A 57671-nucleotide genomic window follows, 5' to 3' on the forward strand; every position below is an offset into this window, starting at 1 on the left:
GGCACCACCGGATCGGCCGTGCCATGGGCCATGAACACGGGTTGGCCGGAGGCGGCCGGCTGCAGCTGGCTGGCGGCCGCCGCCGGGTCGGGCAGATAGGTGGACAGGGCGATCAACCCGGCCAGCGGCACGCTGCGCTGCAGCCCGACCGCCAGGGTCACTGCGCCGCCTTGCGAGAACCCGGCCAGCAGCATGCGCGCAGGGGCGATGCCGCGGGATTGCTCATGGGCGATCAGCGCCTCGACCTGGACCACCGATTCGGCGATGCCGGCCTTGTCGGCGCGCGTGGCGAAATCCATGCCCACGATGTCGTACCAGCCGCGCATGCGCACGCCGTTGTTGATGGTGATCGGGCGGATCGGCGCATGCGGAAACACGAAGCGCAGCGCCGGCCAGTCCGGGCGCACCAGTTCCGGCACCATCGGGGCGAAATCGCTGCCATCGGCGCCCAGGCCGTGCAGCCACAGCACGGTCCATTGCGGATTCGGTCCGGTCTCGCGTTCGATCACTTCCAGCATCATCCAGCTCCGCTTGCGGGCTGGGCATTATGCCTTGCGCCATCGGCCGGGCCGATCACGCATTGGCCGAGTCACACGCGCCGTCCGCTCTCTGCGCCCGTCGCGGGCAGCGGGATTGGCGCGACAGACGCGAAGTTGGCGATGCGCATCGATTCCGCCATGCGCCGCCTGCGCGCTCAGATCAGCGACGGCTCCAGCGCGGCGGCGCGGCGCAGCTCGGCCGCACGCACCAGCACCTTGGGCGGATCGAGCTCTTCGGGGATGCAGAAGATGCCGGCGCGGCGCAGGCCCAGGCCGGTGCGGCGCAACGAGGTCAGTGCAACCACCGGGATCGACACCGCCATGCCCACGATCACCGGCGCCATCCAGGCCGCCAGCGATGGCGACACCGTATAGGCCACCGCGCCCATGAACAGGCCGAACACGGTCAGCCCGCCGTAACTGCGCAATAGCGCCGGCCACGACAGCTTGCCGTCGTCGCGCACCTGCGCATCCCAGCCCGAATCCTTGCCGGCCAGCACTTCGAACACGCCGCGCGACTGCAGGTACATCACCACCGGCGCCATCAGGGCGGCCAGCACCGTTTCCAGCAGGATGCTCAGCAGCGCGCGGATGGCGCCGCCGCAGGCGCGCAACTCGCGCGGGTTGAGCAGCAGCGCGATGTAGCCGAGCAACTTGGGCGCCAGCAGTACGAACATGGTGCAGACGAAGATCCAGATTGCGTTGCCCTGGCTGCTGCCATGCCAGTAACGGGCGGGCGAGAACGGCAGGTCGCCGGCCAGATCGATTCCGCCGCCGGCCAGCGGAATGCCGATGCCGATCAGCATCAACAGGCCCCACATCGGCGCAGTGAAGTAATGCCCGATGCCGATCAGCATGTGCATGCGGCTGATCCAGTGCAGGCCCTTGGCGCCGACCACCTTGGCGTGTTGCAGGTTGCCCTGGCACCAGCGGCGGTCGCGGATCAGCAGGTCGGTGAGCGTGGGCGGACCTTCTTCGTAGCTGCCCTGCAGGTAGGGCACCATGTGCATCGCCCAGCCGCCGCGCCGCATCAGCGCCGCCTCGACGAAATCGTGGCTGAGCACATGGCCCCCGAACGGCTTGCGCCCGCGCAGCGACGGCAGGCCGGCGTGATCGGCAAAGGCCTGGGTACGGATGATGGCGTTGTGGCCCCAGTAATTGCTCTCGGCGCCATGCCACCAGGCCACGCCGAAGGCGATGATCGGCCCGTACACGCGCCCACCGAACTGCTGCATGCGGGCAAACAGGGTCTGCCCGTTGACCACCGCCGGCAGGGTCTGGATCAGGCCCACGTCTTGATTATTTTCCATGCCGGCGACCAGCCGTACGATGGTATCGCCGGTCATCACGCTGTCGGCGTCCAGGATCAGCATCTGCGGGTAGTTGCCGCCGAAACGGCGCACCCAGTCGGCCACATTGCCGGCCTTGCGCGCGGCGTTGTCGGCGCGACGGCGGTAGAAGATGCGCCCGTGTCCGTCGACGCGATCGCACAGTTCGTTATAGACCAGTTCCTCGGCAGCGCCGATGTGTTCGCGGGTGGTGTCGCTGAGCACGAAAAAGTCGAAATGTTCCAGCTGGCCGGTGTCGGCCACCGATTCGTAGATCGCTTGCAGGCCGGCCAGCAGCCGGCGCGGGTCTTCGTTGTAGGTGGGCATCAGCAACGCGGTGCGCGTATGCAGGGTGGGCAGCGGAGCCTCCGGGTCGATGCCGAGCTTGCGTCCGGCACGCGCCACCACGGTGACGAAACCGGCCACCGCGCTGGCAAAGGACATCGCGATCCAGGCAAACAGCAACACGAACAGGCCGAGCAGGCAGCCTTCCAGCACGCTGACGCCATCGGGCCACAGCACGCTGAGCATCACCCACACCGCCACGGCGGTGGTGGCGAAGGTGCCGCCGATCAGATAGAAACGCCGCACGCCGATGCCGACCGGCGCGGTGCGCTGATGTGGCACCTGCAGACGGCCTTCGCGCAGGGACTGCTCGGGCATGGCCAGCGGCGCCTCCGGTGGCAGTGTGGGCTGACCGGCGTCGAGGGCGGAAACGGGGGGCAGATCGGTTGGTGCAGGGGAAAAAGTCACAGTGCCGTCCATCAAGGCTGCCCGCCGCACGATTGCGGCAGCGTGGGCTGAAGCGGGAGATCCCTCCCCGCTACGCGTGGCGACGTCGCCGCATGCACCGCGGTCCGGGCGAGCCCGGCAGTGTGCGACCACGTTGCAGAATCAGCAGCTCTAAGACCACTCCGATGCACAAGCTCTCCTGGCTGCGACGATGACGTCGCGGCTCATCTTAAGGAATCGACCGTTAAAGGAAACGAAGGCCGCGCTGCAGCCATCGCCCCCACCCGACGAGGACCGCGCGGCAGACTACGCCGCGGCGACCGAACGCTACCCCAACAGATTGCAGTCTGGCACGCGTGCTGTCACGGGCGGCAGACCGCACTGTCAGGTCAGACAATTGCAAGTGATGTGCCAGGAATTGCAAACGGTTGCAGCGACAGCCTGCTGGCGCGCGCGATCACCGCGATGGGGTGAGCGGATCCAAGGCATTCTGTCGCGCGTCATGGCGTATCGGAATACGCGATGTGGGTCTGGCCCACGTCGGCGCAGTGTACGAAGGCTGCGTATGCGCCCGGAATCGCTGGCAAGACAACCGGGATTGGGGGGACGCTGCCTCGTTTGGGTGCGATCAGGCAATGCATTGCTTGCACCATGCCTGCCGACCATCTCCGGTGGTCCTTGCCCGCCTAACGTCGCGGGGCCTTGCGCGGCATGGATGCCGCGTAAGAGCGCCTACACGGATGTACTGGCGGCGTGTCCGGCGATGGTGGGCGGGCAAGGCCTTGCAGCCAGGCCCCAGATCAGCCGCTCTGGCGCCCTCCCTGTCCGGAGGCGGCACATGCACACATCGCACATGCCGCATCGAACAACAGCAGCGCCGCCTGATGGAAGCGCTGCCGCCGTGTCAGCCGGTCCTACTTGCGCGCGGCCTCGCTGGCGTCGCGGGTGGCGCGGAACTCCGAATCGTTGCTCCAGTTCGGCCACTGGCGCGAATCGGCCAGCTGCTGGCCCAGCGCGTACAGCACACCCAGATCGCGCGCTGCACCGGCGAAGGTCCAGTCCGGCTTCCACTCATCGCTCTGCTGGTGATAGCGCTTGGCAGTGTAGTCGTCGGAGGCGGCCTTGCCCGCGGCCACGCCGCCCACTTCCCAATCCTGCCCGGCCGCATACGACAGCGCCGGCACGCCGCGCTTGGCGAAGGAGAAATGATCCGAGCGGAAAAAATATCCCGCCTGCGGCTTGGGATCGGGCGTGTAGCGCAGCTTCCGCTGGCCGGCGACGGTCTTGAGCTGATCGAGCAATTCGAGTTTTGCGGTGCCGTAGATGCCGAAATCGCGCGACGGCACGAACGGATTCATGCCGTCCATGTTGATCACCGCCACGGTGGTGTCCAGCGGGTACAGCGGCTTGGAGGCGTAGAACTCCGAGCCCAGCAGGCCCTTTTCTTCGGCGGTGACGGCCAAAAACACCACCGAGCGCTGCGGCTTGGGGCCGGCGGCAAAGCCGCGCGCCAGTTCCAGCAATGCGGCCGTGCCGCTGGCGTTGTCCAGCGCGCCGTTGAAGATGGTATCGCCGCGTGCGTCGGGCTTGCCGACGCCGATGTGGTCCCAATGCGCGCTGTAGATCAGCGTTTCATCCGGGTGGCTGCTGCCTTGCAGCCGCGCAACCACGTTGTGCGAGGTGATCACATCGGATTTGACTTGGTAGCTGGCGCTCAGCCCCTGCCCCTTGAGTTCAACCGGCTTGAAGCCGCGCGTCTGCGCCTGCTTCTTCAAGGCGTCGAAATCCAGCCCGGCCTGCTTGAACAGGTCGGCGGCCAGATCGCGCTGGATCCAGCCTTCCAGGGTGGGATGCGCGGCACGCGGATTGTCGCGCACCACATCGAACATGGTGTTGGTGTTGGAACTGGCCACGGTGTCCCAGCCGTAGGAGGCGGGCGCGGTTTCGTGCACCACCAGCACGCCGAGCGCGCCCTGGCGGGCGCCTTCCTCGTACTTGTAGGTCCAGCGGCCGTAGTAGGTCATGCCGGCGCCGTCGAAGGCGCCCTTGCCGGTTTCGAAATCCGGGTCGTTGATCAGCACCACCGCGATCTTGCCCTTCAGATCCACGCCCTTGAAGTCGTCCCAGTCGCGCTCCGGCGCCTTGACGCCGTAGCCGACGAACACCAGCGGCGCATTGGCAATGTCGACCTTGGACGAGCCGTCCAGCGCGGCGCGGATGGCGATCTGCTTGCCCTGGGCCAGCGTCTGCGGCTTGCTGCCGTTCTGCAGGGTGATGCTCGGCGTGCCGAGAATATCGGCACGGCGCAGCGGCACCGCCTGGGTCCAGGCACGCTTGCCGTCGGTCAGATCGCCGCCCGGTTGCAGGCCGGCAGCGGCGAACTGCTTGCTCAGGTAGGCAATGGTCTTTTCTTCGCCGGCGGTGGCCGGGCCACGCCCTTCGTAGGCATCGGAGGCCAGCTCCTTGACGTCGCGCGAGATGCGCGCGCCATCAAAGGTCGGCGTCGCCGCCATCAGTGCGGTCGAGACCGCCATCGCCAGCATTCCCGTTACAACGCGCTTGGTAACAACTCGCTTCACTGCAGCACCCAGGTAGTGTCCGAACAGCCCTGGAGTGTAGCCACTGCGGGGGCTGATCGGGTGTGCACGGCAGCGACCGATGCATGCCGTCGCACTGACACCACGTGCCTCGGCAGCGATGCAGCGTCGATCGATATGGCCCTGTGGCAGTGGGCACTGCCACAGGGCATGCCATCCACCTTGCGCCTCATGGCGCTGGATGCCGTCCAACTGCTACATGCTGCTGCGAGCTAAACCGCAGCACCGCCGACGAACGCCAGTGCCGCTCAGAACAGGTCGACGCTGCCGACCTGCTGGGTAGCCTGCTGCATCTGCCCACTGGTCACCAGTTCGGCATACACCTCGGCGCGATTGCGGCCGTGCTGCTTTGCCCAGTACAGCGCCTTGTCGGCCTCGTCGAGCAGTTGGCTGATCAACTGGCCGTCGGTCAGCTCGACGATGCCGGCGCTGAGGGTGACCTTGCCGACCTGCGGGAACACATGCTCGGCCACCGCCAGACGGAAGCGCTCGAACAGACTCACCGCGGTGTCGCGATCCACGCCGCGCAACACGATCACGAACTCTTCGCCGCCGAAGCGGAACAGCAGATCGTCCTGGCGGAAACAGCGCTGCATCAATTGCGCGACCAGCAGCAGCACCTCGTCGCCGTACAGGTGACCGAAGGTGTCGTTGACGCGCTTGAAGTGATCGACGTCCACGATCCCCAGCCACACCCCTTCGCTCGCCGCTGCATCGGTACCACCGGCGAACAGGCGCAAGATCATGTCGTCGAAGGTCTTGCGATTGCGCAGGCCGGTCAACGCATCGCGCTGGGCATCGTCGAGCAGGCTGCGGTAGTTCTGGAAGAAACGCGCAAAGCCCTGCAGCATCACCTGCTCGGCGGCGCCGGGTGCGCGTGTGCCGCCCACACGCAGGCAGGTGCGGATCCCGCGTGCTTCCATCATCGGATACACCAGCAGCGCGCGGCCGTCCTGCTGCAACTGCACCACATCGCCCGGCCCGTGCAGATCGGCCAGTTGCGCACGCATGTGCGTATCGTGGATGTCGGCCACGGTCAGCGACAGCCGGCCATCCTCGCGCAGCCGCGTCTCGGCCATGGTGCGGCCATCCGGAGCGATGCGCAGCAACGACAGTTCTTCGGACGCGCAGACCTCGCGCATGGTCCGCAGCAGGCTGAGGTCGAGCAGAGCGGCGTCGCGGATGGCGGTCAGGTCCACCATCCGTTCCAGCAACGGTTCGGTGGTCATTGCCGCACCATCCCGCAGGCGGGCGCAGGCCCGCAGCGCAGGTCGCGGCACGCGGGCACACCTCTCGGGCTGGAACGCACTGGCATCACGACGGGTTACCGGCAATCTCGATGTCGGTTCATCGGCGCTGCACGCGCGAACTTGAGTCTGCCGGCCCGCCGGCGCAACGCACGGCCAGCCGGCGTACACGGACGTGCAGGCGTACGACCGGCCTGCGCACCTGCGGCGCTTACGGCAGTGCGGACTCCAGCGCATCGTCGCCCAGCGCGTGCGCCTGCATCAGGCGCCGGCTGCCGGCATTCAGCCCTTTGACCTGGACGTCCAGCGCGTGATGGCGCAGCCGCTGCACCACCTTGTCCAGCGCCGCCGCCGCGGTGATGTCCCAGAAATGCGCGCGACCGACATCGATCACCACCGCGCGGCCGGGCACCTGGCGCGCATCGAAGGCGTCGATGAACACGTCGGCCGAAGCGAAGAACACCTGCCCGCGTACGTGATAGGTGCGCACGCCGTCGTCGCCATCGCTGTGCACGATCTGCAGCAGCCCGGCCACCTTGAAGGTGAAGAACACCCCGCTCAACAGCACGCCCACCGCCACGCCGGCGGCCAGGTTGCGGGTGACCAGAGTCACCGCCACGGTGGCCAGCATCACCACGCTGGAGGTGCGCGGATGGGTGACCACGGTGCGTAGCGAGCGCCAGTCGAAGGTCTCGGCCGAGACCATCACCATGATCGCCACCAATGCGACCACCGGCACCTGCGAGACCCACGGCTTGAGCAGCACCATCAGGATCAGCAGGAACGCCCCGGCGAACAGGGTCGACAGACGGCCACGTCCGCCGTACTTCACGTTGCCCACGGTCTGCCCGATCATGCCGCAGCCGGCAATGCCACCGAACAGACTGGCAGCGGTGTTGGCCAGCCCCAGCCCGGTGCACTCGCGGTTCTTGTTGCTCGGGGTGTCGGTGAGTTCGTCGACCACGCGTGCGGTCATCAGCGACTCGAGCAGCCCCACCATCGCAATGGCCAGCGCCGGCAAGGCGATGATGCGCAAGGTCTCCAGCGTCAGCGGCACCGCGGGCCATTGCAGGACCGGCAGCGCGCTGGGCAGCTTGCCTAGGTCGGCCACCGTCTCCAGCGGCAGATGCAACGCCGAGCCCAGCACCGTCAGCACCAGGATGCACAGCAGCGGCGAAGGAATCGCCGACACGCCCGGCAGCGGCAGACGCGGCAGGCCGTAGATGATGAGCAAACCCAACGCCAACATGCTCCAGGTGGCCAGGCTGGCGTGCTGCAGATGCGGCAGCTGCGCGGCGAAGATCAGCACCGCCAACGCGTTGACGAAGCCGGTGCGCACAGAGCTGCTGACAAAGCGCATCAGCACGCCCAGCCGCAACAGACCGAACAGGATCTGCACCGCACCGGCCAGCAGCCCGGCCGCCAACAGATAGGGCAGCCCGTGTGCGGCCACCAGCGGTGCGGCCACCAGGGCCACCGACCCGGCCGCAGCGGAAATCATCGCCGGACGTCCGCCAAAAAACGCGATGACGATCCCGATCACGAACGACGCGAACAGCCCCACTTGCGGATCGACGCCGGCCACGAACGCAAAGGCGATCACTTCGGGAATCAGCGCAAACGTGGCGACTGCGCCGGCCATCAGTTCGCGCGCAGGCGAGGCGCGCCATTGCGCCAGTTCGGCACGCAGGAAGGACATTGGAAGACACTCCGGGGACAGAAAGGACAGCCTGCGGACAGGCGACAGCGGCGATAGTGTGCGCGAAAGCGACCCGGCCCGCAGCCGGCGTGTGACCGGTGCGGCAATGCGCCTTTCTGTGGTCCGGATCACGCCAGACGATGCAGCCGCGGACCAAGATGCCCCCCTCACCGGGTTCGGGTGTCGAGCCGGGTTCGCTAGGGAGACCACCATGTCTATCTTCAGGACTGCAAGTACGCTCGCGCTGGCCACGGCACTGGCGCTCGCCGCCGCACCGGCCTTCAGCTATTCCATCAGCAACAACAAGGTTGTCGACGACAGCGGCAAGGTGGTCCAGCTCAAGGGCGTCAATGTGTTCGGCTTCGAGACCGGCAACCATGTCATGCACGGCCTGTGGGCACGCAACTGGAAGGACATGATCAACCAGATGCAGGGCCTGGGCTTCAACGCCGTGCGTCTGCCATTCTGTCCGGCCACCCTGCGCAGCAGCACGATGCCGACCAGCATCGATTACAGCCTCAATGCCGACCTGCAGGGCCTGAGTTCGCTGCAGATCCTGGACAAGGTGATCAACGAATTCAACGCGCGCGGCATGTATGTGCTGCTGGATCACCACACCCCCGATTGCGCTGCCATTTCCGAGCTCTGGTACACCGGCTCGTACTCCGAAGCGCAGTGGCTGGAGGATCTGCGCTTTGTCGCCAACCGCTACAAGAACGTGCCCAGCGTGATCGGCCTGGATTTGAAGAACGAGCCGCACGGTGCAGCCACCTGGGGCACCGGCAACGCGGCCACCGATTGGAACAAGGCCGCCGAGCGCGGCTCGGCCGCAGTGCTGGCGGTGGCGCCGAAATGGATCATCGCGGTGGAAGGCATCACCGACAATCCGGTCTGCTCAACCAATGGCGGCATCTTCTGGGGCGGCAATCTGCAGCCGCTGGCCTGCACGCCGCTGAACATTCCGGCCAACCGCCTGCTGCTGGCACCGCATGTGTACGGACCGGACGTGTACGCGCAGTCGTACTTCAACGACAGCAACTTCCCCAACAACATGCCTGCTATCTGGGACCGTCACTTCGGTCAGTTCGCCGGCACGCATGCGCTGCTGCTGGGCGAATTCGGCGGCAAGTATGGCGAAGGCGATGCCCGCGACAAGGTCTGGCAGGACGCGCTGGTGAAGTATCTGCGCAGCAAGGGCATCAACGAGGGCTTCTACTGGTCGTGGAACCCCAACAGCGGCGACACCGGCGGCATCCTGCGCGACGACTGGACCAGCGTGCGCGAAGACAAGATGGCGCTGTTGCGGACGCTGTGGGGCACGGTGAGCAGCACCGCGCCAACGCCTACTCCCACGCCGACGCCGACCCCGACGCCCGGCGGCAGCTTCAGCACCAAGGTGAGCGTGGACAGCCAGTGGAACGGCGGCTACTGCAATCGCGTGCAGGTCACCAACACCGGCACCGCCAGTGGCACCTGGGCGATCTCGCTGCCGGTCACCGGCACCGTCAACAATGCCTGGAACGCCACCTGGTCGCAGAGCGGCAGTACGCTCAAGGCCAGCGGCGTGGACTTCAACCGCACCCTGGCCGCCGGTGCGACGGCCGAGTTCGGCTTCTGCGCGGCAGGCTGATGCGGGCACGCTGCCGACAGTCTGAGATCACCGATGTAGCGTCACGCATCGATTACTAGATCGACACCCGGCACCCCGTAGGAGCGCCCCGGGGCGCGATGAAGCGTTATCGATAACGCCCCATCGCGCCCGGGGGCGCTCCTACATTGCCTCTGTCGCAAGCGGGCGCTGCCGCAATTAGCATTCAACCCGCATGTGAATCAGCCGTTATTCATGACGTAGCGCCCTGCGCGCGTTCCGGATGCCGTTGCCATGCCCGTTGTCTCCCTGTTGCGTCGTCATGTCGCCAACCTTCCGCTCACCCGCAAGTTCATCCTGCTGTGCAGCTTGTTGACGGTAGGCGTGATCCTGCTGGCAGTGGCCGCGGCACGCTTGCAGTATCTGGACCTGATCGAGGCGCGCAAGCTCAGCGTCAAGACCGAGGTGGAGATGGGCCTGACCGTGATGCAGCACTATGCAGACAAGGCCAAGGCCGGCGAACTGACGGTCGAACAGGCCAGGGAAGCTGCACGCGCCACGCTAGCCGACATGCGGACCAACGACGGGGTGGATTACTTCTTCATCGTCGACCCGCAGATGCGCATCCTGATGCATCCCAAGCGCGCCGTCGGCACCGACATGAGCGACTACAAGAGCGACGCCGGGCAGTACGTCTACCGCGACATCAAGACTGCGATCGAGCGCGGCGACGGCTTCAGTTACTACGATGCGCCCAAGCCGGGCAAGAAGGAACAGTTGCCCAAGATCAGCTATGCCAAGACCTTTCCGGCCTGGAACTGGGTATTGGTGATGGGCGTGTACGCCGAAGACATCCAGGTGCAGGCCTGGGGCTTCACCCGCACATTGACGTTGATCGGCGGCGCGTTGGTGGCCATGGTGATCGGCCTGTGCTGGTTGATCGCCTCGGCGATGGCAGCACCGCTGCGGGCAGCATCGCGCACCGCAGAGGCGATTGCCTCAGGCCGCTTCGACAACGATATCCGGGTCGAATCACGCGACGAGACCGGTCAGCTGATGCACAGCATGCAGCAGATGCAGACCCAGTTGCAGCGCTTCAACGGCGAGATGCAGACCATGATCCGGCTGCAGCAGGGCGAGAACATCGCGCACCGCATTCCGGAGGATTTCCCAGGCGATTACGGCACCCTGGCGCACGGCGTGAACACGGTGGTGTTCGAGCATCTGGATGCCATCAACGAAGCGATGGACCTGATGGGCGAGTACGGCCGTGGCGACCTGCGCCGCGACATGCGTCGCCTGCCCGGCCAGCGCGCGGCGCTGCATGAAGCGCTGGACACGGTGAAGGGCAATCTGTCGGCGATCAACAGCGACATCGCGCGCCTGGCCGACGCGGCCGCACGCGGCGATTTCTCCGCACGTGGCGAACAATCGCGCTACCAGTTCGCGTTTGCCGAAATGGTGCAGGCATTGAACCGTCTGATGCAGCAGGCCGATGCAGGCCTGGACGATGTCGGCCGCATCATGGCCGCAATTGCCGATGGCGATCTGTCGCAACGGGTGGAATCGCACTACGAGGGCGCATTCGGCCGCCTGGCCAATGCGGCCAACCGCACGGCGATCCAGCTGACCACCATCGTGCAGGGCATCCAGCATTCGGCCGAGATGATCAACACGGCCGCCGGCGAGATCGCAAGCGGCAATGCCGACCTGTCCACCCGCACCGAGCATCAGGCGGCCAACCTGGAAGAAACCGCCGCCTCGATGGAAGAACTCACCTCCACCGTGCGCCAGAACGCCGACAATGCGCGCCAGGCCAATCAGCTGGTCAAGGGCGCCGGCGACGTGGCCGAAAGCGGCGGCCGCGTGGTGCAGGAAGTGGTCAGCACCATGCAGGCGATCACGCAATCGTCGGCACGTATTTCCGACATCATCGGGGTGATCGACGGCATCGCATTCCAGACCAACATCCTGGCCTTGAACGCGGCGGTGGAAGCCGCGCGCGCCGGCGAGCAGGGCCGCGGATTTGCGGTGGTGGCCACCGAAGTGCGCGCGCTGGCGCAGCGTTCGGCCGGCGCGGCCAAGGAAATCAAACAGCTGATCTCCGATTCGGTGGAAAAGGTGGCACAGGGCTCGGACCTGGTGCAACAGGCCGGCAGCACGATGACCGAGGTGGTCAGTTCGGTGAAACGGGTGACCGACATCATGGCCGAGATCACCGCCGCCAGCACCGAGCAGAGCGCCGGTATCGAGCAGGTCAGCACCACGGTGATGCAGCTGGACGAAATGACCCAGCAGAACGCAGCGCTGGTGGAAGAAGCCACCGCTGCGGCACGCAGCATGGAAGATCAGGCGGCGGATCTGACGCGCGCAGTGGCAGTGTTCCGGTTGGTGCCGCAACAGGCTGCGCTGCCGCAGCGGCGCTCGGTCGTGCAGGCGGCTTGATCGGGGGATGTAGAGCGCCTCTCCCTCTCCCTGCGGGGCGCAAAGGCACGGCATGCGCGCCGGTGGCGCGCGTGACGCAAACGCGGGCTCGGGGTGCGGAGCGGAAGTTCGGGTAACGCGCGCCCCGAAGGCCGCATCTGCATCAGAACCAGCGCGTCATCGAATCAAAAGAAGCTGGTCAGACCGCAACACATCAGACAGCCGCGCGAGGCAGAAGACTCGCAACCATGCACAACGACCATCCCGACGGGTCCTTGCCCGCCCACCGTCGCGGGACCTTACGCGGCATGGATGCCGCGTAAGAGCCTACAGGGACGTACTTGCGGCGTGTCCTGCGATGGTGGGCGGGCAAGGGCCCTGCAGCCATGCTTCAGATCATCGCTCTGCAATCGATGCGTCCATACCCGTGCATCACCTCTCCAGACAACCAAGATGATGGGTCTCAACATCGTGGGTAGTGTGCATTTATCGATGCGATTGACGCGGTTTTACGGGTAGGCCGTACCCTCATCCGCCCTGCGGGCACCTTCTCCCGGGGGAGAAGGAAGTGTTGCTGCATGCACGGCGTCAGCGCGCCGCGTCGCGTCCGGTGGTGGCGGTGTGGTTGCCGCAGCGGGCGCGTTTGACGGCGTACATCGCTTCGTCTGCCGCATGCATCAGACTGGCAGCGTCGGCGTGTTGGCCGTGTTGCCAGGCGACGCCGATGCTGCACTGGATCGGGAGATGTTGTTCACCGAACACGGCGCCCACTGTGGCAGCGGCGCGGATCCGGTCTGCCACTGCGGCGCATTCGGTCTGCGGATCCTGCAGGTTGTCCAGCAACACCACGAACTCGTCGCCCGCCAGGCGTGCCACCAGATAACGATCGCCTGCCGCCCGCTGCAGGCAGCGGCCGAAGGCGACCAGCACCGCATCGCCGGCCCGGTGGCCGTGTAGGTCGTTGATGCGTTTGAAGCCGTCCAGATCCAGAAACATCACCGCGACCGCGCACTGCTGCTGTTGCGCCTGGGTCACCGCGACCTGCAGCGCCTCGGACCAGGCGTGGCGATTCGGCAGGCCGGTCAAGGCATCGCGGGTCGCGCGCTCGTGCATCAGCCGATGCAGGGTCTTGTGCGCGGTGACATCCTGCGCCATCAGGAAGAATCCCTGCGCCTGCGTCGCTGCACCCTGCGTTTCCGGCACCAGGGTGATTTCCGCATCGCGCGGCGTCGCCCCGCCACGCAGCACATGTTCGAAGTTGGCCCGTTGCCCGGCGCTCACCTGCGCCAGCGCAGCGCGCGCGTCCGCACCGAGGTCCTCGCCCAGCACCTGGGTGATCGCGCAGCCGACCAGACTGGCCGGCTCCACGCCGAGCCAGTCGCGGTGCGCCTGGTTGGCGAACAGGCAGCGCTGCGCAGCGTCGTAATGCCCCACCAGGGTGGGTGTGGCATCGCTGATCGCACGCAGCCGCGCTTCACTTTCGGCCAGGCGTTCAGCGGCGACATGGCGTTCGGTGACGTCCTGGATCTGCGAGACGAAATGCACCGGCGCGCCACTGCTGTCGCGCACCAGCGACACCGACAATTGCGCCCAGATCACCGCGCCCTGCTGGCTGATGTAGCGTTTGGCCAGGCTGTAATTGTCGCGTTTGCCGTCGATCAACTCCTGCACCAGGCGCAGGTCCATATCCAGGTCGTCCGGATGGGTGATGGTCTGGAAGGTGGTGCGCAACAACTGCTCGCGCGGATATCCCAGAATGCTGCACAGCGATGGGTTGACGTCGCGCCAGTCGCCATCCAGCGAGACGATCGCCATGCCCTGCGGGGCGGTTTCGAACGCGCCCCGGAAGTGTTCCGCCGCCAGCTGCGCGGCGGCCTGCGCCTGCAGCTCGGCGGTGACGTCGATGGCCATTGCCAGGTAGCCGGACAGTCCCTGCTGCGCGTCGTGGATGATGTTGAAGCACAGGCGCACGCGCCGCAGTCCACCGTCTTTGCGCACCAGGGTCCAGATTTCTTCTTCGAGCACATCGCCTGCGGCTGCGGCGGCCAGCTTGGTATACGACGGCGGCGACAAGGCCAGCGTGGCCATGTGCCGCTCCAGCTCGGCCGGCAGATGGAACCGTGCCGGGCAGCTCCCCAACACCTCCTCCGCCGCGTAGCCCAGCAGGCGCTCGGCGCCGGGATTGAACAATTCCACGCGCCCGTTCGGATCGAAGGCGATGATCGCCACATCCTGCGAGGCATCCACCAACGACTGCAGGCGTGCGCGTTCGCCCGCCAGCGCAGCCGAGGCATCGCGCAGTTCGGTGATGTCGTGCATCACGCACACCGCACCCAGGGCAGCGCCCTGGTCGCTGACCACCGGGTCCGCGTTGCACAGCACGCTGCGTGCTGGCTGGCCGGTGGCGCGGATCACCATCTCGGCATTGCGCACATGCTCGCCGGCCCAGGCGCGCACCAGCGGAATGGCCTCGGTGGGCAGCAGCGCGCTGCCGTCGGCGTTGTAGAGATCGAAGTGCTGCGCCCATTGCGTCGGCGGCAACAGGCGCGGATCGGTACCGTGCCATTGCCGTGCGGCGTGGTTGAATTCACGCAGCAACCCATCGCTGTCGCAGGACACCACGCCGTCGGGCATGGCTTCCAGCAAACGGCTCAGGGTCTGCCGCTGCGCTTGCGCGGCCAGCCGGTCGCGGCGCGCCTCCAGTTGACTGACGGCCTGACGCGCCAGACGGATCAGCCCTTGTTTCTGGTTCTCGTCGAGCACGCGCGATCGGGTACTGAGTGTGCACAAGGTGCCGTAGGCATAGCCTTCGCTGCCGACCAGCGGCACACCCACATACGAGCGAATGCCCGGCGCGGCAGTGACCAGCGGGTTGAGCGCGAAGCGTGGGTCGGCCTCGGCGTCTGGCACTTCCAGCAGCTCGGTCCCCATCACCGCATAGGAGCAGAACGACACGCTGCGCGGGGTGCCTTCCAGATCGGTGCCGCAGCGCGCCTTGAACCACTGGCGGTCGGCGTCCAGCAGCGACACGATCGCCATCGGGGCGCCGGTGATGTGTGCGGCCAGCCACGCGATATCGTCGAATTCGGCCTCCGGCTCGGTATCCAGCACCCCCAACCGACGCACCGCTTCCACGCGCAAGGCGTCGTCGGCGGGAATGGGCACGGGCGGCAACAGGACGGTCATGGCGTGATCGGTGGGCAACGTCTGGGCAAGGTAGGTCGCCCCAGGTAACGGCGAGGCGATGATCAACTTGAGCGCTTGCGGCCGGGCCTGCTTGCTGACTGGCTGACTGGCCGGCGGTTGTGCCCGGCCGGCACCGCAGTCAGCACCCCGTCGCACCGCCCTGCCGGCAGCCGCGCATGGCGCCCCCCTGCCGGACAGCATTTGCGAGGCCGCCAGGTAGCCACTACCCTCGGCCGATTGTCCTGCTCTGGAGTGTCACATGCTGCGTCCGCTGTCCCTGTTGATCGCCGGTATGCTCGGCGTCGCCGCCGGTGCCGTTGTTCCCGCCGTCGCAGCCGCCCCGGCCAGCCTGTCCAAGCCCGCGGCCAGCAGTGCCATTCCCGAGATCGGCTACACCCGCTTCACCCTGCCCAATGGCCTGACCGTGGTCGTGCACGAGGATCACAAGGCGCCGGTGGTGGCGGTGAGCATCTGGTACCACATCGGTTCCGGCGACGAGCCGGCCGGCAAGACCGGCTTTGCGCATCTGTTCGAGCATCTGATGTTCTCCGGCTCGGAGAACAATAAGGGCAGCTTCTTCGCGCCGCTGGAAAAGGTCGGCACCACCGACATGAACGGCACCACCTGGTTCGATCGCACCAACTATTTCGAGACCGTGCCGACCACTGCGCTGGACACCGCGTTGTGGCTGGAATCGGACCGCATGGGCCACCTGCTCGGCGCGATCGGCCAGGAAGAACTCGATACCCAGCGCGGCGTGGTGCAGAACGAGAAGCGCCAGGGCGAAAACCGTCCCTATGGCCGCGTGGACCAGAACATCCTGTCCAACCTGTTCCCGGCCAACCACCCGTACCAGCACGACACCATCGGCTCGATGGAAGATCTGGACGCGGCCTCGCTGGCCGACGTCAAACAGTGGTTCAACGACAACTACGGCGCCGCCAACACCACCCTGGTGCTGGCCGGCGACATCACCGTGGCGCAGGCGCGCGCCAAGGCGCTGCAGTATTTCGGCGACATCCCGTCCGGCAAGCCGGTGGCGCGCCAGCAGCCGTGGGTGACCCCGCTGGCCGCGCAGAAGCGTGGCGTGCAGCACGACCACGTCTCGCAGCCGCGCATCTACCGCACCTGGGCTGCGCCGCAACTGGGCAGCGATGCGGCGATCCAGCTGGATCTGGCCACCACCGTGCTCGGCGGCGGCAAGACCTCGCGGCTGTATCAGCGCCTGGTCTACCAGGACAATCTGGTCGATGACGTGTCGGCGGCGATCCAGCCGTTCGCGCTGTCCAGCCAGGTGCAGATCCAGGCCGACGTGAAGGACGGCGTGGACCCGGCCAAGGTCGAGGCGATCATCGACGAGGAGCTCAAGAAGTTCATCGCCCAGGGCCCGACCGCCGACGAACTGCAACGCGCGCAGGTGGCCTACCGCGCCGGCTTCGTGCGCGGGCTGGAAAAGGTCGGCGGCTTCGGCGGCAAGGCGGTGATCCTGGCCGAGGGTCAGGTCTACCGTGGCGACCCGGGCGCCTACAAGCAGGATCTGCAGCGCGGCCAGGCCGCCACCGTGGACAGCGTCAAGCAGACCGCCGCCACCTGGTTCGGCAAGGGCGACTATCTGCTTACGGTGCTGCCGGCCGGCAAGGATTTCGACCCCGCCGCCGAAGACAAGGCAGTGGTCGCGCGTGGCGACGAACCCGGCAAGCCGGCACCCAGGCTGCCGGCCGCCGGCAAGTACACCGTCACCGCCTCCACGCTGGACCGCAGCAAGGGCGTGCCGCAGACCAGCCAGTTCCCCGACCTGAGCTTCCCGCAGCTGCAGCGCGGCAAGTTGAAGAACGGCATCGAGGTGATCCTGGCCGAGCGCCACACCATCCCGGTCACCCAGGTGGAGCTGCTGTTCGATGCCGGTTATGCGGCCGACCAGGGCAACAAGCTCGGTACCGCCAGCTTCAGCGCCGCGCTGATGAACGAGAGCACCGCCGCGCTGGATTCGGTGGAAGTGGCGCAGCGTCGCCAGCGCCTGGGCGCCATCACTGCGGTCGGCTGCGATCTGGACAGCTGCAGCGCCTCGCTGGATGCGCTCAACGACCAGCTGCAGCCGTCGCTGCAGCTGTTCTCCGACATCGTGCGCAACCCGGCCTTCAAGGCGGCCGACATCGAGCGCATCCGCGGCCAGTGGTTGGCCGGCATCGCGCAGGAAAAGACCCAGCCCAACAGCCTGGCACTGCGCGCGTTGCCGCCGTTGCTGTTCGGCCAGAGCCACCACTACGGCATCCCGCTCACCGGCAGCGGCACCGAGGCGGCGATCAAGAGCCTCAACGCCCAGGACCTGCAGGCCTTCCACCGCCAGTGGCTGCGTCCGGACAACCTGCGCATCCTGGTCGCCGGCGACACCACGCTGGCGCAGATCATCCCGCAGCTCGATGCCGCCTTCGGCGACTGGAAGGCTCCTGCCATGTCCTTGCCGAAGAAGAACCTGGTCCAGGTCGCCGCGCAGCCCAAGCCGCGCGTGTACCTGATCAACCGCCCGGATGCGCCGCAGTCGGTGATTTTGGCCGGCCTGCTCGCACCGTCCACCAAGGCGCCGGACAACCTGGCGATCGGCGTGGCCAACGGCGCCTTCGGCGGCACCTTCACCTCGCGCCTGAACATGAACCTGCGCGAGAACAAGCGCTGGGCCTACGGTGCCGGCACCCGCATGCTGGATGCGCAGGGCCAGCGGCCGTACATGTTCTCCGCGCCGGTACAGACCGACAAGACCGCCGAGTCGGCCAACGAGATCCTCAAGGAAGCCACCGCGATCATCGGCGACAAGCCGCTGACCACCGACGAGATCGAGAAGATCAAGAACCAGCGCATCCGCGCCCTGCCCGGCAGCTTCGAAACCACTGGCGCGGTGCTGGGTGCGATCGAAGGCATCGTGCAGTTCGACCGCCCCGACGATTACGTGCAGACGCTCAAGCCGCGCCTGGAAGCGATCGACCAGCCGGCCGCGCAGAAGGCCATCAAGCAAATCATCGCGCCCAACGCGATGACCTGGGTGATCGTGGGCGACCTGAAGAAGATCGAAGCCCCGGTGCGTGCACTCAAGCTGGGCGAGGTGCAGGTGCTGGACGTGGACGGCAAGCCGGTCAAGCGCTGAGGCTGGTCAGCCGCACACCGACGGCGCGGCCCTCGAGCCGCGCCGTTGCCAGATGCGCGGTACGCAATCGCGCATGTGCGTGTGAGTAGTTGGTTCCTGCGCGCACTGCGCAGGCATCGCACGCGGGTCGGCAAGCGCGCGCCAGCGCTCCAGCCCGCCGGTTGCAGGCTTGCTCGCCTGCGCAGTGTGATGCGGACTGGATCTGGAGCCGTCGTTCAGGCCATGCCGGGGCGCGTGGCCGATATCCACGCTGCGTTATCGGCAGTGTCGATATCGTGGCATCCCCCTCGCTCGCGCTTGTCCGACTTACTCGATGAAGCAAATGCCCCCGGCTGACGAAGCCTCCCGCCAACAGGTCCTGGACGGCTACCGCATTGTCGACAGCCTGCCCGAGGACACCTACCAGGACGTCGTGCAGGTGGCGGCCTGTCTGTGCAACACGCCGATCGCCTTGATGTCGCTGGTCGATCGCGACCGCCAATGGTTCAAGGCCCACCTGGGCCTGGGCATGCAGCAGACCGACCGCAGCCAGGCGGTGTGCGATCACGCCATCCGCAGCCCCGAGCAATTGATGGAAGTGCACGATCTGACCCAGGACAGCCGCTTTGCCGATGCCTCGGTCGTCACCGGCGAGACCGGCGCGCGCTTCTATGCCGGCATGCCGCTGGTCACCTCCGATGGCGTGGCATTGGGCACCGTCTGCGTACTCGACACCGAGCCGCGCACGCTCACCGACATTCAACGCACCGGGCTGCAGGCATTGGCGCGCGTCACCATGCGCCTGCTGGACGAGCGCAAACGCCAGTTGCAGCTCGAGCGCGAGGCGATCCTGCAGCCGGTGGCACCGGCGGCCGTCCCGGTGGTCGCCGACATCGGTTATTGCCTGGTGATCCTGGAAGTGCAGGAGCTGGCCGCGCTGGCCGAAAAACAGAGCGAGCGGCTCCTGGGCCGCGCCTTGCAACAGCTCGACCAGGCCCTGGCCGCGCAGGCGCAAGCCAACGGCGACAGCGTGGACCGCGTGACCGACAGCGCCGAATTCATCGCCGTGCTGCGCGGCCCCGATGCCGAACAGAAGCTGCAGCACCTGCGCGACATCGCCCAGCAGCAGCATGCGCACGGGCTGACGGTGCTGATCGGCCAGGCGCAGGCGACCCGTGGCGACGAGCCGATCGGGCAGGTGTTCCTGCGCGCGGAAGTCGCGCTGAGTGTCGAGAAAGACCGCTATCGGCAGAGTCTGGCGCAGGACGGACTCAGCGCCTGATGTAGCGCGGGGCGACCGTCCGGCTGCCGGCTGATCCGCCGTTTCATGGACGTGCCCTCACAACTCCTGCTGCGCGCCTCCAACCGCGCTTGCGTCGCGGGCGCTCCAAGGCACACGCGCCCTCGCCGCGAAAGCCGTGCCTTCTCGCCCCGGCGGGAGGGGGGTTCTGTTCGCGATATCTGACGAAGACTGCCTTACTTCTTCGATTCCTGTCGGGACGCTTCCCTTCTCCCACCGGGAGAAGGTGGCGCGCAGCGCCGGATGAGGGTGCGGTTGCCACGCGCTCGTGCGGCGCGCTTGGCATGCAAGCTTCCATCGCTCCTGGCTGTCTCCGACCACAACACCTCCCTCACTCGTCCACTTCCACGTCGCGCGGCGACCAGGTGATTGAGCGGTGTGGGTGAGTCGGGTGCAGAGCTGCGGATCTGCGGTTTGGCTGCAGGGCCCTTGCCCGCCCACCCTCGCAGGACACGCCGCAAGTACGTCCGTGTAGGCTCTTACGCGGCATCCATGCCGCGTAAGGTTCCCGCGACGGTGGGCGGGCAAGGACCAGCCGAGATGGTCGGCGTGCATGGTTTTAAACGAGGCAACCAATCAACTCTCTGGCGCGGTGCCCTCGACGATTGCGGGACCCTTGTCGTGGATGCCGTCAGGGAGACGCCATGGACGGATTCACGGCGTGTGCCGCAAGCGGTGAGGGTACCGCGCACTCGCCGTCACGCGTCAACGGTGCGAGTGTGGCCGATACGTTGCCGCCATCGATAAAGCGTCAGAGAGGTTTTGCTCGCCACTGCTGGCCAGCTGCCCCCAAACGCATTCACCGCCCCACTCACCCGATCGCACACTGTTTCAACTGGCGGTCGGCGTACCACAGAGCGCGGCGGGCCAGATCGTAGGCGCTGTCGGCCTGGCGCGGCAGCATCTGTGCGGCCATCACCGGGTCGGCGCCGTTGTTCAAGGCGTGCTCGGCACGTTCCAGATCGCCCAGGTGCGTGCGTACCGGCGACAACAGGGATTTGCGTTTGGACGCATCGCACCGCGCGCTGCGTTGCTCCAGCGCTGCCAGCGCCTCGCGGATACGACGGCTGGCTTCGCCCTTGAGATCGGGCGGCGTCTCGTGCGCGATCGGCGCAGCCTTGTAGGCGTCGCCGGTCGCCTCGCTGCCCATCTCGGCCTGATTGCCCGCCAGCGCGGGGTTGAAGCGCACATCCGGCGGTGGTCGCGCCTTGGCCACCTGCGTCTGCGGCCCGTTGAGCATGTCGTTGAACTTCTTCATGCCGCGATTCATTTCCTGCATCGCCACATCGCCCAGCGTGCCATCGCTCTTCCAGTCCTTGGCAAAGCGCGTGTCCTGGTACTGCACCGGGTTGACCCGCTCCATCACATTGCGCGCCTTGGCCTGCGCGCGTTCGTCGGCCATGCCCGGCGGCACTGCAGCGTCTGCCTGCGCCATCGGGTCGACCTGCGCATCGCGCGGCATGCGCACGCGGCCTTCGCGGGTGTAGAGCTGGGCCGCCATCGATTCGCCAGCCGGCGCGTTGGCGGCCGCCACCTGCCGCTGCGGCGGTGGGGTGCGTGTCGGCGGTGGCGCACTGCGCGCGGCAGAGGCCGCGGCCGGCGCAGCGCGCTGTGTGGAATCGCGTTGCTGCGGCGGTGTTACCGGCGCCGGCAGGGTCAACTGCGGGCGCGGCACGAAATACACCTGCAAGCTGTCGTCGTGTCGCACGGTGTTGCGCGGCGGTGGCATATACAGCAACAGGCAGGCAAGAAAGAACAGGATGGCGCCCGTGCATGCGACAGCGGCGACATGCGGGACAAGCGTTTCCTTCCTGCGGGTAATCACAATGCGGGAGACCGATAGATGAGAGATGCGCACGCCGCACCGTGAACCCGATGCAGGACGCGCAAATCTAGCGGGCGTGGCGTCTGCGCGCGTTTGAAATTCGTTGTCTGGGCCGCAGGCGCCAGCCGCCATTCACATTAGCGAACACGGCGACCGACGTCCGGCGCTTGCCGACAGACGCTGCGGTTGCCCCGTCGGCATGGCTCCTGTGTGCCGTGGCGGCGGGCGTCCGGCCAACATCCGGTCGATGACGGCCTGCGCAGGTGCGGGCCGCACGTAGCTCAGCCATCCTCCGGGCGGTACAGCCGCTGGCAGACCTCGCAGAAGAACGCCCGCCGCCCAGCCTTGCCCAGATGCTTTCGATACTGCAGCGGCGCGCCATCGCGCGGGCAGCTGGTCTTGGTATGCACCTGATAATGCTTCTTCAGCACGAAGGCTTTTTTCCAGGTGTAGAAGTCGAAACTGTAATCGCGCGCCTGGGTGACCAGCTCGCCGAGCTTGCGCGCCGGCAATGCGCCTATTGTGCTTTCCGGATGCACACGGATGCGATGCAGCACTTCGTTCTTGATGATGTTGCCGACGCCGGCAAAGATGGTCTGGTCCAGCAACGCATCGGCGGCAAGCATGCCGGGTGCGGCGCGCAACTTGCGCCGTGCCTGCGCGCCATCCCAGTGCGGGTTCATGACATCCGCCGTCCAGTCGTAGACCTCGTCCAGCGGGCGCTCGATGAACTGCACCGAGCAGGCATAGAAATTCAGGCGCTGGCCCTTGGAAAACTCCAGACACAAACGCGGCACCGCATTGGGCTTGTCTTCGTCGATGCGATAACTGCCGAACAACAGAAAATGGATGCGCACGCTGAACTGCGCGCACTCGATCAGGAAGTGCTTGCCCCAGCTGCGTAACGCCAGCACCTTCTGCTGCTCCAGCCGCGCGATGTCCTGCTTGCTGTTGCCGGACACGCGCAGGATCTTGCGGCCGACAAACGCCTCGGTCTGTTCGCGCAGGATGACAAGGGAAGGACCTTCTGGCATGCGCCCAGTATCGAAGTCGTCGGTGAGTCGGCCGTGAGCGCAGTGCACACACGACGCTGACACGCGCGCATGCATAGAGTGCTGCCCACCCGTCTTGCGTACACCTCATGCAGGCTCGTTCATCCATCGCCCTGCCGCGCGTGCGCTGTGGCTGCGCAGGCTGGTCGATTCCGGCCGCCGACCGCGCCGCATTCGGCGATGGTGCCAGCGTCTTGCAGCGCTATGCCACCCGTTTTGATGCAGTGGAAATCAACTCCTCGTTTCATCGCCCGCACCGTGCCAGTACCTACGCACGCTGGGCCGACAGCGTGCCGGAGGATTTCCGCTTTGCGGTCAAGCTGCCGCGCAGCATCAGCCACGATGCACGCCTGCACGGTGCCGGTGCGTTGCTGGATGCCTTCCTGGCCCAGGCTGGTGCACTGGGCATGCGGCTGGGCTGCCTGCTGCTGCAACTGCCGCCCAGCGCCGTGTTCGATGCGCCGGTGGCGGCCAGGTTTTTCGCCATGCTGCGGCGGCGCTGGGACGGCGGCGTGGTCTGCGAGCCGCGCCATGCCAGCTGGTTTCTCCCGCAGGCACAGGCGCTGCTGGCGCGCCACCGCATCGCACGCTGCGCCGCCGACCCGGCGCCGGTGCCGGACGCCGCCACACCGGGTGTGGCCGCCGGCCCGCAGTACTGGCGCTGGCATGGCGCACCGCGCATTTACTACAGCAGCTACGACGACAGTGCACTGCAGACACTGGCCGACGCGGTCCGCGGCGCAGCGCACGACGCGGCGCAGCTGCAGGCAGAACGCTGGGTGATCTTCGACAACACCGCCGCCGGGCTGGCAGTGCCCAACGCGCTGCAGCTGCTGCGTTTGCTGCAGGCCGATCGTCCGCGCCAAGGCTGACGCGCGAAGACGGCACGCCACCTGGCTTTATTCGGCGTGCCGCCGGGCGCGTCCACGCCGCGCTGCAATCGGTCAGGCGGGCAGGGCCGCCCTGCCCCGGCCCTGCCCCATGTTCGCCAGCTGCCATGCACTGGCAGTGCCGCCCGCCCGTCGCTCGCCACGCTGCGCCCGCCGCGCGCTGTGGCGCGCATCTTGCAGCGACGTCGGCAATCCGACGCGGTCCGCACGCGGCTCAAGCTGCCTCGATCCGGGCCGATAGGCCTGAATCGGCAACGCGATCCGCGCAACCGCCTGCAGCACCGCGCCGGATCACCTTGCTGAATCCTGTCGTCTCCGTGCGACGTCTGTCGGCCCGCCGACACCGTCGTCCGGCCCGCCCGCCACCTCGGTCGTTTACCATGCCGCACGTCACTGCCCGTTCCGGAGATGCCATGAGTTCTGCCGCGCCCCCGTGCTGCACGTCGCTGCTTGGCCTGTCGCTGAGCATGTTCGTGGCGCCCTGCACGCTGACCGCCGCGCCCATGGACACTCCGGTCGTCAACGCACCGGCGGCCACACCGCCCACGCCCGACCTGGCCTACCCGGAACTGTTCCAGGCGGTGCAGAGCGGCGAGCTGTTCGACGACCAGAAGCATTTCGTCGACTTCCTGCCGCTGCGCGACCCGGCGCTGATCAACGCCGACTATCTGGCGCAGCACGATCACCCCGGCTTTGACCTGCGCAAGTTCGTGGATGCCAATTTCGAGGAGTCGCCGCCGGTGCAGACCGACGCGATCCGCCAGGACACCGCGCTGCGCGAACACATCGACGAACTGTGGCCCAAGCTGGTGCGCAGCCAGAACCACGTGCCGCCGTACAGCAGCCTGCTGGCGCTGCCGCATCCGTACGTGGTGCCGGGCGGGCGTTTCCGCGAGGTGTATTACTGGGATTCCTACTTCACCATGCTGGGCCTGGTGAAGAGCGGCGAGACCGCGCTAAGCCGCCAGATGCTGGACAACTTCGCCTACCTGATCGACACCTATGGGCATATCCCCAACGGCAATCGCAGCTACTACCTGAGCCGCTCGCAGCCGCCGTTCTTCTCCTACATGGTGGAACTGCAGGCCGGCGTGGAAGGCGAAGCGGTCTACCAGCGCTACCTGCCCCAGCTGCAGAAGGAATACGCCTACTGGATGCAGGGCAGCGAGGATCTGCAGCCCGGCCAGGCCGCGCGCCATGTGGTGCGCCTGGCCGACGGCAGCCTGCTCAACCGCTACTGGGACGAGCGCGACACCCCGCGCCCGGAAGCCTGGCTGCACGACACCCGCACCGCCGCCGAGGCCGGCGACCGCCCGGCCGCCGAGGTCTACCGCGACCTGCGCGCCGGTGCCGAGAGCGGCTGGGACTACACCAGCCGCTGGCTGGCCGATGGGCAGAACCTGCGCACCATCCGCACCACCGCCATCGTGCCGATCGATCTGAACAGCCTGCTGTATCACCTGGAGCGCACCCTGGCCCAGGCCTGTACGCAGCCCGGCGCCGAGTGCACGCGGGACTACGCGGCGCTGGCACTGCAACGCAAGCAGGCCATCGATGCGCACCTGTGGAACGCGGCCGGTTACTACGCCGACTACGACTGGCAGACCCGCAAGCTCAGCGACCAGGTCACCGCTGCGGCGCTGTATCCACTGTTCACCGGCCTGGCAACCGACGCGCATGCCAAACGCACCGCCAGCACCGTGCGCGCGCGCCTGCTGCGCGCCGGTGGCCTGGCTACCACCGCAGTGAAGACCGGCCAGCAGTGGGACGAGCCCAATGGCTGGGCACCGCTGCAATGGGTGGCGGTGGACGGCCTGCGCCGTTACGGCGAAGACGCGCTGGCGCGCACCATCGGCGAGCGCTTCCTCAGCCAGGTGCAGGCGCTGTTCGCGCGCGAGCACAAGCTGGTCGAAAAGTACGGCCTGGACGCCGATGCAGCTGGCGGCGGCGGCGGCGAATACGCCCTGCAGGACGGCTTCGGCTGGACCAACGGCGTCACCTTGATGCTGTTGAACCTGTATCCGGACACCGCGACCAGGCCGGCGCCGGCCAAACGCGTGCGCAAGCCCGAAGCGGCCACGCGCTGAGTGTGCGCCAGCGCTGCCGGGCACTGCTCGGCAGCGCTGGCGGCCTTGCGGTTCTGGCAGTCGGCAACGTCGGCGGATCGCTGCGCCACACATCGCCTGATCGCTGCGCCATTGCATAGCGCAGCAGCGCGTTCGATTGGTTGCTGCTACTGCACCACCGGCCATGCACTGCCGTCATAACCCAGCCGGTTGATGCCCAGGCGCGCGTCGCCGCGGTCGTCGTAGTAGTGGTAGACCAGGATGTCGCCGTCGCCATCACGGAACACCGATTGCCCGCCTGGCCCATGCGTGCTGCCCAACCCGGACTGGATCACCGTGCCGCCGCCGTTGCGCATGTCCACCCCGGCGCGATCCAGATACGGCCCGGTCACCGAGCGAGCGCGCCCCACCGCAATCTTGTAGGTGCTGCTGGCGCCCTTGCAGCACGCATCGAACGACACGAACAGGTAGTACCAGCCATTGGCCTGCTGGATGAAAGGCGCCTCCACCGCGCCCGGGGACGGCCGGCTCGCCAGGCTGTAGCGCGTCGTGTTGCCGGACAGCTGCTTGCCGGTGCCGGGATCGAGCTGGATCAGCTTGATCCCCGACCAGAACGAGCCAAACGCCAACCACCACTTGCCATTGCCATCCACCACCAGATTGCCGTCGATGGCGTTGTAGTCGTCGCTGCTCTTGGAGGTGTAGACGATGCCTTGATCCTTCCACGAGCCAGGCTTGCCGGTGCTGCTGCTGGCAAGCGCAATCGCCGAGGTATTGGTGGCGAACTTGGAGGCGGTGTAATACATCAGATACTTGCCGCCGTGGAAGGACACATCCGGTGCCCACAGCTGGTTGTCCGGGTTGTAGCTGCGCACCCAGCTCGGCATGCTGATGAAGATCGCGCCCGCATTGCTGAACTTGGTCCGGTCGGTACTGGTGACCACGCCGGTGGTGGCATAAATGTAGTAACGCCCATCGCTCAGCTTGAGCATCGACGGGTCGTGCACGATGGTGTCACCGCTCACCACACCTGGCCCCACTGCCGCTTGCGCAGGTGCGCTATGCAAGCCAGTGGCAGCAGCGGCCAGGGCCAACAGCGACGCGATCGCGTCACCACGCAGCGACATTCCAGACCAGCCTCCTTCCACTCGACTGCCACCGACAACGCGCATCGCCCCACTCCTTGAACAACGTAAAGACGTTTTCTGTAGGAGCAATCTAGCCCGGCAGCAATGCCACGAATCCGACGCCGATCTCAGAAGCACGGTGCAGGCGAGTTGGCACTGCGTTTTGCGACGCGCCTTCGTAACGGAGCGTGCGATGCAGCCGAGTGCCGGGCGTGAGTCTGTGGATCGAATCTCGATAGCAGCGAGGTAATGCACAGGTACCTGCACCCCGCATGCGTCACCGATACGCTATGTCATCATCAACGCAACGCTGTACGCGTCATTCCACCCGCACGCGTAGATCCCGATTGGCGTTCGCCTCATTGCCGCTGTAATCACGCGCGGTTATGCGGAGTACGTAGTCGCCCGGCGGCAGCGCGCCGGCCTGCCACTGCCCATTGCCGATGCGACCATCGCGCACCATGTTGGTGACCAGATAGAGGAAGCGCGTCACCGCGTTGCCATGCACGGTGATGCCGCTGTCGGGCGCGTAGGCGGTGAGCACCGCAGCCGGATCGGCCGGCATGCGATCGAATACGATCGTCATGCGTGGCTCCGCTTCGCCGGCCAGCGGCACGCCTTGCGCATCCAGCACCTGATACCCCAGCGCATACAGCCCCAGGCGACGACGCGGCAGATTGCGATCCACCTGGTCCCAGGCCTCCACCACAATCTGCACCGCAGTCCCGAGCGGTACGTGCACCCTGCCGCTGGTCATCGGCAGGGCTTGGCCAGCTGAGTCGAGCAGACTCACCCGGTCGATATGCGGCGCCACATGGTCGGCATAACCGACAAAGCCCAGTTGCACCGCATTGCGTTCGAAGCCGTTGGCACCTGCGGTCAGATGCACATGCGCCATGCCGTTGAGCGTACCCAGTGCATCTCCGGCACGGAAACGCGTGCCGCGCAGCACACGCATGCGATCGGGCTTGCCATCCACATCCGTCACCAAATGGAAGCGCTGCGGATCCAGCGGCGTCCCTTGTGCGGTGCGGCCCACGCGCATATGGGTGTAGCCGATCGTGTCCAGTGCCAACCACTCGCCCAATTGTCCCACCCCCCAGGTCGGGGACGGGCTGGAAACTTTGGCATCGGCAATGGCGTGCACGGTTTGGCCGACATCGCCACGGATATCCAGGCCCGCATGCAGATGATCGCGGCTCAGACCCTGGTAGTTGCCACGCACCTCGCCAAGCGTGCCGACCACCTCATGCCACCCGGCCTGCGGCTGCAACGGCCAGCGGCCCTGGGTGACGGGCAACGGCTGCGTGGCAGCCGGCCCGACCACGGGCGCGGCGTTCGCGTTCGCGTTCGCCGCAGTGGCCGGCACCAGCCGATGCACGCGTGCGCTGCCGGCATCGCTGACATACACCGCACCTTGCGCATCCACCGCGATCCCCGCCGGGCGCGACATGCGTTGCATCACGTCCTCGCCGCTCATTGTCACCACATGCCCGGCACGCGTCACCTGCAGCACGCGCCCGCTTGCATCGCCCACGTACAGCACGCCGTCGTGGGTGAGCGCAAGCGTCATCGGGCGATGCAACAGCGGGCTGAGGTCGGCAGGATCGCCACCGATCAAGGTGCTGACGCTGCCATCCGGTGCAATACGGCGAATCGCGTCGTTACGCATGTCGGCCACCCACACCACACCGTGCGCATCCACCTTGAGGTCGGTCGGCGTATCGAAGCGCGCCTGATCGCCAACACCATCGGCCATGCCCGGCAAGGCGCCGCCGGCCAGGGTGCTTACCTGCCCATCTGGCGCGATCACGCGGATGCGATCGTTGTAGGTATCGGCGACATACACGCGCCCTTGCGCATCCACCGCCACGCCGATCGGGCCATTGAAGCGTGCCTGCGCAGCGGCACCGTCGCGAAAACCGGCACTGCCATCGCCGGCCAGCGTGGTCACCACGCCGGGTGGCGTGCGTTTGCGGATCGCATGGTTGCCGGTGTCGGCGATGTAGAGATTGCCGGCCGTATCGAAGGCGATACCCGATGGCGTATTGAATTCCGCCGCCGCGTCAACGCCATCGGCGAATCCTTCCTGCCCACCGGCCACGGTCTGCACGCTGCCGTTGTCGAGCAGCCTGCGAATGCGGTTGTTGTCGCCGCCATCGGCGATGTACAGCGCGCCGTGCGGATCGATCGCCAGCCCATAGGGATCGGCAAACCGTGCATCGGCAGCACGGCCATCCACTGCGCCACGCACACCGCTGCCGGCAACCCATTGCAACTGTGCCTTCCAGCCCAGCGGCGTTGCCGTGGGACCTTGTGTCTGCGGCAGCGCATCGGGTGCCGGCACAGACCACCAGCTCGCCAGCAACGCCGCCGCGCCTGCCAGAAGAACTGCGCAGATCCATAGCGCGTATCGTTTTGTCATGCCGGTCGCGGGTGTCGGAGGACTCGCACTTTAAGCACTTCTTGCGGGTTGCAGCGACTGGCGGGCAGTGGTGCGTGAAGCACAAGACGCACTGCGCCACTACCGTAACGCCGGCATCCCACTGCCCCAAGAGCGCTTGCACGTGCTGCTGACGCACAGGCCTGCCGCGTATCATGCGCACTCTTTCATCCTCCAGGACGGACCCATGGCCGTACGCACGCTCAACGAATTTCTCGCCCATTCCAAGGAAAAGGACGTCAGCCCCGATCCGTTCGAACTGGAAAACCCGCATCTGCTGGAAGTGCGCCTCGACGGCATGGTGTGGTCCAAGGCCGGCGCCATGGTCGCGCGTACCGGCAACGTCAAGTTCACCCGCGAGGGATTGCTGGAACAGGGCCTGGGCAATCTGCTGAAGAAGGCGGTCAGCGGCGAAGGCATGCAGTTGATGAAGGCCGAAGGCCAGGGCCGGGTGTATCTGGCCGACCTCGGCAAGCTGGTGACCTTGCTGCGTTTGAATGGCGAGGCGATCTTCGTCAACGGCAACGACGTGCTGGCGTTCGAATCCGGCGTCCAACACAAGATCACGATGATGCGCAAGGTGGCCGGCATGCTGTCCGGCGGCCTGTTCAACGTGCGCCTGAGCGGCCACGGCATCGTGGCGATCACCTCGCACTACGAGCCGCTGACCCTGCCGGTCACCGCCGCCAGCGGCCCAGTGTTCACCGACCCCAACGCCACCGTGGCCTGGTCGGGCACGCTGACCCCGGAACTGGTCACCGACGTGTCGATCGGCACGCTGTTCGGCCGCGGCTCGGGCGAAAGCCTGCAGATGCGTTTTGCCGGCGAAGGCTGGGTGGTGGTGCAGCCCTACGAGGAAGCCAGCTTCCAGGCCAAGGGCTGATCCAGGCCGCCCGGCAGCAATCAACACGGCGCATCGCCTGGTTGCATGCTACGCAGCTGGGCATTTTTCCAGTCACGGCGCAGTGCGCAGTGGCAGCTGCGCATCCCAGCCCAGCCTGTAGGAGCGCTCCGGGGCGCGAGGGCCTTGCCGGTAACGCCATATCGCGCCCCGGTGCGCTCCTACGGGGTTTCCTGCATTCTGCCGCGAGCTGCACAGCTACCGAGCTGCCCTAGCTTGGCATTGCGTAGTCACGCAACCGTAGGCAACAGATGATTGCGCTGACGGCACTCGTAGGAGCGCCCCTGGGCGCGAGGGCCTTGCCGGTAACGCCGCATCGCGCCCTGGTGCGCTCCTACGGGTTTCCGGCTCTGGTGCATCACACCCATCCGCGCTTGCGGAACCATGCCAGCGGCACCAGCATGCTCAGCACGATCACGCCCAGCGCCCAGTAATACGCGTCGTGCCACTTGAGCTCGGGCATGTAGGCGAAGTTCATGCCCCAGATGCCGACCAGCACGGTGGGCGGAATGCCGACCACCGACGCCACCGCCATCACCTTCATCACGTTGTTCTGGTCCATGTTGATCATGCCCAGCACGCTGTCGAGCAGGAACTCGATGCGGTCGTCCATGTGCTGCTGGAACTCGCTCAAGGTGGTCAGGTCCTTGTGCAGCAAGCCGATGCGTTTGGCCGCATCGGCACCGAACCAGTCCGGCGCGGCGTCGTCCAGATAGGTGACCAGGCGCAGCAGTCCCTGCCCGGCATTATGCAGCCCGCCCAGTCGCCGGCCCATGCCCCCGACCTGATGCAGCATGCGTTCCAGATCACGGGTCTTGTGCGGGTTGTCGAACACCTGCCGGGTGGTATCGGTGACCTCGGCTTCCAGCGATTCGAGACGGTCCGCCAGGCGCCCCACCAGCTGGTCGAAGATGCGCAACAGCAGATCGTCGGCGCTATGGCAGGGCGCATGCGCAAGACGCGCGGCCACCGCATCCAGCGAGTCCATGTGCTGCTCGCGCAGGGTCACCAGCATGGTCGGCGACAGCGCAAAGCCCAGCGGCGCAGTCGGGCCATCGTCGTCCTGAAAGCGCGGCACGTTGAGAAACAGCACCTCGCCCTGGCGCCGCACCCGGCTGGAGAATTCGATCTCGCCGATGACCGCGCGATCCGGCAGCGCGAACCCCACCTTGTCTGCGGCCTGCGCCAGTTCCTGCGCGCTGGCCTGGCACAGGTCGACCCAGCACCCTTGCGTGTGCTGCGTTCCGGCAATGGGGTGCGTCGTGATCATGCGATGGGCCGTGGCGATGGATGGCGGCGAGCATCCCGTTCCGCCCAAGCCGCGTCAACGTCGCGCGCATCGCGTGCTTAGCTGCCAGTGGCCTTTATCGCGGCGCCGTGCAGCCACAGACGCCAGGGCCCCGCAGTGCGGGGCCTCGGTGAGGGCTTCGGTGGATGTCTTCGCTTGCTCCGCGCGCTCAGCCGCTGCGCGTCTGCTGCCGCTTCACCGCATAACCGATCGCCAGGATCAGGAACCACACCGGGCTGGCCAGCAAGGCCTGGCGCGTGTCCGCCTGCAGGGTCAGCAGCACGATGACGAAGGCGAAGAACGCCAGGCACACGTAGCACATCAACACGCCACCGGGCATCTTGAACGCCGAGGCCGCGTGCTGCTCGGGCCGCTTGCGCCGGTACGCGATGTAGGCGCACAGGATCAGCGACCACACGAACATGAAGAGCACTGCCGACAAGGTGGTGACCAGCGTGAACGCAGTGACCAGGTTGGGGATCAGGTACACCAGCATCGCGCCCAGCAACAGGCACACGCAGGAGAACAGCAGCCCACGTGCCGGCACCGCTGCACGCGAAAGCTTGGCAAAGCCCTTGGGCGCATGCTGTTCTTCGGCCAGGCCGTAGAGCATGCGGCTGGTGGAGAAGATGCCGCTGTTGGCCGACGAGGTGGCCGAGGTCAGCACCACGAAGTTGATCAGGCTTGCGGCCGCCGGCACGCCGGCCAGCACGAACAGCTCCACGAACGGGCTCTTGTCGGCCACCACCTGACGCCACGGCGTCACCGCCATGATCGCGATCAGCGCCAGCACATAGAAGATCAGGATGCGCACCGGGATCGAGTTGATCGCCTTGGGCAGGTTGCGGCGCGGGTCGGCAGTCTCTGCGGCGGTGGTGCCGACCAGCTCGATGCCGACGAAGGCGAACACGGCGATCTGGAAACCGGCAAAGAAGCCGCCAATGCCCATCGGGAACATGCCGCCGTCGTTCCACAGGTTCGACAGCGAGGCCACATTGCCCGACGGCGAGCGGAAGCCCCAGGCCACCAGCCCGGCGCCGGTGAGGATCAAGGCGCAGATGGCGATGATCTTGATCAGCGCGAACCAGAACTCCATCTCGCCGAACAATTTGACCGTCACCAAGTTCAGGCTCAGCAGCAACAACACGCAGGCGATGGCCGGAATCCACGGCGCCAACCCGGGGAACCAGAACTGCGCGTAGGCGGCGATCGCGATGACGTCGGCGATGGCGGTGATGATCCAGCAGAACCAGTACGTCCACCCGCAGAAGAACCCGGCCCACGGCCCGAGCAGATCGGTGGAGAAGTCGATGAACGACTTGTACTCCAGGTTGGACAGCAGCAACTCGCCCATCGCGCGCATCACGAAGAACAGCATTGCGCCGATGATCAGATAGACGAACAGGATCGACGGGCCGGCCAGGCTGATCGTCTTGCCCGAGCCCATGAACAGCCCGGTGCCGATCGCGCCACCGATGGCGATCAGCTGCAGGTGGCGATTGGAGAGACTACGTTGCAGATGATCGGGCGCGGACGGGTCTGACATGGGGCACGGCACCGGCAAGTGAACAAGCCGTCAAAAATACGAGATCGCGGCAGCGCGCACCAGCGGTTTGCACAGCGGCCCCGGTTAGGCCGCAGCATGCGCCAGCGAATGGTGGTCGGCTTGCCCCATCGTGGTGCGCCGCTCATCCACGCGGCCACTGTTGTCATCGAGGGGCCGCAGCCGTCAGGGATGCACGCAAGGCATCGCCGGAGCAGTCACCGCCATCCGCCTGGAGCCTGCGCGCTGCGGCGTTGTCATCGGCCGCGTCTGCCTGGTGGTGGCACAGTCGCGTTGCTAGCCGCGATTACCCCCCGGCAAGCCCGCCGCCAACGCGGCCCGGCAATGCCTGATCGTCGTCCTCTTCCAGATCGCCCACCTCCTCGCGCAAACCGCCCTGCTGTGGTGTCTGCTCTTCCAGCGGGATATCTTCTTCGTTGGTATCCGGATCGGGCGTGCCGTGTGCCGACAGACCGGCGCTGGCGGCGGTCATCAGACGCGAAGCGAGTGGATTGAGCTGCATGGGGTGACTCCGACCGGTTCGAATGGAGCACCGACAGTGCGCATCGCGGCGCTACCGCACCGTGATCCCGGGCAGCGGAATGCTGACGCACCGTTGACGTCGGCAGATAGACGCTGGGCCACGTTGCTCCTGCATCTGGCAAGTGGGACGCCCGAGCTGCTCGCCAATCGCTGCGACATCGCCGCATCGCTGAAACCTGGCGTGCACTGCGCAGGGAGCCTGCTGCGCCGCCGTAGCGGGAATCGGGAATCGTAATGGCATCAAGCGCATCGCGGCACTTCGAAGCAGCGCCGTTCCGATTCCCCATTCCCGACTCCCCCATTCCCGCGGCGCACAGCGCCGCCCTCACACGATCTTGGTCCGCCGCCACCACCGCGACACCTGCTCTTCACGGATCAGCGTGAACAGGCCCGCGCCCAGAATCAGGGCGATGCCGACCGCCATCGGCCAATCCAGGTGATCGTGAAACAGCAGGTAGCCGAAGGCGATCGCCCACAGCATCTGGCTGTACTGCGTTGGCGCAACCACACTCACCGGCGCCATGCGCGTGGCATACATCAGGCAGATCGCCGCCAGGCCGGCAAGCAGGCCGTAGCCGGCCAATAGCCCCCACTGATACAGCGTGGGCCAGACAAAGGTCGGCAACATCATGATCCCGCCCATCACCAACGGGCCGATCACCCCGGCGCCGTACAAGGTCAGGCGTTTTTCGCTGTGGCCGGCCATGCGCAGGGTGATGACCGAGATCGCACCGACCAGGCCGCACACGATCGCGGCCACATGCCCATGGGTGAGATGACGAAAGCCCGGGCGCAGCACGATCAACACGCCGATGAAGCCGACGATCACCGCCGACCAGCGCCGCCAGTGCACCTCTTCCTTGAGAAACACCACCGACAGCACGGTGACGAAAATCGGCATCAGGAAGATCAGCGCAAACGCCTCGGCCATCGGCAAGGTGGTGAACGCGATCACCGAGGTCAGGTTGCCGATGGCGCCGGTGAGCGCACGCAACAGCCACAGGCTGGGTTGCTTGGCCATCACCAGTTCGCGCAACCGGTCGTCCGGCTTTTTCAGGAATGGCACGGCCACCAGCATCAGCAGTGCACCGAGAAACAGCACCTCATACACCGGCAGCGTGCCTTCCAGCAGCTTCACGAACGCATCGCTGATCGAATAGGCCGCATAACAGGCAAATCCCAACAACACACCCTTCAGCATTTGCCGATCCTCCGCGGTTGGCGCCAATCGGACAACATGTCGATGGGGCAGTGCGCAGTATGCGGTGCGGCGTGCGTCAGAGGAATCGGCGCACGCATCCGGGCACGATGGCTGCTGCATCGCCATCGGCATACCGTCGCATGCGACCCGGCTTCCCGCGTCGCTGCAGATACCGCCGCTGCGCCGCCCCGCCATCGTGCCGGAGGTGGATTGGATGCGCATGCGCGATGGGGTCGGTTACGATGCCAGTCCACCCCTCGCACCAGCAACGCGCGTAACGCGCGTAGACCCAGACCAGCAATCCGTGCCCCACTATTCCGGCCCACTACTCATTTGCTCCGATGCCCAGGCGCTGCTTGCCGCGCGCGGCAGTGGTCTGACCCAATGGACCGGCTCGCTGGATCTGGGCCGCAGTACCGGCACCGCCCAGCTGGATGCGCAGACCTGGCAGTGGCGCGGCAGGGGCTACCCGTATCCGGGCAAGTTCAAGGAGCGCACGCTGTACTTCTGGGACGGTGACGATTTCGCCCCGATCTCGCGTTTCAGTGGTGCGCTGATCAAGCTCATCCCCACCGAATGGGGCGCGCCCACCTTCGAGATCGATGGCATCAAGATGCTGCCGTCGGCGCAGTTGTCGCCGTTCGAGGATGCGCGGCGCAAGGTGGCGCTGGTCGCGCCACGTGGCAAGATCGTCCTGGATACCTGCGGTGGGCTGGGCTACTTCGCCGCCTGCTGCCTGGAAGCCGGGGTGGCGCAGCTGCAGTCGTTCGAAAAGAATGCCGATGTGCTGTGGCTGCGCACGCTCAATCCCTGGTCGCCGGACCCGGACGATGCCGCCTACGGCGGGCGCCTGCAGCTGGCCCATGCCGATATCTCGCAGCACATCGCCACGCTGGCAGACGATTCGGTCGATGCCATCCTGCACGACCCGCCGCGCTTCGGCATCGCCGGCGAGCTGTATTCGCAAGTGTTCTACGGTCAGCTGGCGCGGGTGTTGCGTCGTGGCGGACGCCTGTTCCATTACACCGGTGCGCCCAATCGACTCACCAGCGGGCGCGATGTACCCAACGAAGTGAGCAAGCGCCTGAGCAAGGTCGGCTTCAGCACGCAACTGGCGCTGGATGGTGTGCTGGCAACGTTGCCGGCGCGGCGCTGAGTGCACGATTGTTGCGGAAATTGAAACCGCGCGGTAAGTAGCAGCCAGCTGTGAATCGGCGCTGCGCGCAAAGCCGCGGCACGGCGGACAAATTCCGCACAGAGCATCGGCTCCCATGCAGGTGGAGCGCATCGCATCTGCCACCCACGCCTGACCAGCAAACGGATCTGCGATACTGCACTGCCCACGACAAGGACGTTGCATGCGCATCCGCTTTCCGACCTGGTTGCTTACTGCGCTGTTGATGACGGCCGGTGCGCCAGTGCACGCGCAGACCGCGCCCCAGACACCACCACCGCCCATGTCCGAAGTCACCCCCCGCCATCCGGTGACCACCGCCATCCTGGCCGGGCGTACGATTCGCCTGGGCGAACACGCCGGCAAGTGCGCGATCTTGCGCGATGAGCAAGTGCTCCCGCTGGGCATCGGCGCCCCGTGCTACTTCAGCATCAATCGCCAATACGGCGCCCAGGTGCACCACTTCCAAGGCAGCGACATCGTGCTGGTGCAACACGCCCACCCTACCTCGGCGCCGGACTGGGATAGCAAGGTGTACGGGCCGATCTGCGCGTTCGAAGCGCAGTCCGTGCGCGAAGTCGATGGCGTGCTGGAGCCCGGCAGCGTCGCCACTTCCTGGCACTGCGACCCGACCATGGGAGCCGATCAGAAGCAGTTCGTCTACAGCTACGACACCTGGCCCAAGCGCGAGACGCAGACGCCATCACGCCGGCAAAAACAAACGCAGCCCTGATGGCCGCATGATGCGCAGGCGTCGATCGATCGGCGCAGGTGGTCGTCACTGCCCTGCGCCCGACGGCTGATCGACGCCGCATGCCAAACATCGGCTCGCCGTACGCGGGCGCGGGCGCAGCCGCGTCGTCGTCGACAGCGCGGCACCGCAGTTGCGCATGCTGTGCAACGACCGCGCAGGTCATCGCCTGCCGTGTCGGTACGCCGTCCAGGCAACGTAGGTGAACCAGGCGATGACCGCCAACGGCACACTGGTCAGCAAGCCATCCCAGCCGATGGCGATCCAGAACCGCTGCGGGTCTGCATCCGCGTAAAAAATCCTGGTCGGCCGGCCGCGGATGACGCTGATATAGCGCCCCGTGACGATCGCCTCCAGCACCAGCCACAGCCGCATGCAACAGGCGATCGCCACGACAACGGCTCCCCCGCCGATGATCCATTCGTGGATCCGGGACGCTGCGGGAGCTGGCGCAGGTGGCGGTGATTTGGGCCGCTTTTTTTTCACGCAGGCACCGGTTCGATGGTGGCGGCGCAGTGTACGCGCAGCACAACCGGCCGAGGCCATCCATCGCACGCATGCAACACCTGGTGGTCGCGCAGTGAGCGCATGCCACGCACCTGCCGGCTGAGCGCGGCCGCTATACTGATGGCGCAGCGCACTCGCTCAGAGTGAATGGAATGCTCCACGCTGCATTCGTCTCAGGGAAGATGGCCAGCAACAGTGCAACATGGATTGTCCGGACGCTTCCTTGGGGTTTTTGCTGTCTTCGCCATGCAGTGGCGACAACGGCCTCGTACCAAGGATCTTTCGCTTTGAAGACGTTCACCACCTTCCTGCTTGTCTCTTTCAGTCTGCTGCTGGCTGCCTGCGGTGGCGGCACCACCACCGGCGCCTCCAAGCTCTCCTCCAGCGACTACCTGCTGCACAACATCTCGGTCTGGAATGGCGCGGTCACCATCGTCGACCCGTGGGTGTCGGGCGATCGCGGGCAGAGCCTGGTGGCCGATGCCATCGCGCACAAGCCGCTGGACGGCTACAAGACTGCGCTGGGCAGCCAGCGCAAGGCACTGGCCGCCAACGCGCAGGCCAATACAGCCATGGCCTCGGGCGTGCCCGACAACGCCAAGGACCTGGACGGCAAGCTGTCGGCCTACCTCAACAGTGCCGACGCGATGATGGCCGCGCTAGAACGCGTGGCCGCCCTGCCCAACGGCTACGGCAACCCCGAGCTGGCGCCGTTGGCCAAGGATCTGGAAACCGTGTCCACCCGGCTCAACACCGATATGGAAGCGCTGAATACCGCGCAGCGTGCGTATTCCAAGCAGCACAAGATTGCGATGCAGGAAGTCAGCCAGTAAGCAGCGCAGCCGCGATCAACCCTGCAGGCCGGCATGGTCTGCAGGGGCGATCGCAACACGCCGCTCAGTTGCTCAGACCGAACATCAACGAACGATGCGTTGCCACGCCGGCCATTGCGCCGCTGGCAACCGCAAAGGCGATCGATGCCGCCGGGTTGGCCACATCGCCGCAGGCAGCGATACCCGGCACCGAGGTGGCCTGCATGGCATCCACCGCGATATGACTGCCCAGCGGGCCATCGCTGGTGCTGCATCCCAGCGATGCGACCAAGGCACTGAGCTCGGTGTGGGTGGTGACGAACAAGCCATCCAGCGCGCAGACCTGCCCATCGCGCAACACCAGCTCCAGCACGTCGCCGTCGCCTTGCAGCGCCGCCACTGCGCCGCCTACCACGTGCACGCCACGTGCCTGCAAGTGCGCGTGCTGCGCCTCATCCAGCACCAACGTGTCGTTCAAGAACAGCTGTGTTGCGCCCCAGTCCGGCAGCATGGCCGCCTGATGCACCGCAAAGGCGGAGGTGGCCAGCACGCCGATGCGGCCCTGCTCCAGCTCATAGCCGTGACAATACGGGCAGACGAACACCTGCGTGCCCCAGCGCTCTGCCAGGCCGGCCAGCGCCGGCAGACGATCGACCACCCCCATCGCCAGAACAAGCCGACGCGCCGTATGCGTGGAGCCATCGGCCAGCGTCACCTCGAATGCCTCCGCCTCGCCGCGTAGCCGTGTCACCTGGCCGTCGGCCCATTGCACGCTCGGATAGGCCAGCAGCTGTGCGCGTCCCGCATCGGCAATCTGCGCAGGCAATGCACCGTCGCGGCTGAGAAACCCGTGCGAGGTGGCGGCAAAGCGATTGCGGCGCTGGCCGCCATCGATCACCAGTACCGCGCGCCGTGCACGCGCCAGCTGCAGCCCGGCCGACAGCCCGGCGTAGCTGCCGCCAATGATGATCACATCGTGCTGCATGTCCGCTCCCGATTTAAATTCGCTCATGTAATTTTAGATGTTACATTAAAAGACTGGCGATTCAACCGCGGTGTGCTGACGTGGTCACCTGCTCGATGGTTGAAGGGTCGTGTGCGACCGAGGGTTGCTGCGCTGCCTGCTGTCGCGCTTGCCGTGATCGGTGGTGGTTCGCGTCATCACCTGACAGCAATGAACAGTGCGGCGTAGCGGTACTGCGCGGGTGCGCACCTCACGCCACGTCGGGAAAAACGGCAGCGTCCTGGCGATTGCGCCTGGCCAAGCGCGCCCTGTCTGCGATCGATGCCGACCAGCTGCCGCAAAGCGCATGCGTACGCTGCATGGGACTGCAAGCGCAGGCACACCGCGCGCCTGCCAGCCCGGCTGCACGTCATGCACAACGGCGTATACAACAGTTGGTGTGCGTCAGCGCCTGCGTTTGCCTGTCGGCAGACCGGCAGGCAGCGCGGCTGCCGTGCACAGCGCGTCGAACTCGTCCGCCAGCGTTGCCAGCGTCACCGTGCCCAGGCGCTGCAGCAATACGGTTTGTGCCTGGGCCAGCGCGTCGGCGATGGCTGCGTTGACCACACGCTCCACGCCACATTGCGGGTTGGGGTGATCGGCGCCGATCGCAAACAGATGCGGGCCGCCCACTGCACGATGCACGTCCAGCAATGTCACCTGGGTCAGGTCGCACGCGATATGCCAGCCGCCGTTGTGGCCCTTGCTCGACTGCACGTAGCCGGCAGCGCGCAAGCCGGCCATGGTCCGACGCACCACCACCGCATTGGTCGACAGCATGCCGGCGATCTGCTCGGAGGTCATCGGCTGCTGGCTTCTGGCCATGTGCAACAGCACATGCAGCATGCGGGAAAGGCGGCTATCGGTTCGCACGCGGTATCGGTTCGCTCAATCGACGGAAGGCAACGCGGCAGCGCCACCGCACGATTGTGCCGCAGCCCCGCGCAGATGTCGCAGCCGGCGCCGCGCAGCTGCGCATGCGGCACTCAACACACCGCCCATTGATCGCGCCCGGCGGTCTTGGCGGCGTACAGGGCAAGATCGGCCTGCCCCAGCAGCGCATCCAGACCGATCCCCGCAGTGACGCTCACCGCGCCCATGCAGAACCGCACCGGCTGGTCGGCGGGCAGGCCGGCGATCTCGATCGCGGCCACTGCATTACGCAGCCGCGCGAAGACGGCAGGAATCTCCTCTGCGCTACAGCCCGGCAGCACCAGCAGGAATTCCTCGCCGCCCAACCGTCCCAGGCGATCCTGTGTCCGCAGTGCCAGCCTGGATGCGCTGGCGAGCGCCTTGAGCACGGCATCCCCGGCCGCGTGCCCGTGCATGTCGTTGATCAGCTTGAAGTGATCCAGATCGATCAATGCCAGCATGCACGGAACCTGCGAGCGCACCGCTTGCTCGATCTGCTGCTGCGCCTCGGCGCGAATGGCGCGGCGGTTGGGCAGGCCGGTGAGTTCGTCGCGCATCGCCAGCCGCGAGAGTTGCCGCCGATGGCGCCCACTGAAGGCCAGCACCACCAGCGTGCCCAGCAACAGCAGGCAGGCGGCGCACAGCGCGATCCACAGGGTGCGTTGACCGGCTTCGCGGGCCTGCAACGCCAGTTGCGCGGTCTCGCTGCGCCGGCGCAGCTCGGCGGTTTCGGCGCCGCGGCGCGCGTCTTCGTAACGCGCCTGCAGGCGCAGCATGACGGTATCGCGCTGGCGATCCAGGCTTTGCGCGCGCAGCGTGTTGGCGCGTTGCAGTTCCTGATACGCCTCGGCATGGCGTCCCTCCGCTGCCAGTGCCTGGGCGATGGCATCGAGCAGTTGCGCGCGTCGTTTCAACGGCAGATTCGGATCGTCCGCTGCCTTGGCCGCGACGATCTCCACGCCGAGGCTGCCGGACTTGAGCGCGGTCAATGCCTGGAGCAACACCGCGTGGCAGGCGGCCACACGGCCGACGTTGCCTTGCCGTTGCATCAACGGTAGTGCCTCGCGCGCCATTGCCAGGGCCGCAGTGGCATCGCCGGTTTCGATCAGGACCTCACTGGCGCTGGTCAATGCCGCGGCCACACCGGCCTGATCGCCCAGCTCGCGACTGAGCGCCAGCGCGCGCTTGAAATGCAGCAATGCCGCGTCCGGCTGCTGGGCTGCCAGCGAAGTGCCGTATTCGTACTCGATCAGGCTGCGCTGAAAGCGTGCCGGCTGGCCGCGCAGGCGCGCCAGGGCGCGCTGCAGATAGTCTTCGGCGTCGCTTTCTTCCGCAGAACGCCCCCCCACGCGGGTGGCCAGCGAGCCGAGCTGGGTCAAGGCATCCAGTTCCAGACTCAGGCTGTGTTCGCGCACGGCGCACTGGTAGCTGGCCTGTGCGGCGTTCCACGCCTCGTCGCTGCTGCCGGAGGCGAGCATGCTCCACATGTCGACCGCCTCGACCTCGCACAGCAGATCGTTGCGCCCCATCGCACGTGCGCGCTGCCGCAGCGCTTCCAGCCGCGCCAGCATGCCGCGATTGGGATTCTCACGCACATCGTTGAGCGCCTGCACAATCGCCAGCCACAGCTGCGCCTGCGCCGCATTGCCACGTACCCGTTCCGACATCGCACGTGCCTGCGCCAGTGCCGTCTGACGGCGCTCGGTCTCTTCCAGGGATATCAGCACGCGCGCCTGCGCCAGCAAGGCCCAGAACTGCGCATCGGCATCGCCATCGCTACGGGCACGCTCCAACGCGGCCTGGGCGGCCTGCAAGGCGGCCTTGGGGTCGTCGATCGCGGCGGTTTCGATGCTCTTCCACGGCTGCGGCTGCGCCCACAGCGTCGCGCTGAACAGCATTGCTGCCATCCCGACGCCCATGCGCTGCCAACCTGACCTCGCACTGCTCATCGACACCTCACGGTGACGATGAGCCACACCGCATGACTGCCGTGCACAGCACACGCCGCCCGGCCCATGTCGGGCTTGCTGGTTGCTGCGGCACTCAAGCCCTCCCTTGGTTGGCTGGCAGTGGAATCGGGGGCAACGTCGGCATCTGCCCGAACGCCACATCGATGCAGGCACCCGGTCATGATGACCGGCCGGCGCGACAGGTCATGTGATCGCCACGCTTGGCGTCAAGAACGTTATCGGCCCGCATGCAGCGGGCTTGAATCGGCCTGCAGATCGCGCTGGCAGCGGCCCGCGGCCGTGCACCCGCCATGCGCTGCGGCGCAGCGGGCAACCCGCACCGTCGCGGCGGCACGGCGCCGATGCAGCCGCCCGGCGACAGCCACGTAAACTGCGGCACGGCACCTGCCGCTACCTGGATTCTGGAGACACCGTGATATCCCGCCTGCCCCGCCTGCTCACGCTGCTTGCCGTCGCCTTGCTGTCGGCCTGCGCCACCCAGGCGCCGCGTGCGCCACAGCGCTCCCCGGACGCGGTCAAGGCCGACATCGCCCGGCGGCTGCCGGCCACGCTGAGCGATCGCAACGGCTGGGCCGACGATGTCTACGTGGCATTGTCCTCGCAAGGGCTGGACACCAGCGCCGAGTATATCTGCGCGGTGCTGGCGGTGACCGAGCAGGAGTCGACCTACCAGGCCAACCCGGTGGTGCCCAATCTCGGCAAGATTTCGCGCGCCGAGATCGACCGCCGCGCCAGCGCGCATCACATCCCCGGCTTCATGGTCGATGCCGCCCTGCGCATCGACTCGCCCGACGGCCGCAGCTATGCCACGCGCATCGCGGGTGCGCGCACCGAGCAGGAGCTGAGCCGCATCTTCGAAGACTTCACCGGCAGCGTGCCGCTGGGCGCGCGCCTGTTCGACGGGCTCAATCCGGTGCATACCGCCGGGCCGATGCAGGTCAGCATCGCCTTTGCCGAGCAGCATGCCGAGCGCTATCCGTATCCGCCCGGCGACTCGATCCGCCACGAGGTGTTCAGCCGTCGCGGCGGGCTGTGGTTCGGCACCAGGCACCTGCTTGGGTACCCGGCCCGTTACGACGCACTGCTGTACCGCTTCGCCGACTTCAATGCCGGCTGGCACGCCAGCCGCAATGCCGCCTTCCAGGCGGCGCTGAGCAAGGCCAGCGGCATCGCGCTGACCCTGGACGGCGACCTGCTGACGCCCGGCGCCAGCCTGGATGCGCCCGGCGGCACCGAACGCGCCGCACGCGCCCTGGGCAGCCAGCTGGCGATGAGCGACCGGCAGCTGCGCCGTGCCCTGGAAGCCGGCCACTCCGCCGATTTCGAAGACACCGCGCTGTATCGCCAGGTATTCGCGCTGGCCGAGCGCAGTGCCGGCAAACCGCTGCCGCGCGCGATACTGCCCGGCATCATCCTGGAGAGCCCCAAGATCACCCGCACCCTCACTACCGCCTGGTTCGCGCAACGGGTGAACGAGCGCTGGAAGCGCTGCATGGGCAAGTAGGGCTGCCAGCAAAGCCGCTGCGCACCGGAACGCAGGTGCAGCGGCGGCTGCCGCGAACGGACCTGCCGCCCGCACACGTCCGCGTCTGCGCATCGTCTCCACCGCTGCGCTGTACCCGCGCCATGCGGGCAGCGCGTGACCGGTCGCGCTGCGCGGGGGCACCATCGCCGGTCGCGCCAAGCGGGGATCTATGCGTTCTGGATCTGCCGCATTGGCGAGATAGCACCGCCTGGTCACCGGCACGACTTCCGGCAGAGGCAGCGCCCCGGCCCAGCGGGTAGCATCGGGCGGTCGCGCCGACCGCGTTGCGCGCTCCTTTCGTCCTGGAGAGTCCTACATGCCCACCCCGTCGCCGATGCGGCAGCTGTTTTCCGCCATCGTCCTGGCCGCCTTGCCGGCCATCGCCGCTGCGCAAGCCCCCACCGTCACCGCCGCCGATTACGCCCGTGCCGAGCGCCTGATCAACTACGCCGCGCAGCCGCTGGTGGACCACACCGCCACGCGCATCGGCTGGCTGGACGCCACCCATGTGGCCTATGTCGACCACGATGCCAAGGGCAACTGGCTGCTGCAGCTGGACACCGCCACCGGCAAGAGCGCGCCGATCTTCAAGCAGTCCGCGCTGGTCGCCTCGCTCAATACGCTGCTGAAGACCGGCGACAAGCCGCTCAAGGCCGACACCTTCGCCCCGGTGGTCAAGCGCACCGCCGATGGCCGCTACCGCCTCAACGTGCGCGACACCGCGGTGGTCTGCGATGCGCGCGCACGCTGCAGCACGCTGTATGCAAAGGACAAGGCCGAGCCGGGCGTGCTGTCGCCGGACAAGCGCAGCGAAGCCTTCATCCGCAACTGGAACCTGTGGGTGCGCGATCTCGCCAGCGGCCAGGAGACCCAGCTCACCCGCGACGGTGTGGAAAACTTCGGCTATGCCACCGACAACGCCGGCTGGCAGCACAGCGACAACGCGATCGTTGCGTGGTCGCCGGACTCGCGCAAGATCGCCACCTTCCAGCACGACCAGCGCAAGACCGGCGACATGTACCTGGTCAGCACCAAGCTCGGGCATCCGGAACTGCAGTCGTGGAAATACCCGCTGGCCGGCGACAAGGATGTGACCATGATCGAGCGCGTGGTCATCGACGTACCCACGCGCAGCCTGCTGCGGCTGAAACTGCCGCCCGACCAGCACCGCTCCACCCTGTGCGACGACGTCAGCTGCTCGCCGGGCCTGTGGGACGATGTGAAGTGGGCGCCGGACGGCAAGACGCTGGCCTTCGTCTCCACCTCGCGCTTCCACAAGCAGGCCTGGTTGCGCATTGCCGATGTCGCCACCGGCGACGTGCGCACCGCCTTCGACGAAACCGCCAAGACCTATTACGAAAGCGGCCAGGTCGCCGCCAACTGGGCGTACCTGCCCGGCAGCAACGAGGCGGTGTGGTTTTCCGAGCGCAGCGACTGGGGCCAGCTGTATCTCTACGACCTGGCCACCGGCAAGCCCAAGCGCGCGATCACCAGCGGCGAGGGCAACGTCACCGAATTGCTGCGCGTGGATCCGGTGACGCGTACCGCGTGGTTCGTCGGCGTCGGCCGCAGCCCGGGCGTGGACCCGTACTACCAGCAGCTGTGGAAGGTGAGCCTGGACGGTGGTGAGCCGGTGCTGCTCACGCCGGAAGTCGCCGATCACAGCATCGCGCTGTCGCCCGATGGCGCGCGCTTTGTCGATACCTATTCCACCTCGATCACCCCGCCGGTCACGCTGTTGCGCGATGCCGGCGATGGACGCACGGTCAGCACCATTGCCACTGCCGACATCAGCCGCCTCAAGGCGGCCGGCTGGGTGCCGCCGGAGCCGATCACGGTCAAGGCGCGCGATGGCAAGACCACCCTGTATGGCCTGATGTTCAAGCCCAGTAACTTCGACCCGGCGCGCAAGTACCCGGTGATCGATTACGTTTATCCCGGCCCGCAAACCGGCTCGGTCCGCGGCCGCAGTTTCCTTGCCGGCCATGGCGACAATCAATCGCTGGCGGAGCTGGGCTTCATCGTGGTCGCCATCGACGGCATGGGCACACCGTGGCGCTCCAAGACTTTCCACGACACCTGGTACGCCAACATGGGCGACAACACCCTGCCCGACCAGGTGGCCGGCCTGAAGGAACTGGGCCAGCGCTATCGGTGGATCGACCTGGGCCGCGTCGGCATCTGGGGCCACTCCGGCGGCGGCAATGCATCCACCGCCGCGATGCTGCGCTACCCGGATTTCTTCAAGGTGGCCTGGTCGGAAAGCGGCAACCACGACAACCGCGGCTACGAGGACGACTGGGCCGAGAAGTATCACGGCGAGCACATCGTCAACCAGGACGGCAGCTCCAACTACGACGACCAGGCCAACGCCACCCACGCCGGCAAACTCAAGGGCAAGCTGATGCTGGTGCACGGCACGCTCGACGACAACGTGCCGCCGTATCTCACCCTGCTGGTGGCCGATGCCCTGATCAAGGCCAACAAGACCTTCGACATGCTGATGCTGCCCAACGCCAAGCACGGCTATGGCGAGCTCACCCCGTATGTCAGCCGCCGCCGCTGGGACTACTTCGTGCAGCACCTGCTCGGCGCAACGCCACCGGCCGACTACCAGATGAAGCCGATGCCCAAGAACTGAGCGGTGTGCACGGCATCGTTCCTTAGGACGCCAATGCAGCACCGTGCAGACGACGAACCGCCACCCGCGCCACTCGGGGTGGCGCTGGCCGTACGTGCTGGTGCTGTACGCTTCCACACTGCTGGAACCTGCTGACGACGACTGTGCACCGGCAACCGGAACATCGCTGGCCGCCGACGCGCTTCAGATGGCGGGCTGACGGAAGAGTGTGGACATCCACATGCCTCCGCCAGCCCGGCCACATGCGCACCCGTCCATGACGACCCGATGCACGTGGCTCGGCAGTGCAGCCACCTCATCCAACAATGCGATGCCGATCGTCAGGCAGTGGCGGGGTCGGGAATCGTCGCTGTGGCGGGCGTTGCCTGGTTGTACTTGATCGAGGCAATTGTATTGCACAGTCCCACCAAGGTCTGCCAATCCTGGTTGGCGGAATTCAGATTGGACTGAAGCTGCGGCAGGTTCAAATTGGTAACGTTTCCGTTGCAGTTGGTCAAGTCCGTCACCACGGTATTCAACTCGGACTCTAGCTCCTGCCAGACTTGCAATACCAGGGAAATCTGCGTGCTGGCCGCTTGCGAAAGCGTGATCAATCCATTGACCTGGTCATTCAGCACCGCCAGGCTCGCCGCCTGCTGGGTCACAGCATTCATATTGCTGTTGTCGGCCTCTACCTGGCTCTTCAGCGCCTGAATCTTATTCGATGCGATGACCATCGTCGTGATCAGCGCTGCTGCGGCGACGATCCCGAATGCCAAGCCGATCCCAAACGAAAAAATTGCAATCACCGCGCCGGTAAAGAAGGCGACACCTGCAGCAATCGCGGATGCCGTCTCGACGGTTTGCCAATGGCTGATTTCCGACTGCAGCGACGCGATATCGGCCTTGAACGCAGCGATCTTGGCCTGATCCACCGCCTGCTCCTTGGTCGAGTCAACGACTGCCTGCGACAGCACTGCCGCATCGGAGGTCAGGTTATTGCTGAATGTAGTGATGGACTGCTGGACAGTCACCGCGCTCTGCGTATAGGACGTGATTTGGGAAATCATGCTGCCGAACTGAGACTTCAGCGCAGCAATCGCAGCGGCATTGGTCGGATCGTTCTGCAGCACCGCCACCAGGGAATTGATGGTGGACATGCTGACATTGAAGGAAATGCCATAGCCCGCAATCGAGTTGGGGATACTGACGAGATTGGTCGCAATCGGATACCAGCCATTGGCGTGAATCTGTGCATCGCTGAACGCTGTCTGGAACGTGCTGTACCACGAGGGCGAAGGCGAGATCGTCGGCAACTGCGTATTGCCGATGCCCAAGACATAAGCCATGACCGCATTATTGGCATTGAATGCGTTTGCAAGTTGCTGATCGATGGGCAAGGGATCGTTGGAGACGGCGGCCAGTACACGCGAGGTACCGATCGCACTCGCGATGCTGGTCACCTGCGGGGCCGAACTCAGAGCAAAGGGGAAAAACGGCTTCTTCTGCGCTTGCATGGATCGTCTCCTGATGCTGTCAACCAATGAATCGAGGAATGTCACCGCTAGATCCGGACCGCTGGCTCCCGGAACCAGACGTTCTGTTTACCTCACGTGCGTGCTGCCCAATGAATCCATCCACCTTGGATCCATGCCCGATTGCGACCACCGATGCCCGAACCCGGACGCGTTGGGCGCTCCATCAACGCTTGCCATTCACACAGCGACTGCCGGTTTGCTGGCACAACGGGACAGCACCGGTGATCGATGCTCTCAAGAACTTTGCCGTGCTACCTGCGAAAGCACCGAGTGCCCGAGAACCCAGCATCCCCTAACGGATGTGCACCGACCCGTCGATTTGTCTCAGCCGGCACATCGTCCGGCAGGTGCAGGCTCTACCACGCCGATCGCCAGGGACGTCCATGAACAGCGGATGCGCTGGTCGATCACTTCCACTGCAATGGCGATCACGCTGCATCGGGGTTCACCCCGACGCGGTCAGCCGGCAGTTCGCGTCGGCACACCCAACAAACCGATACGCCGGAACCACATTTCCAGCGGCACCGTCACCAGCGGCGGCAACGCGGCCAGCAGGCTCAGCGCCCACGCCCACAACGGCCAGCGCAGGCGCAGTGCGGCAAGCACGCTGACCGCCACATAGAACAGGAAGGCCGCGCCATGCAGCCGCCCGAACACCCACACCACAAGCTCGGTGGTATGCGTGCCGTACTTGAGCAACATGCCGAGCAACAACCCGGCCCAGGTCAGCCCTTCGATAAAGGCGGCCACGGCAAACAGCCGGCCGATCGGCGACAACGCAGAAGAAGCACGCATGCAACACTCCAGACGGACAGGGATTGCCGCGACGCGATGGCGGCGGCGACGCCCGCTGGCCGCTGTAGTTTACAGCGGGCATCGCGTGCCCGCCGCCCGCCGCCGTTCCTGGCGATAATGGTGGCCCTTGCACTCCCTGCCGCCCCCCATGCGCACCCTTCTCCTGCTCGCCGTGCTTGCACTGGCACTGCTGCCCGCAACCTCCATCGCCGTACAGCTACAGGACGGCGACCTGCTGTTCGTCACCGCCGCCCGCACCGGCCTGAGCGGCGCCATCGACGATGCCACCGCCAGGCAGGATGCCCCCAGCTTCGATCATGTGGCACTGCTCGCCCATGACGCTACCGGACAGGTGCTGCTGCACTCAGACGAACAAGGCTCGCGGCAGCAGCCGCTGCAGGCATTTGTCGAAGAGGCCAACGCCAAGCATCGGCAGGTCCATGTGTACCGGCTGGCCGCAGAACACCGCAGTGCGATCCCCGGCGCCATCGCGCAGGCGCAGCGCATGCTCGGCAAGCCTTACAACACCACCTACGTGCAGGACGACAACAGCTACTACTGCTCGGACTTCATCGAACGCGCGTTCCGCGCACAGCACGTCTTCGCCCTGCAACCGATGAACTTCAAGAACCTGCAGACCGGCAAGATCTCGCAGTACTGGACCGACTTTTACCGCAGCAAGGGCATGGACGTACCGCAAGGCCTGCCGGGCACCAACCCGAACGATATGGCGGCCGCTCCCGTGCTGGCGTATGTCGGCCGTTTGAAGTGATGCGCGGGAATGCCGGCGACAACAGGCGCCTGCTTCGCCAGTAAGCTAGTACAGACGCTGCGCGCGAGACAGTATCCGTCGCTGCGGCTGGAGCTGGAGGTGCTCAACGACGAAGATCACCCGAGTGTCGCGCCGCGCGGCATCACCCATGGGCTGAAGTTCCTGTTGGGCATCAAGGCTCCCTGAGTGCAATGCCGCGCGCCTGGTTACGCGGCGCAAGCCGATACATTTCAGGCAGCGCATCGCAAGCACATCCAGTGCCGTGCGGGCGCCGCCAATGCACGGCATGCACAAGCTCTTGCCAACGCCCATACACACACCCCCCTAGTGTGTGCATATCCATACAGCGTGCCGCACGCAGCGCATTCCGCCTGCGATTGTTGAGCACATGCAGAGGTGTACATGGCTTTGATTCATTCCATCCTGATGGGCGCCGTCGCCGGCATGCGCTCGATGACGCCGTTGGCTGCGGTCACCAATGCAGCCCGCACCGGCAAGCTTCCTGCCGACAACGGCGCCCCGAAGCTTCTCGCCAATCCACTCGCATCGGCCGGCATGCTTGCGCTTGCCGGCGGCGAGCTGGCAGGCGACAAGATGAAGACTGCGCCCGACCGCATCGTGCTGCCCGGCATGATCGCCCGCATCGCCACCGGCGTCATCGTTGGCGCGGCGCTGGCGCCGCGCCATCAGCGCGGGGTCGCCGCCCTACTGGGTGCGAGCACGGCGGTTGCGGCCGCTTACCTCACCTTCAACCTGCGCATGCGCGCGATCGAACGCTACGGCCAGACCGGCACCGGCGTGGTCGAGGACGCGATCACGGTGGGCGCGGCAACGTTGATCATGCGCGATGCGGCAAAGCACTGACGCGACCTCCAGTTGTCTTGCGCCTGGAGTCGCCAGCAAGCAAATAGCGAGCAAGAGGTAGCAAGCCGGTGTCAGGCGCGTGCGGACGGCGTGCAGGAAGCCAACGGTTATGCATGTCGCGCAGGGTCCCGGGTGTCGGCCGCGCTTGTCTCGCGCCGGCATACTGACGTGGCCGCTCAGTCCGTAAATGCATCCTGGCACGGACTGTCTGTTGCTTTGCGCACACCAGGCTTTGCACGCCATCTATTGCGGTGATACGCCTGATTCGGCCTTGTCCCGATCAAGGCGGAACGGGATTGTCGGGCACCGCGCGCCATCCCTGTTGCGCATTCCATGACCAGGCCGTTGGCGGCTGGTCGCCTCCCTTGCGCCGGGCAATGCAGACGAGCGTCCTGGTGTCGTCGTGCCACACCGGTTCTGGCTGGCGCTGCGAAACGAGCAATCCACTGGGCTGGCCATCGACGATGACTTCAGACCATGGCGCCACCAACGGTTCGAGCGGGTCCGACAATGCCTGCAGGCGCTCAGGAAGATACGCCACCAGTTCAAGCGCCGGCCCTCCGTCCGGCAACTGCGGGCGCTCCGCAAGCCGCCTTTGGCTGGCATGCACGAGGAAACTTTGCGGCAGCCGAAGATCCGCGATCTCGACCATGGGGTCGGCCTGCGAGTGTGCAAGCAAGTCCGCGATGCCTGCAGACAGCATGCGGCCATGCTTGTCGACACGACTGCCCCAGCCATGGACATGCGTCCGCGTCACTGCATGAATCTGGACGAATGTTTCGACCTTGTGGCAGCGATAAACACAGTGCGCATGGCGATCGTAGATCAGCAGCCCCCACTGGCCGGTGGTCGGCATCGGCGAGATGAAGTAGCGGCCATCAGGGGAGTAGGCGGTAGACGTTCCTACCCCCAACACGACACTCCCATCAGGAAACAGGTAGTCGTACTGCAGCGGCGCACTGTTGCGGGGCTCATGACAGCCGATGATGCGCAGAGGCTCACCTTCCGGGGTTGTCGGCGCAGACTCCATCGCCCCCCTGCCGCGTGGGCGTTCCACGCCGTCGATACGCGTCAGCGCAGGGCCAGGGTCGTCACGTACGAGTGTCAGACCGGCGATCTTTTCCCACGCCCTGCCGACAAGCAACAACCCCACCAAGGATCCAGCGCCGACCAGGAGGCCGCTGACCACCGTCTCTGCGCGCTGACCCAGTGCAACGCTGACGCCGACGCACGCGCCCAGCCACCAGATCCAGAGCACGTCCACGTTGCCGCGCAGCTTGTTCTCCACCCATTGCCCCAGCATTGCAGCGAGCAGATATGCCCACGCAAGCCCGAACGGCAGCAAGAGGGGAATGACAAAAGGCAGCGCACAGCCAAGAACATCGGTGACGAACCGGTACAGCACCCGGAAGAACGATGGCTCCTTGGCTAATGTTTCCTGCATGAACACGGGTTGCTCGGTGGGTTTGCGCGCCTGTCGTGGCGTGTTGCAAATGGGAGGACCGCTGATCGGCCAGACCAGCGTCAGGGGCCTGTGACTGGTTGCCTGCAAACTCATGGTTCCGCGCGGCCGGCGTCGAGGCCCCGTGTTGCTGCTTCATGCGTGTTGCTGGCCACGCTACCAAGGCGACCAGCGATCCATCATTCCCCGCAGCAACGCGGGCAGATCTGCTTGAGGCGCGGTGCCATGCAGGCGCAGCGCGGGCATCACAGCCTACGCAGGCCGATAGATCGCACAGAGCTTGTTGCCATCGGGGTCGCGCACGTAGGCCAGCCAGACCGGCCCCATGCGGCTCTCACGCAAGCCCGGCGGATCCTCGATGGACACGCCACCTGCCGCCACCGCAGCATCGTGGAAGGCCTGCACCTGCTCTGGCGAGCTGCAGCTGAAGCCCACGGTGGCGCCGTTACCGCTGGTCGCGGGCGCATCGTCGATCGGTTCGCTGACGGCGAAGGTGCTGCCGGCATGGCGATAGAACAGGCGCACATGGCCTGAGCCGGCAGGGTTGACCAACGGTTCGGCGGCACCGAGGACGCCGCCCAGTACTGCGTCGTAGAACTGCCTGGATCGCGCAATATCGTTCGATCCCACCATCACATGATTCAGCACGCCCCGCTCCTGTTCGTATCGAAGGCACACAGCTTAGTGCAAGCCACGCAGTAGCGTAGGTAAGCGCGGCAGCGTCCGGCGGACAGCCGCATCAGCCGCCACGCCCATGCGGTGCCTGCAGATCCAGCACCGGCCCCAGCGGCACGATGCCGGTGGGGTTGATCATGTCGTGACTCTGGTAATAGTGATGCTTGATGTGCTGGAAGTTCACCGTGTCTGCGATACCGGGCATCTGATACAGCTCGCGCAGGTAGCCGGACAACTGCGAATAGTCGGCAATGCGCCGCAGATTGCATTTGAAATGGCCGACATACACCGCATCGAAACGCACTAGCGTGGTGAACAGGCGCCAGTCCGCTTCGGTGAGCCGGTCGCCGCACAGGTAGCGCTGCCGGCCAAGGCGCGCATCGAGCCAATCCAGGCTCTCGAATAACGGCAGTACCGCCTCTTCGTACGCAGCCTGCGTGGTGGCAAAGCCCGCCTTGTACACGCCATTGTTGACGGTGTCGTACACGCGCGCATTGATCGCATCGATCTGCTCGCGCAGCGGCGCCGGATAGAAATCGCCAGCCGCAGCACCGACTTCGTCGAAGGCGCTATTGAACATGCGGATGATGTCGGCCGACTCGTTGCTGACCACCGTATTGCGCTCGCGATCCCATAGCACCGGCACGGTCACGCGCCCGGAATACTGCGGATCCGCCTTCAGATAGACCTCGTACAGATGCTGCGCCTGGTAGAGCGCATCGCCCACCACGCCCGGCCCTGGCGCAAACGTCCAGCCCTGCTTGCCCATCAGCCAGTGCACCACCGACACGTCGATCATCGACTCCAGACCTTTCAGGCGCCGGAAGATCAGCGTGCGATGCGCCCACGGGCAGGCCAGCGACACATACAGGTGATAGCGCCCGGGAGCGGCCTGGAAGCCACCCTCCCCGTGCGGGCCGGGGCTGCCGTCGCGCGTCACCCAGTTGCGGAACTGCGATTGCGAGCGCTCGAAACGCCCACCGCTCTTGTCGGTGTCGTACCAACTGTCCTGCCACTTGCCGTCGACCAACAGGCCCATGCTGCCTTCTCCGCTACAACAGTAGGCAGCAACCCTAGCCCAGCCGGTCTGGAGAGTGCGTGAGCGGCCTTGCTGGCGTGAGTGGACGCGAGCAGCCAGCAGCGCCTGCAGACCGACAACCAACCATTGCCAGGCAACGATGGCCCCGCCGTGCAGCCGGACGGCAGCGCACGCTACCTGGCAATCACCGACGTACCGGAAGGCACCATGTAGCAGGCCTGCGCTTTTCTGCAGGCATCGGCATTGAGTTCGGCGATCTGGCTGGCCAGGTACTGCTCGGGCGTCAGGCCCATGCGGTTGCGGTATGCATTATCGGCATCGGCCTTGGCGACCTGTTCCTGCTCGCGCTGCCGCTCTGCGGTCGTCGCCTCGACCAGCGTCTTGACGCGCTGTTGCTGCGCAGCGGTGAGGTTCATCTGCTGCAACACGTCCGGGTTGGGGCGCGCACGGCCGAGGGTGATGTTCTGGATCTGGATCGGCAAGCCTTGTTGCTTGACCAGCGCACTGACGTTCTGGGTGACCGACTCGTCGATTTTCCTGGCGGTATCCGGGTCGCTCATCATCTTGGTCATGTCATAGCGCTTGACCTGATCGCGCACGATGGAAGCGTACTGGCTGGCGACATTGTTCTTGAACCAGTCCTGCCCAAACCCGGACAGCAGCAAGGCCGGCGCGGTGATCCGGTACTGGATCTGGGTCGAGAAGTCCAACAGGATATTGTCGCTGGAGGAGAAATCGTCGAACGCCACCTGCACGGTTTGCGGGGTGACATCCACATACGAGGCAGAGGTGGTCATCCAGGTGTACGTGCGCCCGGGATCGCGCACATCGTCCAGGCGGATGCCCCCCTTGCCGAAGAACAGGGGCTTATCCACCAGCACAGCCTGTTGACCAGGGTCAGGCGAGACCACCGTACACGCACAGAGCAAGCCGGCCAGCCCGAAAGCCAGCATGGAATTCTTCATTGATGTCCCCTTGAATGGACGGGCGTGAGGCCCCTCCGGTATTGGGAAAGATTATCCAATCCGGGATGCGATCGCACCCTGGACTCCCGCATGACGGACGGCAACACGCCGCTGCATGCAAACACGTGCACACAGGCCTTCCAGCCGTGTGCTGAGAGCTGAACCTGGCGCACGCCCTGCGCAACAATTGGCTGCATCCGCAGCAGCGACGCCCTCACCGCCGCAACCCGTCCAGCCCTGTCATTGGCGCGCGCACCCAAGGATCGGCGAAAATGGCCGCGGTCCGGACGCTCCGGCCTGCGGCGGCAGCGGTCCTGGCCAGCGCGGCCGCTGGCCGCCATCCATCGTGTCCACCGCGCCGCCCGCTGCATGCGCTTCGCCTTCTGCCGCTCTTTTCCGGATCCATCTTGAACACCAACGCCCCGCCCCTGCCCGCCGACGACCTGCCCCTGACCGACCGCCTGCGCGCGGCGCTGGACCTGCTGGAGGCCATCGAGGCCGACCGCAGCGTGCTCGACACGCTGCCCGAGGCCGACCGCGTGCGGCTGCACCAGGTGGTGGCCAGGGTCTATCACCCCGAGCCGAAGGCGCGGCGGCAGTTGCTCAAGCAGCGCGAGCGCGAGCGGCACCAGGAGAAGGTGCGCAAGGCCGAGGCGCTGCTCGAGCAGCGCGGCATCCGCGCACTGCGGCGCAAACCGGTGTTCAGCACGCCGAACTTCTTCCCGCCGCATGCCGCCGGCCTGCACGACGCGCACAACGGCCACAACGCCACTGCCGCACCGGAGCCCACGCATTCGCCGGAGTTGCGCCACTGCTACGTGTGCAAGCAGAAGTTCACCCAGCTGCATCACTTCTACGACCAGATGTGCCCGGCCTGCGCCGAGCTCAATTTCTTCAAGCGCACCGAAACCGCCGACCTGCGCGGACGCGTGGCGCTGCTGACCGGCGGACGGGTCAAGATCGGCTATCAGGCCGGCCTGAAGCTGCTGCGCGCCGGTGCGGAACTGATCGTCACCACACGTTTCCCGCGCGATTCGGCCGCGCGGTATGCGCAGGAGCCGGACTTCAGCCAATGGGGCCATCGCCTGCAGGTGTTCGGCCTGGATCTGCGCCACACCCCCAGCGTGGAAGCGTTCTGCAGCCAGCTGCTGGCCACCCGCGACCGCCTGGACTTCATCATCAACAACGCCTGCCAGACCGTGCGCCGCCCGCCGCAGTTCTACGCGCACATGATGGCCGGCGAAACCGCCGCGCTGCACGAGTTGCCCGAAACCGTACGCAACCTGGTCGGCCATTACGAGGGCCTGCGCACGCCCGAACCGCTGCGCGATGCCTCGGCGATGGCGCTGCCGGCGGTGCATGGCCGCGGCCTGGACGGCGCCGACGGCCTCACCCGCGCCGCCGAGCTGTCGCAGGTGGCGCTGCTGGACGACGAGCTGGTTGGCCAGCAGCACCTGTTCCCGGAAGGACGGCTGGACCAGGACCTGCAGCAGGTGGATCTGCGCGGGCGCAACTCCTGGCGCCTGCTGCTGGACGAAGTGCCCTCGGTGGAGCTGCTGGAGACCCAGCTGGTCAATGCCATCGCGCCCTTCATCATCAACGCGCGGCTGAAGCCGCTGATGCTGCGCACGCCCGAGCGCGACAAGCACATCGTCAACGTCTCGGCGATGGAAGGGCAGTTCTACCGCAACTTCAAGACCACCCGGCATCCGCATACCAACATGGCCAAGGCCGCGTTGAACATGATGACGCGCACCTCGGCGGCCGATTATCAAAACGACGGTATCCACATGAACAGCGTCGACACCGGCTGGGTCACCGACGAGGATCCGGCGGACATCGCCGCGCTCAAGGTCCAGCAGGAACGCTTCCACCCGCCGCTGGATATCGTCGACGGCGCCGCGCGCATCGTCGACCCGATCATCCACGGCGCCAACACCGGCGAGCATGTGTGGGGACAGTTCCTTAAGGACTATGCGCCGACGGATTGGTAAGGGCTTTCAGCGCCAGGCGCCTGCACCGGCGTCTACCGCAAATGTTGCCGCCATGTGCAGAATGGCCGAGCTCCCTTGTCGCCCCATTGACTGTGCCACCGCTAGCGTCGGGGTCAATCAACCGAGGCGCACACATGACAGAGCACGGCAAGCCCAATCCGATCATCGACACCATCTCCAACGTCATCGGCGCCATCCGTACCGATGACGACATGCACGACCTGGCCCAGGCGCACGATGCGCTCGAACCCAAGGCCATCGAAAAGCTGACGCCAGCCGAAGCCCGGCAGCAGCCGACCATCGCCGATGCGGTCAAGAAGCTCCTGCATGACCAAGGCAAGTCCGCCGACCCGGAAGTGCTGGTGCCCGGCGTCAAGCGCACCTCCCACAGCCTGGAAACGCCCGCCGGCAATCTTCCGGCCTTCGTCTATACCCCGCAGGGCGGTACCGCACTGCCGGTCATCGTCTATTTCCACGGCGGTGGCTGGGTGATCGCCAATGCCGAAGTCTATGACGGCGGCGCGCGCGGGCTGGCCAAGGAAACCGGCGCCATTGTGGTCTCGGTCGACTATCGCCAGGCGCCCGAACACAAGTTTCCCGCCGCCTGGGACGACGCGCTTGCCGCCTACGAATGGGTGCTGGCAAACGCGGCAAGCATCGGCGGCAACCCGCAGCGCGTTGCCCTGGCCGGCGAGAGCGCCGGCGGCAACCTGGCCATCGCCACGGCGGTAGCCGCGCGCGACAAGGGGCTGCAGGCACCGACGCATATCCTGGCGGTCTACCCGGTTGGGCAGACCGGCAGCCTGCACACCGAGTCCTACATCGAAAACGCCATCGCCAAGCCCCTGAACAAGGCCATGATCGAATGGTTCGTGGGGCACCTGATCCGCAGCGACGCCGACAAGGCGGATACGCGTCTGGACCTGGTCAATGCCAACCTGCACGGCCTGGCACCGGTGACAATCATCAACGCCACCATCGACCCGCTGCGCAGCGACGGCGCCAAGCTGGAAGACGCACTCAAGGACGCCAACGTACCGGTCAAGCGTGAGGTCTACACCGGCGTGACGCACGAGTTCTTCGGCTGTGCAGCAGTGGTTGCCAAGGCGAAGGCAGCGCAGGAGTACGCAGGCAAGCGGCTACGCGAGTCGTTTCGCTAAGCAGGGCACAATGTTTTGGCACGACCGTTATGCCCCGCGATAGCAGGGACAGATAACGTACAAAGACGAGGGCCGCCTGGCATACCAGGCGGCCCTTGTGTTTTTTCTGGCCTCAATTTGTACGTTCTTAAAACTATTACTGCCGGGACAGGTATTGGCTCGAAGCCTGCCTCGTACGCGGCACGATGTGACAAGCCTGGGACTAAAAAGGACTACCGCAGCAGCTCCTGCCGCAGCCATTGCATGTACGATCCAGCCAGGGAGGCGTCGCGGTCAGACAAGGAGTTCGTCATGAGTGAAATCCACTCCAAACGTGCAGTTGCCTATGCGCAGGTCAGGCGCGCATTGCAATCCGGGCAGTATCCGCCCGGTCAGCGCATCGACCCGGCAAAGCTGGCTACCGAGTTCAAGATCAGCCCCACGCCGGTGCGCTTTGCCCTGTATCGCCTGGTCGGCGAAGGTCTGGTCATCGATCACGCACGCTTTGGCTTGCAGG

The 57671-nt window shown here is 66.1% G+C and carries 41 protein-coding genes and 1 pseudogene (2 of these 42 cut by a window edge); 18 read left to right on the forward strand and 24 right to left on the reverse strand.

Annotated elements, in window-relative coordinates:
• The 5 genes from FHT08_RS10660 to FHT08_RS10680 all read right to left on the reverse strand — a co-directional run.
• Window positions 1-521: the 5' portion of an alpha/beta hydrolase gene (locus tag FHT08_RS10660; protein ID WP_104538618.1), read on the reverse strand. Its footprint begins 148 nt before the window's first position; the window shows 521 of its 669 coding nt (coding positions 1-521); its start codon is at window positions 519-521; the stop codon falls past the left edge of the window.
• 173 nt (window positions 522-694) lie between these two features.
• The gene (mdoH, locus tag FHT08_RS10665) at window positions 695-2632 is read right to left on the reverse strand and encodes a glucans biosynthesis glucosyltransferase MdoH (protein WP_166775059.1); all 1938 of its coding nucleotides are present in this window, start codon (window positions 2630-2632) and stop codon (window positions 695-697) included.
• An 881-nt stretch (window positions 2633-3513) separates the two neighbouring features.
• Entirely contained in the window at window positions 3514-5142 is a 1629-nt protein-coding gene (locus FHT08_RS10670; RefSeq protein WP_166775451.1) for a M28 family metallopeptidase, read from the reverse strand.
• Window positions 5143-5444: 302 nt separating this feature from the next.
• Complete coding sequence (locus tag FHT08_RS10675; protein WP_166775060.1) at window positions 5445-6425, reverse strand: GGDEF domain-containing protein; 981 nt, start codon at window positions 6423-6425, stop codon at window positions 5445-5447.
• A 229-nt stretch (window positions 6426-6654) separates the two neighbouring features.
• Window positions 6655-8142: a SulP family inorganic anion transporter gene (locus tag FHT08_RS10680; protein WP_166775061.1), complete on the reverse strand. Its 1488-nt coding sequence runs from the start codon at window positions 8140-8142 to the stop codon at window positions 6655-6657.
• Between the two features lie 211 nt (window positions 8143-8353).
• Here FHT08_RS10680 and FHT08_RS10685 point away from each other — a divergent pair, with 211 nt between their 5' ends.
• Window positions 8354-9772, forward strand: coding sequence for a glycoside hydrolase family 5 protein (locus FHT08_RS10685; RefSeq protein ID WP_166775062.1), 1419 nt, complete (start codon window positions 8354-8356; stop codon window positions 9770-9772).
• A gap of 270 nt (window positions 9773-10042) precedes the next feature.
• Complete coding sequence (locus FHT08_RS10690; protein WP_208409027.1) at window positions 10043-12175, forward strand: methyl-accepting chemotaxis protein; 2133 nt, start codon at window positions 10043-10045, stop codon at window positions 12173-12175.
• Between the two features lie 567 nt (window positions 12176-12742).
• Here the strand turns inward: FHT08_RS10690 and FHT08_RS10695 are convergent.
• Window positions 12743-15406: a PAS domain S-box protein gene (locus FHT08_RS10695; RefSeq protein WP_166775064.1), complete on the reverse strand. Its 2664-nt coding sequence runs from the start codon at window positions 15404-15406 to the stop codon at window positions 12743-12745.
• Between the two features lie 193 nt (window positions 15407-15599).
• Between FHT08_RS10695 and FHT08_RS10700 the strand changes: the two genes are divergently transcribed.
• Together FHT08_RS10700 and FHT08_RS10705 are read left to right on the forward strand one after the other, a co-directional pair.
• Window positions 15600-18479: a pitrilysin family protein gene (locus FHT08_RS10700; RefSeq protein WP_166775065.1), complete on the forward strand. Its 2880-nt coding sequence runs from the start codon at window positions 15600-15602 to the stop codon at window positions 18477-18479.
• 313 nt (window positions 18480-18792) lie between these two features.
• A complete protein-coding gene (locus FHT08_RS10705; protein ID WP_166775066.1) occupies window positions 18793-19740 on the forward strand; it encodes a GAF domain-containing protein in 948 nt (315 codons plus the stop codon).
• Between the two features lie 829 nt (window positions 19741-20569).
• On the opposite strand, the gene FHT08_RS10710 is transcribed toward FHT08_RS10705, so the two are convergent.
• Both FHT08_RS10710 and FHT08_RS10715 read right to left on the reverse strand, forming a co-directional pair.
• Window positions 20570-21583: a hypothetical protein gene (locus FHT08_RS10710; protein WP_166775067.1), complete on the reverse strand. Its 1014-nt coding sequence runs from the start codon at window positions 21581-21583 to the stop codon at window positions 20570-20572.
• A gap of 281 nt (window positions 21584-21864) precedes the next feature.
• Entirely contained in the window at window positions 21865-22617 is a 753-nt protein-coding gene (locus FHT08_RS10715; protein ID WP_104606549.1) for a DNA-formamidopyrimidine glycosylase family protein, read from the reverse strand.
• A gap of 107 nt (window positions 22618-22724) precedes the next feature.
• On the opposite strand from FHT08_RS10715, the gene FHT08_RS10720 reads away from it, so the two are divergent.
• Both FHT08_RS10720 and treA read left to right on the forward strand, forming a co-directional pair.
• Complete coding sequence (locus FHT08_RS10720; protein WP_166775068.1) at window positions 22725-23507, forward strand: DUF72 domain-containing protein; 783 nt, start codon at window positions 22725-22727, stop codon at window positions 23505-23507.
• A 431-nt stretch (window positions 23508-23938) separates the two neighbouring features.
• Window positions 23939-25612 (forward strand): alpha,alpha-trehalase TreA, encoded by a 1674-nt coding sequence (gene treA / locus FHT08_RS10725; protein WP_166775069.1) that lies wholly within the window; start codon window positions 23939-23941, stop codon window positions 25610-25612.
• Between the two features lie 146 nt (window positions 25613-25758).
• On the opposite strand, the gene FHT08_RS10730 is transcribed toward treA, so the two are convergent.
• Together FHT08_RS10730 and FHT08_RS20135 are read right to left on the reverse strand one after the other, a co-directional pair.
• Window positions 25759-26718, reverse strand: coding sequence for an arabinan endo-1,5-alpha-L-arabinosidase (locus FHT08_RS10730; RefSeq protein WP_104606551.1), 960 nt, complete (start codon window positions 26716-26718; stop codon window positions 25759-25761).
• A 319-nt stretch (window positions 26719-27037) separates the two neighbouring features.
• Window positions 27038-29143, reverse strand: a complete 2106-nt coding sequence (locus tag FHT08_RS20135; RefSeq protein ID WP_166775070.1) for an NHL repeat-containing protein — start codon at window positions 29141-29143, stop codon at window positions 27038-27040.
• Window positions 29144-29348: 205 nt separating this feature from the next.
• Between FHT08_RS20135 and FHT08_RS10740 the strand changes: the two genes are divergently transcribed.
• Window positions 29349-30044, forward strand: coding sequence for an AIM24 family protein (locus FHT08_RS10740; protein WP_104606553.1), 696 nt, complete (start codon window positions 29349-29351; stop codon window positions 30042-30044).
• A gap of 376 nt (window positions 30045-30420) precedes the next feature.
• Here FHT08_RS10740 and FHT08_RS10745 read toward each other — a convergent pair whose 3' ends face one another.
• From FHT08_RS10745 to FHT08_RS10760, 4 genes are all read right to left on the reverse strand, one after another.
• Window positions 30421-31332 (reverse strand): CorA family divalent cation transporter, encoded by a 912-nt coding sequence (locus FHT08_RS10745; RefSeq protein WP_166775071.1) that lies wholly within the window; start codon window positions 31330-31332, stop codon window positions 30421-30423.
• Window positions 31333-31519: 187 nt separating this feature from the next.
• On the reverse strand, window positions 31520-32896 hold the full coding sequence (gene cycA / locus FHT08_RS10750; RefSeq protein WP_166775072.1) for a D-serine/D-alanine/glycine transporter: 1377 nt from the start codon (window positions 32894-32896) through the stop codon (window positions 31520-31522).
• Window positions 32897-33200: 304 nt separating this feature from the next.
• A complete protein-coding gene (locus tag FHT08_RS10755) occupies window positions 33201-33416 on the reverse strand; it encodes a hypothetical protein (protein ID WP_104538634.1) in 216 nt (71 codons plus the stop codon).
• A gap of 345 nt (window positions 33417-33761) precedes the next feature.
• The gene (locus FHT08_RS10760) at window positions 33762-34637 is read right to left on the reverse strand and encodes a DMT family transporter (protein ID WP_016902964.1); all 876 of its coding nucleotides are present in this window, start codon (window positions 34635-34637) and stop codon (window positions 33762-33764) included.
• A gap of 304 nt (window positions 34638-34941) precedes the next feature.
• Here FHT08_RS10760 and FHT08_RS10765 point away from each other — a divergent pair, with 304 nt between their 5' ends.
• The gene (locus tag FHT08_RS10765; protein WP_104538635.1) at window positions 34942-35793 is read left to right on the forward strand and encodes an SAM-dependent methyltransferase; all 852 of its coding nucleotides are present in this window, start codon (window positions 34942-34944) and stop codon (window positions 35791-35793) included.
• A 202-nt stretch (window positions 35794-35995) separates the two neighbouring features.
• Entirely contained in the window at window positions 35996-36544 is a 549-nt protein-coding gene (locus FHT08_RS10770; RefSeq protein WP_243849007.1) for a hypothetical protein, read from the forward strand.
• A gap of 180 nt (window positions 36545-36724) precedes the next feature.
• On the opposite strand, the gene FHT08_RS10775 is transcribed toward FHT08_RS10770, so the two are convergent.
• A complete protein-coding gene (locus FHT08_RS10775) occupies window positions 36725-36937 on the reverse strand; it encodes a hypothetical protein (RefSeq protein ID WP_104538636.1) in 213 nt (70 codons plus the stop codon).
• Between the two features lie 419 nt (window positions 36938-37356).
• Here FHT08_RS10775 and FHT08_RS10780 point away from each other — a divergent pair, with 419 nt between their 5' ends.
• The gene (locus FHT08_RS10780; RefSeq protein ID WP_104538637.1) at window positions 37357-37902 is read left to right on the forward strand and encodes a hypothetical protein; all 546 of its coding nucleotides are present in this window, start codon (window positions 37357-37359) and stop codon (window positions 37900-37902) included.
• Between the two features lie 64 nt (window positions 37903-37966).
• On the opposite strand, the gene FHT08_RS10785 is transcribed toward FHT08_RS10780, so the two are convergent.
• The 3 genes from FHT08_RS10785 to FHT08_RS10795 form a co-directional block, all read right to left on the reverse strand.
• Complete coding sequence (locus FHT08_RS10785; RefSeq protein ID WP_104538638.1) at window positions 37967-38866, reverse strand: NAD(P)/FAD-dependent oxidoreductase; 900 nt, start codon at window positions 38864-38866, stop codon at window positions 37967-37969.
• 423 nt (window positions 38867-39289) lie between these two features.
• Window positions 39290-39730 (reverse strand): Rrf2 family transcriptional regulator, encoded by a 441-nt coding sequence (locus FHT08_RS10790; RefSeq protein ID WP_221230700.1) that lies wholly within the window; start codon window positions 39728-39730, stop codon window positions 39290-39292.
• Between the two features lie 140 nt (window positions 39731-39870).
• Window positions 39871-41703, reverse strand: a complete 1833-nt coding sequence (locus FHT08_RS10795; RefSeq protein ID WP_243849008.1) for a diguanylate cyclase — start codon at window positions 41701-41703, stop codon at window positions 39871-39873.
• Between the two features lie 475 nt (window positions 41704-42178).
• On the opposite strand from FHT08_RS10795, the gene FHT08_RS10800 reads away from it, so the two are divergent.
• Window positions 42179-43270 carry a DUF1615 domain-containing protein gene (locus FHT08_RS10800; protein ID WP_166775074.1) on the forward strand — a complete coding sequence of 364 codons (1092 nt, stop codon included), beginning with the start codon at window positions 42179-42181 and terminating at the stop codon, window positions 43268-43270.
• Window positions 43271-43607: 337 nt separating this feature from the next.
• A complete protein-coding gene (locus tag FHT08_RS10805) occupies window positions 43608-45932 on the forward strand; it encodes a S9 family peptidase (protein ID WP_166775075.1) in 2325 nt (774 codons plus the stop codon).
• 320 nt (window positions 45933-46252) lie between these two features.
• Here FHT08_RS10805 and FHT08_RS10810 read toward each other — a convergent pair whose 3' ends face one another.
• Both FHT08_RS10810 and FHT08_RS10815 read right to left on the reverse strand, forming a co-directional pair.
• Window positions 46253-47428, reverse strand: coding sequence for an HBL/NHE enterotoxin family protein (locus FHT08_RS10810; protein WP_104538643.1), 1176 nt, complete (start codon window positions 47426-47428; stop codon window positions 46253-46255).
• 480 nt (window positions 47429-47908) lie between these two features.
• Complete coding sequence (locus FHT08_RS10815; RefSeq protein WP_166775076.1) at window positions 47909-48244, reverse strand: DUF3817 domain-containing protein; 336 nt, start codon at window positions 48242-48244, stop codon at window positions 47909-47911.
• A gap of 148 nt (window positions 48245-48392) precedes the next feature.
• On the opposite strand from FHT08_RS10815, the gene FHT08_RS10820 reads away from it, so the two are divergent.
• From FHT08_RS10820 to FHT08_RS10830, 3 genes and pseudogenes are all read left to right on the forward strand, one after another.
• The gene (locus FHT08_RS10820) at window positions 48393-49016 is read left to right on the forward strand and encodes a YiiX/YebB-like N1pC/P60 family cysteine hydrolase (protein ID WP_166775077.1); all 624 of its coding nucleotides are present in this window, start codon (window positions 48393-48395) and stop codon (window positions 49014-49016) included.
• 45 nt (window positions 49017-49061) lie between these two features.
• Window positions 49062-49202 (forward strand): annotated as a pseudogene (locus FHT08_RS10825) (alpha/beta hydrolase); the annotation flags it as partial.
• A 216-nt stretch (window positions 49203-49418) separates the two neighbouring features.
• Window positions 49419-49880 (forward strand): DUF4126 family protein, encoded by a 462-nt coding sequence (locus FHT08_RS10830; RefSeq protein ID WP_047126121.1) that lies wholly within the window; start codon window positions 49419-49421, stop codon window positions 49878-49880.
• Window positions 49881-50160: 280 nt separating this feature from the next.
• Here the strand turns inward: FHT08_RS10830 and FHT08_RS19995 are convergent, their stop codons facing one another.
• The 4 genes from FHT08_RS19995 to FHT08_RS10850 form a co-directional block, all read right to left on the reverse strand.
• Window positions 50161-51330 carry a hypothetical protein gene (locus FHT08_RS19995; RefSeq protein WP_243849009.1) on the reverse strand — a complete coding sequence of 390 codons (1170 nt, stop codon included), beginning with the start codon at window positions 51328-51330 and terminating at the stop codon, window positions 50161-50163.
• A gap of 264 nt (window positions 51331-51594) precedes the next feature.
• Complete coding sequence (locus FHT08_RS10840) at window positions 51595-51990, reverse strand: VOC family protein (RefSeq protein WP_166775078.1); 396 nt, start codon at window positions 51988-51990, stop codon at window positions 51595-51597.
• Window positions 51991-52081: 91 nt separating this feature from the next.
• A complete protein-coding gene (locus FHT08_RS10845; RefSeq protein WP_166775079.1) occupies window positions 52082-53056 on the reverse strand; it encodes a glutathione S-transferase family protein in 975 nt (324 codons plus the stop codon).
• A gap of 173 nt (window positions 53057-53229) precedes the next feature.
• On the reverse strand, window positions 53230-54009 hold the full coding sequence (locus tag FHT08_RS10850) for an SPFH domain-containing protein (protein ID WP_166775454.1): 780 nt from the start codon (window positions 54007-54009) through the stop codon (window positions 53230-53232).
• A gap of 419 nt (window positions 54010-54428) precedes the next feature.
• Between FHT08_RS10850 and FHT08_RS10855 the strand changes: the two genes are divergently transcribed.
• From FHT08_RS10855 to FHT08_RS10865, 3 genes are all read left to right on the forward strand, one after another.
• The gene (locus tag FHT08_RS10855; protein WP_166775080.1) at window positions 54429-56015 is read left to right on the forward strand and encodes an SDR family oxidoreductase; all 1587 of its coding nucleotides are present in this window, start codon (window positions 54429-54431) and stop codon (window positions 56013-56015) included.
• Window positions 56016-56149: 134 nt separating this feature from the next.
• Window positions 56150-57175, forward strand: coding sequence for an alpha/beta hydrolase (locus tag FHT08_RS10860; RefSeq protein WP_166775081.1), 1026 nt, complete (start codon window positions 56150-56152; stop codon window positions 57173-57175).
• A gap of 291 nt (window positions 57176-57466) precedes the next feature.
• A protein-coding gene (locus tag FHT08_RS10865; RefSeq protein ID WP_208409033.1) for a GntR family transcriptional regulator crosses the window boundary here: on the forward strand, window positions 57467-57671 show its 5' portion. Its footprint extends 437 nt past the window's final position; 205 of the gene's 642 nt are visible here — the first part of the coding sequence; the start codon lies at window positions 57467-57469; its stop codon lies beyond the right edge, outside the window.

Source organism: Xanthomonas sp. CFBP 8151, assembly GCF_011761885.1.
GTDB classification, from domain to species: domain Bacteria; phylum Pseudomonadota; class Gammaproteobacteria; order Xanthomonadales; family Xanthomonadaceae; genus Xanthomonas; species Xanthomonas arboricola_B.

Coding starts and splice junctions, on each gene's coding strand:
- FHT08_RS10860 (WP_166775081.1), top strand. CDS start 56,150: ATGACAGAGCACGGCAAGCCCAATCCGATCATCGACACCATCTCCAAC.
- FHT08_RS10830 (WP_047126121.1), top strand. CDS start 49,419: ATGGCTTTGATTCATTCCATCCTGATGGGCGCCGTCGCCGGCATGCGC.
- FHT08_RS10730 (WP_104606551.1), bottom strand. CDS start 26,718: ATGTCGCTGCGTGGTGACGCGATCGCGTCGCTGTTGGCCCTGGCCGCT.
- FHT08_RS10845 (WP_166775079.1), bottom strand. CDS start 53,056: ATGGGCCTGTTGGTCGACGGCAAGTGGCAGGACAGTTGGTACGACACC.
- FHT08_RS10720 (WP_166775068.1), top strand. CDS start 22,725: ATGCAGGCTCGTTCATCCATCGCCCTGCCGCGCGTGCGCTGTGGCTGC.
- FHT08_RS10810 (WP_104538643.1), bottom strand. CDS start 47,428: ATGCAAGCGCAGAAGAAGCCGTTTTTCCCCTTTGCTCTGAGTTCGGCC.
- FHT08_RS10740 (WP_104606553.1), top strand. CDS start 29,349: ATGGCCGTACGCACGCTCAACGAATTTCTCGCCCATTCCAAGGAAAAG.
- FHT08_RS10795 (WP_243849008.1), bottom strand. CDS start 41,703: ATGGCAGCAATGCTGTTCAGCGCGACGCTGTGGGCGCAGCCGCAGCCG.
- FHT08_RS10685 (WP_166775062.1), top strand. CDS start 8,354: ATGTCTATCTTCAGGACTGCAAGTACGCTCGCGCTGGCCACGGCACTG.
- FHT08_RS10820 (WP_166775077.1), top strand. CDS start 48,393: ATGCGCACCCTTCTCCTGCTCGCCGTGCTTGCACTGGCACTGCTGCCC.
- FHT08_RS10770 (WP_243849007.1), top strand. CDS start 35,996: ATGCGCATCCGCTTTCCGACCTGGTTGCTTACTGCGCTGTTGATGACG.
- FHT08_RS10815 (WP_166775076.1), bottom strand. CDS start 48,244: ATGCGTGCTTCTTCTGCGTTGTCGCCGATCGGCCGGCTGTTTGCCGTG.
- FHT08_RS10675 (WP_166775060.1), bottom strand. CDS start 6,425: ATGACCACCGAACCGTTGCTGGAACGGATGGTGGACCTGACCGCCATC.
- FHT08_RS10715 (WP_104606549.1), bottom strand. CDS start 22,617: ATGCCAGAAGGTCCTTCCCTTGTCATCCTGCGCGAACAGACCGAGGCG.
- mdoH (WP_166775059.1), bottom strand. CDS start 2,632: ATGGACGGCACTGTGACTTTTTCCCCTGCACCAACCGATCTGCCCCCC.
- FHT08_RS10790 (WP_221230700.1), bottom strand. CDS start 39,730: ATGCTGCATGTGCTGTTGCACATGGCCAGAAGCCAGCAGCCGATGACC.
- FHT08_RS10700 (WP_166775065.1), top strand. CDS start 15,600: ATGCTGCGTCCGCTGTCCCTGTTGATCGCCGGTATGCTCGGCGTCGCC.
- FHT08_RS10775 (WP_104538636.1), bottom strand. CDS start 36,937: ATGCGGCTGTGGCTGGTGCTGGAGGCGATCGTCACGGGGCGCTATATC.
- FHT08_RS10785 (WP_104538638.1), bottom strand. CDS start 38,866: ATGCAGCACGATGTGATCATCATTGGCGGCAGCTACGCCGGGCTGTCG.
- FHT08_RS20135 (WP_166775070.1), bottom strand. CDS start 29,143: ATGACAAAACGATACGCGCTATGGATCTGCGCAGTTCTTCTGGCAGGC.
- FHT08_RS10670 (WP_166775451.1), bottom strand. CDS start 5,142: ATGCTGGCGATGGCGGTCTCGACCGCACTGATGGCGGCGACGCCGACC.
- FHT08_RS10805 (WP_166775075.1), top strand. CDS start 43,608: ATGCCCACCCCGTCGCCGATGCGGCAGCTGTTTTCCGCCATCGTCCTG.
- FHT08_RS10745 (WP_166775071.1), bottom strand. CDS start 31,332: ATGATCACGACGCACCCCATTGCCGGAACGCAGCACACGCAAGGGTGC.
- cycA (WP_166775072.1), bottom strand. CDS start 32,896: ATGTCAGACCCGTCCGCGCCCGATCATCTGCAACGTAGTCTCTCCAAT.
- FHT08_RS10705 (WP_166775066.1), top strand. CDS start 18,793: ATGAAGCAAATGCCCCCGGCTGACGAAGCCTCCCGCCAACAGGTCCTG.
- treA (WP_166775069.1), top strand. CDS start 23,939: ATGAGTTCTGCCGCGCCCCCGTGCTGCACGTCGCTGCTTGGCCTGTCG.
- FHT08_RS10850 (WP_166775454.1), bottom strand. CDS start 54,009: ATGCTGGCTTTCGGGCTGGCCGGCTTGCTCTGTGCGTGTACGGTGGTC.
- FHT08_RS10760 (WP_016902964.1), bottom strand. CDS start 34,637: ATGCTGAAGGGTGTGTTGTTGGGATTTGCCTGTTATGCGGCCTATTCG.
- FHT08_RS10755 (WP_104538634.1), bottom strand. CDS start 33,416: ATGCAGCTCAATCCACTCGCTTCGCGTCTGATGACCGCCGCCAGCGCC.
- FHT08_RS10680 (WP_166775061.1), bottom strand. CDS start 8,142: ATGTCCTTCCTGCGTGCCGAACTGGCGCAATGGCGCGCCTCGCCTGCG.